A 56750-nucleotide genomic window follows, 5' to 3' on the forward strand; every position below is an offset into this window, starting at 1 on the left:
CGGCGCTGCCGGCCCGCCGCCCCCATCCCGACGGGTGGGCCGGCGCCGGGCGGGCCGCGCTTCGGGCCGGGCGCGGCCGCGCGCGGGTGGCAGGTCGTCGGCCGGCTGGCCACGCCTGCGGCAGCAGCGGTACGCGCCGCCGGCCCCACCGTGCTGCTACCGCTGGCCGCCCTGGTGGCGGTGCTCGGCGCGGACCTGTCCGGCCTGAGCAAGGCCGAGGTGGAACGGATCTGGCTGCCGTTCGTCGTCTGGCTGCTGGTGGCCACCGCCCGCCTACCGCAGGGTTCGCGACGCTGGTGGCTGGCCGCGCAGGCGCTCACCGCACTGGCCGTCAACCACCTGGTCTGGACGGTCTCCTGACCACCCGGGGCGGCCCGGCCACGAACGGCCCGGTCGCTTCGTCGCTTCGCCGCTTCGTCGCCCGCGACCCGAACCGCGCCGAGCGGCCCGCTGGACGTGCTGGGTTGACGGGTCAGCCCGCTACGGCTGCTGGTTCGCGGAGCGGGTCGGTGGCGAAGCCGGCCACGCCCTCGGCGAAGCCGACCCGGGCCGTGTAGCCGAGCAGTTCCACGGCCCGGCGGGGGTCGGCGACCACGTGCCGCACGTCGGCGGCGCGGGCCCCACCCACCACCTGCGGGGCCGGCCCGCCCATCGCCTCGGCCAGGGTGACCGCCAACTCTCCGACCGTGTGCGGCTCGCCCGAGCAGACGTTCACCGGCACCAGCGTGCCCGGCGGCGCGCTGCTGGTGAGGGCCAGCAGGTTGGCCCGCGCCACGTCGGTGACATGCACGAAGTCCCGCCGTTGCCGGCCGTCCTCCAACACGCGCGGCGCCACGCCGGCCGCCAGCGCCGACCGGAAGATCGAAGCCACTCCGGCGTACGGGGTGTCGCGGGGCATCCGGGGGCCGTAGACGTTGTGGTACCGCAGCGCCCACACCGCGCCGCCGGTCTGCCGAGCCCACGCGGCGGCCAGGTGTTCCTGGGCAAGCTTGCTCGCGGCGTACGTGCTGCGGGGTTCCAGCGGCGCGTCCTCCGGCACGAGCACCGGATCGAGTCCGCGGCCGCAGTGGGGGCAGGTCGGGTCGTACCTGCCTGCCGCCACGTCCTCGGGCCGGCGGGGCGCGGGACGCACGGTGGCGTGCTCGGGGCAGGCGTAGCGCCCCTCGCCGTAGACCACCATCGAGCTGGCCAGCACCAACCGGCCGATCCCCGCCCGGTGCAGCGCCGCCAGCAGCACCGCCGTGCCGTAGTCGTTGTGCGTGACGTAGTCGGGGCCGTCCGACGGGTCGAGGCCGTGGCCGACCATCGCCGCCTGGTGACAGACCGCGTCCACGCCGGTCAGCAGCCGGTCCAGCAGGGGGCCGTCCCGGACGTCGCCGCGGACCACATCGTGCCCGCGGGACCAGGCGGGCAGTTCGCCGCCGTGTGCCTGGGGCAGCAGCGCGTCCAGCGCCACCACCTCGTGGCCCTGCTCGACGAGCAGGTCGACGACCTGCGACCCGATGAACCCGGCCGCGCCGGTGACCAGTACGCGCATGCCGGTCACGGTAGGGCGGATCGGGCGCCCGGCGGGCCGGATCGGCGGACCCGTAAGGAGTTCGCAACAGCTCGGCAGGGGCCGGCAGTCCGGTAAGCGTTCGGTAATGCGGTAAACCCGGCCCCGCCGTACCCCTGCGGTCTAACCTGCCGGCAGTGCCCGCCGCCGGCCCACGCGCCCGGCCGGGCCGGCCGGTGGGGCCAACGACAGTGCGGGACGGCGAGGAAGGAGCAGCGGGTGCCGGTAAGCAGGCCCGGCCCGAGCGACAGCGGGACCAGGGCGTCGGAAGTGGACGGGTACGGCGCGCCGCGCCGGCTCTGGCGAGGGCTGGCCCAGCATCGTCCGCCGGGTGTGGACGCCGTCGAACGGAGCTGGCGCAGCCCGTTGCGCGGTCCCTGGCTCACCGCCGTGTACGGGTCGGTGCTGCTGGTGGCCCTGCCCCTGGTGATCATCACCGGGCTTCTCGACTACGCCGCCTACGGCCCGCAGTTCGACCAGGCGTTCCCGACGAACGTGGGCTGGCTGCGGCTGCCCGCCTTCGACTGGCCGACGCGGCCGTCGTGGCTGTTCCGGGTGACCCAGGGACTGCACGTGACGCTCGGCATCGTGCTCGTCCCGGTGGTGCTGGGCAAGCTGTGGTCGGTGCTGCCGAAGCTGTTCGACTGGCCGCCGGCCCGCTCCCTCGCCCAGGTGCTGGAACGGCTCACCCTGCTGCTGCTGGTCGGCGGGATCCTGTTCCAGATCGCCACCGGCCTGCTCAACATCCAGTACTCGTACGTGTTCGGCTTCGACTTCTACACCGCCCACTACTTCGGGGCCTGGATCTTCACCGGCGCCTTCGTGGCGCACGTGATCATCAAGTTCCCCCGGCTGGTGACCGCGCTGCGGTCCCGTCCGTTGGGCGCGGAGCTGCGGACCCCGCGCGAGGCGACGCGACCCGAACCGCCCGACCCGGACGGCCTGGTCGCCGCCGAACCCGGGCCGGCCACGGTCAGCCGGCGCGGCGCGGTCGGCCTGGTCGGCGGCGGGGCGCTGCTGCTGGCCGTCCTCACCGTCGGGCAGAGCCTGGACGGTCCGCTGCGGCGCACCGCGCTGCTGCTGCCCCGGGGGCGACAGCCCGGCACCGGGCCGAACGGCTTCCCGGTCAACCGCACCGTCGCCGCCGCCGGCGTACGCCCCGAGCAGACCGACGCGAGCTGGCGGCTGACCCTGCGCGGCGGCGGCCGGACCGTGACCCTGGACCGGCCCGCCCTGCTGGCCATGGCGCAGCACACCGCAGCCCTGCCCATCTCCTGCGTGGAGGGTTGGTCGACCCGGCAGACCTGGACCGGCGTCCGTCTTCGGGACCTGGCCGCGCTCGCCGGGGTCGCGGACCCGGCCTCGGCGCGCGTGTCGTCGCTGGAGCAGGCCGGGCTGTTCCGCACGGCGGTGCTCGCCGCCAACCAGGTCCTCGATCCGGATTCACTGCTCGCCCTGCGGGTCAACGGCGTCGACCTCGCCCCCGACCACGGCTACCCGGCTCGGGTCATCGTGCCGGCCCTGCCCGGGGTGCACTGCACGAAGTGGGTCGCCGAGATCGACTTCCGGGGTCGGGCCGATGGCTGAGCGGGACCGGCCGACGGAGGGACGGGCCGGGCGGCTGCGGGCCGGCTACGGCGCGGCGCCGTGGCACCTGCTCCTGGTGACGGCGGTCATCGTGCTCGCCGGCTGGGTGGCGCTGCGGCTGGCACAGGAGGCGACGTTCGGCCGGATGCTGCTCTGGTTCGTCGGCGCGGTCATCGCCCACGACCTGGTGCTGTTCCCGGTGTACGCGAGCGCCGACCGGGCGCTGCGCGCGGTGGCCCGCGATCGTGTCACGCTGCTCAACTACCTGCGGGTGCCGGCGCTCGGCACGGCGCTGCTGTTCCTGGTCTACTCCCCCGGCATCCTGCGGTGGGGCGAGACGACCCACGAGGCGGCCACCGGCCTGACCCAGCGGCCGTACCTGGTGCGCTGGGTCGTGCTCAGCGCGGCGCTCTTCCTGCTCAGCGGGCTCGCGTACCTGCTGCGCCGTCGTCAGGCGTCGCGGCAGCGGTCGGAGAGCGCGTAGCGGAGCAGCACCACGTCGCCGATCTGGCGGGTCTCCGCCAGTCGGGCGCGGCGTCCCGGATTCCAGGGGAAGCGCCCCTCGCCGACGAAGCGCGGCGCCCGGCGGTCGCCGACGAAGAACGGGGCGACCACCAGGTGCAGCTCGTCGGCGAGGCCGGCGGTGAGGAACTGGGCGTGCACCGTCCCGCCACCCTCCACCATCAACCGGCGCACACCCCGCGCCGACAGGTCGGCGAGGACCCACTCGAGATCGACCGGCTCGCCCCCGTCCACCACCGTGGCCACCCGACCGACCCGCTCGCGGGCCTTGTCCAGCGCCCCGCTGGCGCAGTAGACCAGCCGGACGGAATCGCCCGCGGTGAAGAAGCGGGCGGTCGGGTCGAGATCTCCCCGGGCCGTCAGGGTCACCTTCGTGGGCGAGGCGGGCCGGCCACACGCCAACCGATCGGCCCGGCGCGACGCGGACCGCACCAGCAGGCGCGGATCGTCGCGGCGGACCGTGGCGGCGCCGACCAGGATCGCGTCGCAGCTCGCCCGGACCGCGTCGACGCGGTCGAGGTCGTCCTCGTTGGACAGCATCAGCCGCTGGTCGGAGGCGTCGTCGATGTACCCGTCGATACTTGTGGCGCAGCTCAGCAGCACGTACGGCCGCGCCGACGCCGGCCGGCAGCTCACCGGGAGACGGACCGGTCAGGGGTACGGCCCGACTCCGCCTCCGCCGCCTCGGTCTGCGCCGCCTTGGCGGCCTTCGCCGCGAGGTACTCGGCGTTGGCCGGGGACAGGAAGATGCTTGTCGGGACACGTCCGACGACGTCCACGCCCAGCCGGGTCAACTGCTCGGCCTTGTCCGGGTTGCTGCTGAGCAGGCGGACGCGCGGCACGCCGAGGGTGGCCAGCATCTGCGCGGCGGCGCTGTAGTCGCGCTCGTCCTCGCCCCGGCCCAGCGCCACATTGGCCTGGTAGGTGTCCAGCCCGGCGTCCTGCAGGGCGTACGCGTCGAGCTTGGCGTAGAGGCCGATGCCGCGGCCCTCCTGGCGCAGGTAGAGCAGGAACCCGCCGGTCTCGGTGATCCGCTGCACCGCCTCGCGCAGCTGCGGCCCGCAGTCGCAGCGCTGACTGCCGAACACGTCGCCGGTGAGGCACTCGCTGTGCGGGCGGACCAGCGGTGGCTCTCCGCCGGCGGCGAGCCGGTCCAGCGCGCCGGCCCAGTCACCGAGGCCGAGAGCGAGGTGTTCCCGGCCGTCCACCAGGCCCTTGAAGGTGAACACCCGGACGGTGGTGGTGTAGCCGTCGGGAAACGCCAGCGGCACCGTGACCTGCGTACGGACCGTGGCGACCGGCAGTGCTTCGGGCATGGGACTCCTTTGTCCGGCGTCGCCCTCGGGCGACGGCGCGTACCGTCTCACCACTGACTCAACAGCCGCCGCCGGAGGCAGCTTCCCGAGTCGTGGTGGGATTGCGGGCCCGTCGGGCGAGCAGCACCGCCGCCCCGGGCAGGCTGGCCACCAGCACGAGGGCACCGTAGACGGTGGCGGTGGCGACACCCTCGGCCGCGCTGAGCCCGGCCGCGCCGAACACCCAGGCCGCCACCCCCTCGCGGGGTCCGAAGCCGGCGACGTTCAGGGGCAGGCCCATCGCGAGCAGGGCGAGCAGCGTCAGGGGCAGCAGCCGCGTCAGCGGGGCGTCGGAACCGGCGGTCCGTGCCGCCACCAGGAAGGTGGCCAGATGACCGGCGACCATCACGGCGGAGGCGACAAGCACGCCGAGCCAGGTCCGCCGGGCCAGCAGCCCGGCCCGGACGTCCGCCACGGCGGTCCGCACGCCGCGGGCCCACCGGGAGCGGCCGGCGCCGGGCAGGAGCCGCGCCAGCAGTACGACGGCCAGCCCGGCCGCGAGCAGCAGGGCGGCGGCGGCCGGCAGGTACGGCCGCACCGGGGACGGGAACGCCGCGAGCACCACCAGCGCGACACCCACCAGGACCACCTGGCCGGCGGTACGCTCCCAGATCACCGCGCGGATGCCCCGGCTGACATCGCCGGCGTCGCGGCCGTGGCGCACCGCCCGGTGCACGTCCCCGAGCACCCCGCCCGGCAACGTGGCGTTGAGGAACACCGCCCGGTAGCAGTGCGCCACGGCGGTCGCCAACGGCAGCCGCACGCCGAGGCCACCGGCGACGAGGCTCCACCGCCAGGCCGCGCAGACAGTCGTGAGCACGCCGATGAGCAGGGCCGCGGCCAGCGCCGGCGCGTTGATCAGCCGTACGCCGTCGAGGAACGGGCCGCCGCCCACCTGCCACAGCAGGACGGCGAGCAGGCCCACCCCGCCGACCACTCGTGCCCAGGCCCACAGCATCGACGCCGGTCCTCCCTGAAGATCGTCCACTCTCCCTAGAGCACGTACCCAGGGCGTCGACGGTTCATCCGCCGGCCAGGAGGTCCCGGTGTTCGACGAGCACGCCGAGCCGGCCGGCGGCCGCGTCGGCGAGCCGACGCCTGGCGTACGCCCGGGTCGGGCCGACCAGGTCGGGGCGTTGCTCGCAGGCGGCGCCCAGCCAACCGCGGAACCACTCGACGGCCAGGTCGGCCTGCTCCGGGCCGAGCCGCCACGGGCTGGGCCGCTCCCGCACGTGCACGCCCCGGCGGGCGAACGCGGCGGCGGTGGCGGCGTGGGCGTCCGGGCCGAGCAGCCGGCGGCCGTCGACGGTACGCCGCTGGTGCGCGTTGAACGCCTCCTGGACCTCGGCGTCGAGCGGGTCGGCCGGGGTGAGCCGGACCTGGCCGGTCACCGAGACCGCGAACAGGGCGGGACGGTCGGCGTCGACGCAGGCGGCCACCACCCGATCGACCTCCTCGGCGGTCAACATGTCCAGCAGCGCGGACGCGGTGACGAGCGCGCCGTCGGACAGGTCGGCGGCGCCCAGCCGGGTCAGGTCGCCGCAGCGGGTGTCGACGGTGACCGGCGCTCCGTCGGCGGCGGTCACGCCGGCCATGCTGTCGGCGGCCCGGGCCAGCAGGTCGGCGTCCCGGTCGTGCAGCACCCAGTGCTGCGGTCCGCTCAGCCGCGCCGCCAGCCAGCGGCTCATCGAGCCGGTGCCACTGCCCAGGTCGTGGATCAGGATCGGGTCGTGGCCGGTCAGCAGGGGCCGGACGGCGTCCACCAGGTCCTCGGCACGGGCCGCCGCGTCGGCCGGCTCCCGCAGACGCAGCCAGTCGGCGAACGGCATGATGTCCTCGGCGGTCACTCCGCCACCTCCTCCAGCACGGCGGCCAGGCGCGCGGTCGTCGCCGGCCAGTCGGTCAGGGTGTCGCGGCGGGCGAGCGCGGCACGTCGGAGCCGGGCCCGCAGTTCCTCGTCACCCCACCACCAGCTCAGGGCGCCGGCCAGGGCGGCCGGGTCGTCCGGCGGGACCAGCAGCCCGGGCAGGTCACCGTCGGGGGCGCGCCCGAGCGCCTCCGGCAGGCCGCCCACCTGGGTGCCCAGCACCGGCACGCCCCGGGCCAGCGCCTCGGTGACGACCATCCCGTACGTCTCGCCCCGCGACGGCAGCACGAGCAGGTCGGCGGCGTCGTAGGCGGCGTCGAGCGCCGTACCGGTCAGCGGGCCCGCCAGCCGGACGCGCTCCGCCAGCCCGGCGCCGGCGAGCCGGTCGCGCAGCCGGCGCACCAGCTCGGGTTCCCGGGTCAGCGTGCCGGCGCAGACAAGCGTCCACTGCGTCTCGGCCAGCACGCACAGGGCGTCGACAAGCACGTCGTGGCCCTTGTGCCGGGTGACCGCGGCGACGCAGAGCAGCCGGTGGCCGGTTGCCGAGCCGGGGGGCGCCGGCGGGGCGGGCGTCACCCCCGGCGGGGCGACCCGGACGCGGTCGGCGGACAACCAGTGGCGGGCCAGCAGGCGGCGACGGGTCCACTCGCTTGTGGTGACGACGGCCCGCGCGGTGGCCAGCGCCCGGCCCTCGGCCTCCACCTCGTCGTCCAGGGGCATGTGCACCAGCACGACGAGGCGCAGTCGGCGGGCGTGCGGGGCGAGCAGGTCCGGCACGGTCGAGGCGATCAGGCCGTCGACGAGCACGACGGCGTCGTCCGGCAGGGCGGCGAGCAGCCCGGCCAGCGCCGCCCGGGCGGCCAGGTCGGGGTGCGGCCACGTACCGGGCGTCGCGTGCTCCCGCACGACCCAACCGCTCTCGCCGAGACCGGCGCAGACCCGCCGGTCGTAGGCGTTGCCACCGCTGGGCGTGGCCGGGTCGTCGATGTCGCCGGGCAGGACGACGTGCACCGTTCCGCGATGTGGACCGGCCACCGCGACGGCCGCCGCCGGCCGGTGGACCGGTCCGGCGTCGGCCGCCGCTTCGGTCGACCCCGCGTCGGCGGCGTCCGGCCCGCCCGGCCGGTGGGCCGGCGTCGGCCGGCCCGCGTCGGTCACAGCGACCGCTCGTAGCTGGCCCAGGCGACGTGTGACTCGTGCAGGGTGACGGTGATGCCGGCCAACTCCCGCGCGCCGGGGCCCAGCTCACCGGCGTGCACGCGCTCGGCGAGGCGGTCGGCGACCGTGCGGGCCAGCACCTCCGTGGTGGTGTTCATCCCGGCGAACGCGGGCTCGTCGTCGAGGTTGCGGTACGACAGCTCGCCGACCACGGCCCGCAACTGCTCGGTGGCCAGGCCGATGTCCACGACGATGCCGTCGGCGTCCAGGTCGGGGCGGCGGAACATCGCGTCCACCACGAACGTCGCCCCGTGCAGGCGCTGGGCCGGGCCGAACACCTCGCCCCGGAAACTGTGGGCGATCATCATGTGATCCCGAACGGTCACGCTGAACACTGTCACTCCCCGTCGTCGTAGGTGATGAGGTGGCAGAGCGCGGGCAGGTCACCCGTGCTCAGTCGGGCGAGTACGTCGGGCAGCTCCGCGAACCGGGACGCGCCGGTGATCAGCGCGTCGAAGGCCGGGTCGTCGAGCAGGTCCAGGGCCAGGGCCAGCCGGTCGGTGTAGCTGCGGCGGCCCCGCCGCGCGGGAGCGACCATGCCGACCTGGCTGCTGCGCACGGTCAGTCGTCCGGAGTGGAAGGCCCCGCCCAGCGACACCTGCACCGGCCGGTCGCCGTACCAGCTCAGCTCGATCACCGTGCCCTCGGGCGCGAGCAGGTCCAGCGCGTGTTGCAGCCCGGCGGAGGTGGCGCTGGCGTGCACGACCAGGTCCCGGTCACCTGTCGCGTCGCTCGGCTGGGCGAACCCGACACCGAGGGCGCCGGCGATCCCGGCCCGGCGGGCGTCGGTGTCGACAAGCTCGACCTGCACGCCGGGGAACCGGGCGAGCAGCGCCGCGACACAGCAGCCCACCATGCCCGCGCCGACGACGCTGACCCGGTCGCCGACCAGGGGCGCCGCGTCCCACAGGGCGTTCACGGCGGTCTCCACGGTGCCGGCGAGCACGGCGCGGGCGGGCGGCACGTCGTCCGGCACCGGCACCACGGCTGTCGCCGGCACGACGTACGCGCTCTGGTGCGGGTGCAGGCAGAAGACCGTACGCCCGAGCAGCTCCGGCGGGCCCTGCTCGACCACGCCGACGCTGAGGTAGCCGTACTTCACGGGACCCGGGAAGTCGCCCTCCTGGAACGGGGCGCGCATCGCCGCGTGCTGGTCGGCGGGCACCCGACCGGCGAACACGAGCGTCTCGGTGCCCCGGCTGACCCCGGAGTAGCGGGCTCGCACCAGCACCTCGTCGGGCCCCGGCACGGGCAGCGACACCGGCCGGATCTCCGCCGCGCCGGGCTCGCGCACCCAGCAGGCGTACGCCTCGCGGATCACCCTCGCACACCTCACCTTTTTGTCCCGGTCGAACCGAACGGCCCTGATTTCCGTGTTCCCTGTCGGGGTCGTCGATCATAAACACGGAGGTACGGTGCCCACAGTTCGAAGCGGTCCGGTGATCGGGCTGAGCGCGCAGTTGGTCGTGCTGGCGGCGCTGGCCGCCACCGTGGGTCTGGGCCCGGCGGGTTGGCTGGCCGGGGCCGGCTACGCGGCGCTCACCTGCCTCGCGTTGAGCAGGGGCCTGCACCTGGCCGGCGCGTCCCGTCTCGGTCCGGCGGACCGGGTGACGCTGACGCGGGCCGTCCTGGTCGGCGCGGTCACCGCGCTTGTGGTGGACTCGTTCGGCCGTCCGACGCCGGTGGGGCTGCTTGTCGCGCTGAGCGCGGTGGCCCTGCTGCTGGACGCGGTGGACGGTCGGGTCGCCCGGCGCACCGGCACGGTCAGCGCGCTCGGGGCCCGCTTCGACATGGAGGTCGACGCGTTCCTCATCCTGGTTCTCAGCGTGCACGTCGCCCCGGCGGCCGGGAGCTGGGTGCTTGCCATCGGCGCGATGCGGTACGTCTTCGTCGCGGCGAGCGCCGTGCTGCCCTGGCTGTCCGGCTCGTTGCCGCCGCGCTACTGGCGCAAGGTGGTCGCCGCCGCGCAGGGGGTGTTGTTGGCGGTCGCCGCCGCGCGGGTGCTGCCGGAGCCGTGGACCACTGTGGTCCTGGTGGCGGCGTTGGCGCTGCTTGTCGAGTCGTTCGGCCGCGACGTGGCCTGGCTGTGGCGCCGCCGCCCGGGCACGCCCACGGTCACCGCGCCAATCGCCGCCGAGCCGACGCTCGCCGGGCCGATCGCGGTCGCGCCGACGGTCGCCGCGCCCGCGCCCGCCGCACCTGTGGCGCTGCCCCTGCTCCCGCTGGGTGGACACGCGCCGCTCGTCGTGCCGCCGTTGCTGCCGGTCCCCGGCCCGGTGCCCGCGCTGGCGGCCCGCTCGGGCGGTACGGTCCACTCCGACTGGAGGCCGTGATGACCCTTCCCGCCCGGCTGCGCCGGCTGACCGGCCGGCGCCATCCGCGCCCCGCCCCGACCGGCGACGCTTCGGCGCGTACCCCGGTGGTGTCGCCCGTGCGGCGCGGCCGTGCGCGGCGGACGTGGTCGGCGGCCGGCGGTGTGCTGGCGGTGCTGCTGGTGTACGCGGTCCTGGTCGGCCCGGACCGGCTCGGCGAGCTGACACCCGGCGCGTTCCTGCGCATCCCGCTGGAGGGTCTGCTGGTCGCGGCGCTGCTGCTGGCGTTGCCGCCGGGGCCACGGCGGGTGGTGGTGGCCGTGGCGGGGCCGCTGCTCGGGCTGCTGGCCATCGTGAAGCTCGCCGACCTGGGTTTCCGCACGGCCCTCGACCGACCCTTCGACCTGGTGCTTGACTGGCTGCTGCTGGACGACGCGTACGGCTTCGTGCGGGACTCGGCGGGGCGCGCCGGCGCGGTCGGCGCGGTGGTGGGCGTCGTGCTGCTGGTCGGTGTGCTGCTGCTGGTGGTGACCATGGCGTTGCGGCGACTGGCGTCGCTGCTGGTCGGCCACGAGCGGGTGGCGACGCGGACGGTTGCCGCGTTGACGCTCGCCTGGGTGGTCTGCGCGGTCGTCGGGGTGCGGATCGTCCCGGGCGTGCCGGTGGCCGACGCCGGGACCACGGCGCTGGTCGGCGCGCACGCCGAGCAGGTGGACGCGCGGCTGCGCGACCGTGGCCGGTTCACCGCCCAGATCGACGCCGACCCGTTCCAGGACGTCCCGGGCGACCAACTGCTGACCGGGCTGCGCGGCAAGGACGTCGTTCTCGCCTTCGTGGAGAGCTACGGGCGCGACGCCGTGGAGGATCCGGAGTTGGCGCCGCAGGTGAACGCGGTGCTGGACACCGGGACCGAGCGGCTGCGCGCGGCCGGGTACGGCGCGCGCAGCGGCTTCCTCACCTCCCCGACGTTCGGCGGTGGCAGTTGGCTGGCCCACGACACGCTGCTGTCCGGCCTGTGGACCGACAACGAGCAGCGCCACCGCAGCCTGCTGGCCAGCGACCGGCTCACCCTCAACGGCGCGTTCCGCCGCGCCGGCTGGCAGACCGTCGGGGTGCTGCCGGCGGCCACCCAGCCCTGGCCGGAGCAGGGTTTCTTCTCCTACGACCGCTACTACGACGCCGCGGCGCTCGGCTACCGGGGCCCGAAGTTCAGCTACGCCCCGATGCCCGACCAGTACACGCTGTCGTTCTTCCAGCGGCGGGTCCGGGCGGGCGCGGACCGCCCGATCATGGCGGAGATCCCGCTGATCTCCAGCCACTCCCCGTGGACGGCCGTGCCCCGCATGATCGGCTGGGACGAGGTGGATGACGGCTCCGTCTACCACCGCGACGCCGCCGGAAAGGACAGCGGCGACGAGGACGACCGGGACACCGGCCGGGTTCGGGCCGGCTACCGGCAGGCCATCGCGTACTCGCTTCAGGCGCTGATCTCCTACGTGCAGACCTACGGTGACGACGATCTGGTGCTGGTCTTCCTCGGCGATCACCAGCCGGCCCCGGTGGTGACCGGCGAGGGTGCGAGCCGGGACGTGCCGATCACCATCGTCGCCCGGGACCCGACCGTGCTGAACCGGGTGGCGGGCTGGGGCTGGCAGGACGGACTGCGGCCGGGCCCGCAGGCGCCGGTGTGGCCGATGGACACCTTCCGGGACCGGTTCCTGACCACCTTTGGGCCGTCGACGCCGCCGATTGCCGCGCCGCGCTGATCTCGCATCAGTCACTGCGACAATTCCGGCCGTTGCTGTTCCACCAGCTTGCGCGTACGGTCCACGTCGAGCAGCCCGCCGTACGCCGCGTTCTCGCAGGCGGAGCCCTTCAGAGGGCTGCGAATCGCCTCTTCCATCATCTGCCGGCCTCAGCACCGGAAAGAAGAGCCATGGAAACCGCACAAGCACGGGATGGCGCCGAACGATCCGTGAAACAGAAGGTCTGCATTGTCGGGGCCTCCGGAAAGCTTGGGCGGTACATGGTGCGACACGCGCTCGATCGGGGCTACGACGTCGTCGGCGTGTGCCGTCCGGGCAGCGTGGGCAAGCTCGACGCGTTCAATGGCCGGATCACCGTCATCCCGGGAGCGACCGACGACCGCGACGTCATCGCCCGCGCGGTCGCCGGGTGCGATGGCGTGTTGACCGTGCTGGTCCCACGGGGGGTCCACCACTACTCGACCGGAACGGCCCAGGCCGTGCTCGACCACGCACGCCCCGCTGCACGCCTCGTGTTCTCCTGCGGGTGGCACATCACCCGCGACGGCCAGGACGTGTACTCCTGGAAGCTGAAGGCCATCGTCAGGGCTTTCGGCCCGCTGGCGAAACTCGCTCGCTTCGCCGACCTCGACGACCAGGTGGAAGCCTGCCGTCGGGTGTTCGCCAGCGACACCCGCTGGACCGTCGTGCGCGGCAGTGACCTGGAAGAGGGTGACAGCCAGGGCCTCCCGCTCTGGAGCAGACACGTGGGCGACCCCGTCCTCGAAAGCAACCGCACCCGTCGAGTCGACTTCGCCCTGTTCATGGTCGACGCCCTCACCGACGACGACCTCGTTCACGAGGCACCGGCGATCGTCGGCCGCCAGACACCCTCGGCGCTCGCGCACGCCGGCCGGGACGGCTCGACATGAGCCCGCTCCGGAGGACCTCTCTCGTCGTGGGCGTGCTCTATCTCCTCACGTTCGTCTCGATTCCGATTCTCGGCCTGTACGCGACGGTGCTCGATCCCGAAGCTGTCGTCGGCCCGGGTGCCGAGACGGGCGTGGCCTGGGGCGGCGTCCTGGAGATGGTCGTGGCTCTCGCGTGCATCGGCACCGCGGTCGTGCTGTACCCGGTCGTCAAACGACAGAACGAGACACTCGCGTTGGGCTTCGTCGGCGTCCGGGTTCTGGAGGCGGCCACGATCATCGCCGGCATCGTGCTCATCATGTCGCTCGTCACCGTGCGGCAGGCCGAGCCGAGCCCGGAGGCGGGGGTCACCGGCGAGACGCTCATCGCCCTGCACGACTGGACGTTCCTCACCGGGCAGGGCTTCCTGCCGGCCGTGAATGCCGTCCTCCTGGGCACACTCCTCTACCGGTCCCGCCTCGTCCCGCGGGTCCTCCCCGTGCTCGGCTTCATCGGGGCGCCCCTGCTCACCATCACCTTCGTCGCCACGATGTTCGGCTTCTGGACACAGGTGTCCCCCGCGTCGGCCCTGCTGACCCTGCCGATTGCCCTGTGGGAGCTCGCGCTGGGCGTCTGGTTGATCGTGAGGGGCTTCCGGCCCTCCCCCGTCACCGCCGACCTGCCCGGCAGTTCCGTCCCGAGCCAGGTTTCGCCGATTCGGACAAATAGCACATAGTCCTACATTTGCCTCGCTACGCTCCCCTGGCACATCGGACACAACGGGGGCGTGATGAGGATTTCTTCGTGGGGTAGCCGCAGGACGCGCGCGGCGGCGCTGACCGCCGTCGGCGCCATCCTGGCGGTCAACGCTCTGCTGGCGCCGACGCCGGCCGAGCCCCTGCCGAATCGGGTGCTGACCGCGGCCGAGGACGTCGGGCCGGTGGACCCGGTCGCCGAGGCGCTGAGCTTCGGGGTCATGACCGAGGGCGACGCCAACGTCGTCAGCGACGAGAACGAGGGCACCCTCGCCGTCGGCGGAAACCTCACCTTCGGCAACTACCAACTCGCCGGGGCGACCGCCGGGTCGTTCGTCGTACCCGGTGACGCCCGACCGAGCGCCCTCGTCGTCGGCGGACGCGTGAACTTCGCCGGCAGCGTCGGCGGCACCCGTCTCCAGGTGCTCTCCAGCGGATACGCCAAGGTGGGCGACCTGACCGGCACCTTCGTGCGTGACACCGACAACAACGGTGCCCAGGTCAACACGCGGATCCTGCCGTCGGACAACTACGACGCGGCACCCCGGGTGGAGCTGGTCACCCGGCAGCCCGTCCCCAGCGTCGGGCCCACCTCGCCGATCAACTTCGCGGGCGCCTTCGCCGCCTTCCGCGACACGACCGCCGGCCTGGCCACCTGCGACAACACGGTGGTGCTCCGGACCCCGAACGGCGACGTCATCCCCCGGCCGATCCCCGCGGGCAGCAACGCCGTGGTCACCCTCACCCCGGGCGTGACGAACGTGCTGAACCTGACCGCGGCCGACCTCGCCAACATTCAGACGCTCACCTTCGCCAGCCAGCCCACCGCCAGCACCCCGCTGCTGGTCAACGTGGACACCACAGGCGTCGGCAACACCTTCGACTGGACCGCCCCGAACTTCTCCGGCATCGGCGGCACGCAGGCCCGCTACGTCCTGTTCAACTTCCCGACCGCCACCGCGCTCACCCTCACGACGGGCGCCGCCACGGTCGAGGGCACCATCTACGCCCCCAACGCCAGCCTCACCGACCTCTCGGCCAGCAACACCGAGGGCAGCGTGATCACCCGTACGCTTGACCACCGCGGCGGTGAGATCCACTACTTCCCGTTCAGCACCACGCTGTCCTGCGCGGGCGCGAGCCCGGCCGGCATCGATCTGATCAAGGCGTCGACCACCACGGTGATCACGACCGTCGGCCAGCAGGTGCCGTACTCGTTCCACGTGGTCAACACCGGCGGCGTCCCGCTCACCGCCATCTCGGTCACCGACCAGCAGACCCCGCCCTCGTCGAACACCAACCTCGGCCCCATCACCTGCCTGGCCACCACTCTCGCGCCGGGCACGCGAACGGCGTGCACCGCCACCTACACGGTCACCCAGGCGGACCTCGACAACGGCGGTGTCACGAACGTCGGCACCGCCCAGGGCTCCCCACCCACCGGCCCGCCGGTGGTGTCCGATCCGGACACCCTGACCATTCCGGCGCAGTCGCTCACCGCCGCCATCACCGTCGTGAAGTCGTCGACCACCACGTCCATCACCTCGGTGGGGCAGCAGGTGCCCTACCGGTACCTGGTCGCCAACACCGGGGGCCTGACCCTCACCAACGTCGGCGTCACCGACGTGCAGACGCCGCCGTCGTCCAATGCCAACCTCGGCCCGATCACCTGCGTCGCCACCACCCTCGCGCCGGGCGCGACCACCACCTGCACCGCCACGTACACCGTCACCCAGGCCGACCTCGACAACGACCGGGTCGCCGACACCGCCACCGCCCGGGGTACGCCACCCACCGGGCCCCCGGTCACCTCGCCGCCGTCCACGCTGACCATCCCGGCGGCAGGGCTGATCCCGTCGATCACGGTGACGAAGACCTCCACCACCGCCTCGATCACGACCGTCGGGCAGCAGGTGCCGTACTCGTTCCACGTGGTCAACACCGGCGGGCTCACCCTGACCAACGTCAACGTCACGGACGTGCAGGCGCCGCCCTCGTCCAACGACAATCTCGGCCCGATCACCTGCGCCGCCACCACCCTCGCGCCGGGCGCGCGGACCGCGTGCACCGCCACCTACACCGTCACCCAGGCCGACCTCGACAACGACCAGGTCACCAACACCGCCACCGCACACGGCACCCCGCCCGGGGGTACGCCTGTGGACTCGCCGCCCTCCACGCTGACCCTGCCGGAGACCGGCCTGGTCGCCGCGATCGCGGTACTCAAGACGTCCACCACCGTCACGATCACGACCGCCGGGCAGCAGGTGCCGTACTCGTTCCACGTGGTCAACACCGGCGGGCTCACCCTGACCAACGTCGGCGTCACCGACGTGCAGACTCCGCCGTCGTCGAACGACAACCTCGGCCCGATCACCTGCGCCGCCACCACTCTCGCCCCCGGCGTGGAGACGGCGTGCACCGCCACCTACACGGTCACCCAGGCCGACCTGGACCTCGGCGCCGTACGTGACACCGCGACCGCGCACGGCACCCCGCCCGGCGGGGGAACGCCCGTCCAGTCGAATCCGTCGACGCTGACGATCCCGGGCGACGCGCCCTCCCCGGCCATCGCGCTTGTGAAGTCGTCCACGAGCGCGACCATCAGCTCGGTGGGCCAGCAGGTGCCCTACCGGTTCCTGGTCGCCAACACCGGCGGCGTGACGCTGAACAACATCAACGTCACCGACGTGCAGGACCCGCCGTCCTCGAACGCGAACCTCGGGCCGATCACCTGCCCGCAGACCACGCTCGCGCCCGGCGAGACCACCGCGTGCACGGCCACCTACACCGTCACCCAGGCCGACCTGGACCATGACGAACTGACCGACATCGCCACCGCGCACGGCACCCCGACGGGGACCGAGGAGCCGGTGGACTCGAACCAGGTCGTGCTGACCATCCCGGCGGCCGACGTCACGCCGTCGCTCTCGGTCATCAAGTCGTCCACCACCACGACGATCACCACGGTCGGGCAGCAGGTCCCCTACCAGTTCCTCGCGATCAACACCGGTGGCGTCACGCTTACCAACGTCAACGTCACAGACGTGCAGGCGCCGCCGTCGTCCAACGCCAACCTCGGGCCGATCACCTGCCCGCAGACCACGCTCGCGCCGGGTGGGTCCACCGCCTGCACGGCCACCTACACCGTCACCCAGGCCGACCTCGACAACAACGCGGTCACCGACACCGCCACCGCGCACGGCACGCCGCCGGGCACCGAGACGCCCGTGAACTCGCCGCCGTCCACACTGACGATCCCCGAGTCCGGGCTGGTCGCCGCGATCTCGGTGGTCAAGGTCTCCGACGTCACCACGATCGGTGCCGTCGGGCAGCAGGTGCCCTACCGGTTCCACGTCGTCAACACCGGCGGGCTCACCCTGACCAGCGTGAATGTCACAGACGTCCAGGCGCCGCCCTCGTCCAACGCCAACCTCGGGCCGATCACCTGCGCGACGACCACCCTCGCGCCGGGTGAGTCCACCGCCTGCACGGCCACCTACACCGTCACCCAGGCCGACCTGGACAACAACGGGGTCACCGACACCGCCACCGCGCACGGCACCCCACCCGGGGGTACGCCGGTGAACTCACCGCCCTCGACGTTGACCATTCCCCAGGCGGGGCTCGTCGCCGACATCGACGTGATCAAGTCGTCGACCACTGTGGCGATCACCGCGGCGGGCCAGCAGGTGCCGTACACCTTCCTGGTGGTCAACACCGGCGGCCTCACGCTGACCGGGGTGACAGTCAACGACACCGTGCTGCCGCCGTCCGAGCGGGGCGAGCTCGGCGAGATCACCTGCGGCCCGCAGAACATCCCGAACGGCGAGGTGACCCTGACGCCGGGTGCCTCCATCCAGTGCCGGACGACCTACACCGTGACCGAGGAGGAATTCGCCGGCTCGTCGCTGCGCAACGTCGCCACCGCCACCGGCACGCCACCGTTCGGGTCGCCGCCGGTCTCACCGCCCTCCCCGTTGGACATCCCGATCCCGCATCCGTCGATCTCCATCACCAAGTCGGTCACACCCACAGTGGTGTCGACGTCCGGTGACGTGGTCACGTACCGGTTCGTGGTGACCAACACCGGCAACACCCCGCTCAGCGCGGTGACTGTCGACGAGACGGAGTTCTCCGGAACCGGCACGCCCGGGGCGATCACGTGCGGCACCCCGCCGGTCGCCAACGGCAGCGTCGCCCTGCCCGCCGGCGCGAGCACCACCTGCACGTCGACCTACGCCGTCACCGCGGCGGACATCGACGCCGGCACGATCACGAACACGGCCGTGGCGGCCGGCACGCCGCCGACCGTCCCCGGCCAACAACCACCGACGCCGGTACGCTCCGGACCGGCCACCGCCGAGGTCACGGCGACCCGGGGCGCTGCCATCACGGTGGTGAAGTCCAGCAGCACCGAGAAGATCACCCGCCCGGGTCAGCAGGTGCCGTTCCAGTTCGTGGTCACCAACACCGGACGCGTGACGCTTACCGACGTGACGGTCACCGACACCCTCACGGCACCGGCGTTGCCGGCCAACCTCGGCCCGATCACCTGCGGCCCGGAGCGGACACCCAACGGCGCGGTCACCCTGGCCGCCGGTGCCGCCGTCACCTGTGCGACGACGTACACGGTCAGCAAGGCCGACCACCACCACGGTTCGCTGCGCAACAGCGCGACGGCGACCGGCACGCCGCCCGACGGCCCCGCGCCGGTGGCGCCGGAGTCCACCATCACCATCCCGGTGAAGGGGAAGCTGCCGGTGACCGGCACGTCGTTCCCGATCGGCGGCTGGATGACGGCCGGAGTGCTGGCAGTGCTCCTCGGCGCCGCGTTGCTGCTGGTCGTGCGGCAGCGGAGACTCCGCGCCTAGCGCGGAACGAGCGCGAGGGTCGGACCGGAGGGGAACCGGTCCGGCCCTCGCGGCACGTCACCACCAGGCCCGCAGCGATGCTCGACCCCAGGGGGCTCAGCCGGGGAATTCGTCCACGCCTCGACGGCCCCGCTCTACCCCCGGTCGGGCGTGGCGGGGCGGGCGCGGACGTGCAGCCGCTCCCCCTGCGGTCCGAAGAGACTGAGCGCCTCGGCGGTGCCGGGGCCGGGATTCAGGACGAGGTGCGGGACGCGGGTGTCGAACTCGGCCACCTCCCCGGGCGTCAGGACGATGTCGCGGTCACCGAGCAGCAGGCGCAGCCGGCCCGAGAGCACGTAGAGCCACTCGTACCCCTCATGGGCTTGTGGGGTACGCCCCCCGGCGGACGGGTCCGGCGGGAAGATCTGCTTGAACGCCTGGAGGCCGCCCGGTCGGCGGGTCAGCGGCAGATACGTCACGCCGTGCATGACGATCGGTTTGGGGCGTACCCGGGGGTCGCCGGTGGCCGGGGCGTCCACCAGCTCGTCCAGCGCCACCTGGTACGCCCGCGCGAGCGGGAGCAGCAGTTCCAGGGTGGGCCGGCGGGTGCCGGACTCCAGCCGGGACAGGGTGCTCACCGAGATGCCGGTCAGCTCGGCGAGCTGGGTCAGCGTGGTGCCGCGCTGGTGGCGCAGGGCGCGCAGCCGGGGGCCGACCGCCGCCAGCGCGGCACTGTCCTCGTTTGCCATAACGGCAAGGATAGTTGCCATCGGTGCGGCGGCGACGGATGGTGGGCTCAGCCGACAAGTAGGGGGACATCCCGGTGGACGAGACATATGACGTGGTGGTGGTGGGCGGCGGCGCGGCCGGGCTCAGTGGGGCCCTGGCGCTGAGCCGGGCTCGCCGGTCGGTGCTGGTGATCGACTCCGGCGAGCCGCGCAACGCGCCGGCCGACCACGTGCACAACTACCTGGGCCGGGAGGGGACGCCGCCGGGCGAGCTGCTCGCTGCCGGACGCGCCGAGGTGACCGGGTACGGCGGGCAGTTCCGCGCCGGCCGGGTGCGGGCCGCCAGCCGGGACGGCGACGGCTTCCGCCTCACCCTCGACGACGGGGGTTCGGTGCGTGCCCGTCGCATGCTGGTGGCCACCGGGCTGACCGACGAGCTGCCCGACGTGCCCGGGGTGGCGCAGCGGTGGGGCCGTGACGTGCTGCACTGCCCGTACTGCCACGGCTGGGAGGTGCGCGACCGGCGGGTCGGTGTGCTGGCGACCGGACCGATGTCGGTGCACCAGGCCGAGATGTGGCGGCAGTGGACCTCCGACGTGCTGCTCCTGCTGCACGACGCGCCGACCCCGGACGAGGAGACCGCCGAGCGGCTCGCCGCAAGGGGCATCGCGGTGGTGCCCGGCCCGGTCGCCGCGCTGGAGGTGGACGGGGACGCGCTCAGCGGAGTACGGCTGGCCGACGGCCGGGTGGTGGCCCTCGACGCGGTAGTCGTCGGAACTCGCACGGCGCCCCGCGCCGACCTGCTGGTGGGGCTGGGCCTGGCCCCCGAGGAGGTGACGATGGGTGGGCACGTGATCGGCACCCAGATCCCGGCCGACGCGACAGGCGCGACGACCGTGCCGGGCGTCTGGGTGGCCGGCAATGTGGCCGACCTGCGGGGCCAGGTCATCACCTCCGCCGCCGCCGGCCTCACCGCCGCGGCGGCGATGAACGCCGACCTCATCGCCGAGGACACCCGCGACGCGGTGACCGCGTACCGGCAGTTGGTGGCCACGACCTTCGAGGAGCCGGCGTGGGAGGAGCGGTACCAGGCCAAGCCGGCGGTGTGGAGTGGCAACCCGAACCCCCAACTGGTCGCCGAGGCCGCCGACCTGGCCCCCGGCCGGGCCCTGGACGTGGGCAGCGGTGAGGGCGCCGACGCGGTGTGGCTGGCCGAGCGCGGCTGGCGGGTGACGGCGGTGGACATCTCGACCACCGCGTTGACCCGGGCCGCCGAGCACGCCGAGGCCGCCGGGGTCGCGGACCGGATCGAGTTCACGCACGTCGACCTGCGCGACAAGCCGCCCGCCGAGGAGGCGTACGACCTGGTGTCGGCGCAGTTCATGCACCTGCCCCCGACGGCCCGGCGGGAGTTGTTCGCCCGGCTGGCCGACGCGGTGGCCCCGGGCGGCGTGCTGCTGATCGTCGGGCACCACCCGTCGGACCTGTGGACGTCGGGGCACCGGATGCACATGCCGGACATGATGTACACCGCCGAGGACGTGGCGGCCTCGCTGGACCCGAGCCGGTGGGACGTGCTCACCACCGACACCCGCGCCCGCCCCGGCCCGCACGACGTCGTCCACCACGACGCGGTCCTGCTGGCTCGCCGCCGCTGAACCGGTCGATCGTGGAGTCGTGGCGAATGACAAGAGCCGCGGATCAGGTCCTTCCGGACACCACGGCTCCACGATCGACCACCGTGTGGTGCGCAGGCGGGACGGGCCTTCGCACGGGGGTGGGCTCGGCGGTAGCGTTGCGCCACACTACGGCCCGCAGGGGCGGTCGACCGCCGGCCCTGACGCCCCCGATCGTACGGAGGATGGTGCATGTCCATCGGCGCTGAGCCGCTCGCAGCACGCGACGACGCGGCCTCGCGGCCGAGCTTCGAGCTCGCCCTGCGCGGCTACGACAAACGCCAGGTGGACCGGCACCTGGAGCAGCTCGACGGCCAGATCGCGATGCTCAGCGGCGAGCACGGGCGATCCGCCGTGCGGGTTCGTGAGCTGACCGCCGAGGTGCAGCGGCTGCGTGCCGAGCTTGCCGAGCTGCACGAGCAGCCGGTGCAGGTGGACCGCGCCTCCTTTCAGGATCTGGGCCCGATGGTCGGTGAGATCCTGACCCTCGCCGAGAAGCAGGCCGCGCTCATCACCGAGTCGGCCAGCGACCGGGCCAACGAACTGCGCACCGAGGCGGAGCGGATCCTCGTCGACACCCGCGAGCGGGCCGCGCAGGCACGCCAGGACCTGTCGGAGGAGCTGGCCGCGCGGCGCAGCGAGCAGGAGCAGGCGTACGAGGAACGGCGCGCGGTGGCCGAGGCGGAGCTGACCGCGATCCGGGAGCGCGCCGAGCAGTTGCGCGCCGACGGCGAGGCTGCGCACGAGCGCGCCCAGCACGAGGCGAAGCGCATCACCGAGCAGAGCGCGCAGCAGCTCAACCAGACCCGGGTGGCCGCCGACGCCCTGATGAAGTCGGCCCGCACCCAGATCCAGCAGGAGGTCCAGGCGGCCCGGGCCAAGAACCAGCAGGAGATGGCCCAGTGGCAGGCCGGGGTGGAACGCGAGGTCGCCGAGCGGCGCAGCGCCGCCGAGCAGGAGATCGCCGAGTTGCAGGCGGCGGCGGAGGAGGAGCTGGCCGAGCAGCGCAGCTCCACCGAGCAGCAGATCGCCGCGCTGCTGGCCGAGGCGCAGCAGCACGTGACCGAGCTGCGTAACCGGGCCGACGAGCAGGCGGCCAGCCACCGGGAGCAGCTGACCGCGCTCCAGCGGGACATCGAGGAGCGCCGGCAGGAGTCGGCCCAGCTGCACGCCGAGTTGGAGACCGCCCAGCAGCAGCTCGCCGAGGTCCGCCAGGAGGGCGAGACCCTGGAGAACGAGCTGTCCCGCTTCCAGCAGCGGCTGAGCGAGGTGCGGCGGGACCTGACCGCCGAGGCGACCCGGTTGGACGAGGCCCGACGGGCCGGGGATTCCGCCGAGCGGCACGCGAAGGAGGTACGCGCCCGGGTGCAGCGGGAGGCGAAGCGGGTGGCCGACCTGGCCGCCGCCGCCGTGATGGCCGCCGCGGCCGGCGGTACGGAGACCGCCGAGTACCCGATGGTCGGCCACCGGTCGAGCCCCGCCCGCGGCGGTGTCGAACTGCTCTCCGTCGACCGGCCCGCGAGCGACCGCGCGGACGCCGACCGGGCCGACGCCGAGCGCACCGACGCCGTCCGGGCTGCTGCCGACCGCGCCGATGCCATCCGGGCTGACGCCGACCGGGCTGACGCCGACCGGGCTGACGCCGACGACACCCGGGCCGACCAGTCCCCGGCTGAGGCCGAGCGCGGTGAGGCCACGCATGCCGAGGCCGAGCACGCCCGGGCTGAGGCCGAGCACACCGATGCCACGCACACCGAACGCGCCGGCAGCCACCACGCCGACGCCGACCACGCCGGTGGTGAGCACGCCGCCGAGGGCGAACGTCCGGGTGTGCCCATGCGGTACCCGGCGGAGCCGACCGATCGGACGGGCACGTCGCCGATCCCCACCACCGACGCCGAGCGGATCTTCACGCGGCCCGACGCCCCGACGCCCGTACCGTTCCTGGCCTTCGGGCAGCCGGTCAGCGACAACGGCACCGCCCGGCACTGACCTCGTTGCGGCCGACCCGGGCCCGGGCGCGTGCGCGCGGGCCCGGGGCCACGGTCTGGCCGGCCCGTCGGCGACGGCGGGCGTCGGAGCACCCCTGCACCGAATCTGCGCATCGTGTTCGCGGTACGCCCACAACCCGGTGTTTGGATGGGCGGATGAGCCCGGTCAGGATCACGTCCCCCACCGCCGCCGACCAGATCGCGTACCTGGACACGGCGGCGGCCACCGCTGTCGGTCGCGACTACAAGGAGCGTGTCGTCGACGCTCTCGACCTGCGGCCGGGGCATGCGGTGGTGGACATCGGCTGCGGTCCCGGGACCGATCTCGGGCGGCTGGCCGACGCGGTCCGGGCCGGCGGTTTGGTTGTCGGCGTGGACCGTGACGCGCGGATGTTGGCGGAGGCCGCCCGGCGGCTGGCCGACCGGCCGGAGATCGACCTGCGCGCGGGCGATGCCCACGCGGTTCCGCTTGACGACACGAGCATGGACCGGGCCAGGATCGATCGGGTCCTCATGCACGTCGCGGATCCCGCGACGGTGCTGACGGAGGTACGTCGCGTGCTGCGCCCGGGCGGGGTGCTCGCGATGGCCGAGCCGGACTGGGACACCCTGGCGGTCGCCGACGAGGACGTACGGACGAGCCGCCGCTTCGCCCGGTTCGTCGCGGGGCGGGTGCGGAACCCGACGATCGGGCGGGAGCTGGTCCGGCTGTCGGCGCAGGCGGACCTGCGGGTGCGATCGGTCGAGGCGACAGCCGTCGTCTTCCGGGACTTCGACACGGCGGACCGGATCCTGGGACTGGAGCGCAATTCGGCCCGCGCCGTGGCCGCCGGCGAGCTGACCGACGCGGACGTCCAGCCGTGGCTGCGGCGTCTGACGGACGGTCCCCTGCTGGTCGGCTTCACCCTGTACCTGGTCACGGCCGAAGCCTGACCCCGCACGGCGGTCCCGACCGCGCACCGATCGCGGGGACGACGTACCCCCAAGGCGATTCTGTGCCGAACCTCCCCGGACGTCCGGTCGGAGCTGGCAGGCTGGGTTGGCCGGCACGCGCCGACGGCCGCCGGCCCGGACCGGTGGCCCAGGAGCGTCACGCGGCCGAGAGGAGCGCCCGTGACCGACCAAGCGGAGGACTACGACCTGCTCGTCGTGGGCGGCGGCAAGGCCGGCAAGACGCTGAGCATGAACGTCGCCCGGTCCGGCCGGCGGGTGGCGATGGTGGAACGCGGCATGATCGGCGGTAGCTGCATAAACGTCGCGTGCATCCCCACGAAGGCGCTGGTGACGAGCGCCCGGGCGGCCCGTCAACTGCGCCACGCCGCCGCGCTCGGCCTCGTGGTCGAGGGTGGTCGGGTCGACGTGGACCTGCTGCGGGCGCACAAGCAGGACGTCGTCGAGGGGATGGTCGCGGCCAACCGGCAGCAGTTCCTCGACTCGGGTCTGCACCTGGTGATCGGCGAGGCCCGGTTCGTGGCCGCGCGGACCGTGCGGGTGTCCCTGGCCGACGGTGGCGAACGGCTGCTGCGCGGCGACGACGTGGTCATCAACACGGGCACGCGGCCGTACCTGCCGTCCGTCCCCGGCATGACCGAGGCCGGGGTGCTGACGAGCGACGATCTGCTGCGCCTGGACCGGCTGCCGGCACGGCTGGTGGTGCTCGGCGGCGGCACCGTCGGGGTGGAGTTCGCGCAGATGTTCGCGTCGTTCGGCAGCGCGGTGACGGTGATCGAGGGCGGTCCCCAACTGCTCACCCGCGAGGACCCCGACATCGGCGACGCGATGATGCGGGTCTTCCTCGACGACGGCATCGACGTACGCGTCGGCGTGACTGTCGCCCGGGTCGACCGCGACGCCGACGGTACGGCCCGGATCACCCTCGACGACGGCAGCGTGGTGACCGGGGACGAGGTCCTCGTGGCGGCCGGCCGGGCGCCGGTCACCGCCGGGCTCGGGCTGGACACGGCAGGTGTCCGAATCAGCGACCGTGGCTTCGTGGTGGTCGACGAGTACCTGCGCACCAGCGCCGAGCGGACGTGGGCGGCCGGGGACGTCGCCGGCAGCCCGCAGTTCACCCACGCCTCGCTCGACGACTACCGGATCATCCGGGCGAACCTGGCCGGTGAGCGGCGCAGCACGGCGGGCCGGCTCATTCCGTACACCGTCTTCACCACCCCGGAGCTGGCGCGGGTCGGCCTCAGCGAGAGCGACGCGCGTCGCGCCGGGTACGACGTCGAGGTGGCCCAGCTGCCCGTCGCCGCGATCCCCCGGGCCCGCACCCTGCGTCAGACGCAGGGCATGTGGAAGGCGGTCATCGACGCCCGCACCGACCAGATCCTGGGCGCGGCGCTGCTCGGCCCGGAGGCGGGTGAGGTGATCACCTCGGTGCAGTTGGCCATGCTCGCCTCCATGCCGTGGACCGCGCTGCGGGACGCGGTCATCACGCATCCGACCATGGCCGAGGGCCTCAACCTGCTCTTCGCGTCGCTGAAGTCCCGCCCGGTGCGCTGAGCACGTCCCGCCCGGTGCGCTGAGCACGTCCCGCCGGGTGAGGTCAGCCGGCGATCTCGGCGCGTACCCGTTCCTGGAAGGCGCGGGCCTCGGCGCCGGTGGGTGGTGGCCCGCCGTGCCGCGCGGCGATCGCCCGGCGGATCACCTCGGCCGGGTCGCCGGTGTCGACGAGCCGCTGGCCGGCGGCCACCTTGGACAGCCACTGACCGTCGCGGTGACGCACCAGGGAACGGCAGGCACCGAGCACCGCGTCCTCCGCGCCGGGCGCGGGCCGGTCGCCCGGCGGCGTCGGCAGGGCCAGCCACCAGGTCAGCGCCTCGATCAGCAGACGGCGCAGGTCGGCCGGGGTGAGGTCGGCGAAGACCTCCGCCGCCGGTGGCCCGAGCAGCGCCATCCCGCTGCCGTGCAGGATGCTGCGGTCCAGCCCGTACCAGAACCGGCCGTCGGCCGGCGGGCGGTCGGCCGGGTCGAGGGTCTGGCGGAACGGCATCGCGCGCCCGGTGTTCAGCTCGACCTCGAAGCCGGGTTCGGGGCTGCCGGCCGCGGCCACCGCCCGCTGGTACACGACCAGTTCCAGGCCGCGCGCCGGGCAGGGCAGCGCCTCGTGCCGCAGCCGTGCCACAAGCGTCACCTTGGCGGCCTCGGTCAGCGGGCCGGCGCAGACCAGCGCCACGTCCACGTCGCTGCGGCCGGCCTGGTACGCGCCGAGCCCCACCGAGCCGGCCGCGTACGCGTCGACGAGGTCGCCGCCGAGCACGTCCCGGGCGGTGTCCACGAGGTCGTCGAGGTAGCGGCGAAGATCAGAGTCCACGCCCCATCCTCACCCGTGGACGCGGGCGCGTCGGCACCGGGCCGGCGGCCCCGACCGGCACCGGGCCCGGCGGTCCCTGACGGCACCGGGCCGGCGGCCCCTAGCCGGCGTAGAGCAGCAGGAGGCCGGCGACGGTGTACGCGACCATCAGCGCGAGCAGCGGAAGCTGACCGGCCACCGCCCGCGCCCGGGGGAACAGATACAGGGCGCGGTCGTGGGCGAGCAGGGTGCCGAGCAGGTGCCCGACGATGATGACGGTGATCTGCAGGTTGGCCACCCCGGACGGGGTGACGAGCGCGGTGTGCGGTTGCCAACCCGCCGTGCCGAACCAGTCCGCTCCGGTGTCGCGGGGGTCGGACAGCAGGGCGACGGTGCGCTGACCCTCCAGGATCAGCAGCGAGTAGTAGTGCGCCACCACGTAACCCACCGCGATCGGCACGATCGAGTGCGCCAGTTCGCTCGGCACCGACGGCGACTCGGCGTCACGATCCGCGGCACCGGCCGGCGCCGCGGCGTTCGACGGTCCGGCCCGGCCGACGCGGGCGGCGACGCCGGTGGCGACGAGGTACGCCACGGCGACGACACCGATGACCCCGACCAGTCCGGCGCTGCCGGTGACCGCCGGGGGCAGGCCGTTCTCCTGGGAGAAGCGCAGCCAGGCCGGCGCGTTGGAGAGGCTGTCGAACATGGTCGAGCCGAGCAGCACGATCACCACGGCGACGAGTCCGGGACGGGGCCGCAGGCCGGCGATCCCGTCGAGCGGGTTGCGCCACACCAGCACCCCGTCGGCGGCCCTGCCGATCGGGGCGAGCCGGCCGACGAGCGCGCTGTAGACCTCGAACGGGTCGGCCCGGTCGAACCAGCCGGCGCCGAACAGCGCGGCGCCGCCCAGCATGACCACGGCGTACCCGGCCAGCCACGCGGTGATGACCGGCAGGGTGGCCCGGTCCGGCGCGACGAGCTCCAGCCAGACGAACCCGAACAGGGTGAGCGCGGCCGGCCAGAGACCGAGGCCGGCGGGCAACTTCCGGACGCCGCGCGCCGGGTCGCGCCGCGCCGCCAGGGCGACGAGCAGATGCACCGTACGCAGCGGGTTGACCGCCCGCCAGACCGGGCCGAAGAGCAGCGAGACGGGTACCAGTCCGACCCAGAGGAGCACGTAGAGCGCGCCGGCCGTCGGATTGTCCGGGGTGTCGGGCCCACCGAACAGGCCCACGCAGAACCAGGCGGCGGCGAGCAGTCCCAGTCCGCGCAGCGCCCACCGGAACGCGGGAGCGTCGACGAGGCCGGCCAGCCGGTCCGGCACCGGCCGGCCACCGGCGGCGTCCCGGTCCAGGCGTGGCTCGCGCCAGAGCAGGCCCAGGGCGACGAACGTGACGACAAGGGTCAGGGCGGCGGCGACCACCAGTTCGGAAAGCGTGATCGGCAGGTCCTGACGGCCGCCGACGCCGTGCGCCAGCAGGGCGGGAGCGCCGGACATCGGGCTCAGCGGACGACGAGCTGGAACAACACCAGCTCGGTCTCGTGCGTCTCCACCTCGAACAGCCCGGTCTTCTCGGCCCGGAACTGCACCGAGCCGGGCGTACCGGCCGGCAGTCGGGCGCCCAGGTCGTAGCCGTGCACGTGCAGTTCGTCGACGACGTCCGAGGTGACCGTGATCCGGACCAGTTGGCCCTTGGCCACCGTCACCCGGCCGGTCGGCGGGTTGATCCGTCGCTTGGTGACGGTCACGGTGATCTCGCGGTCGACAGCGGGCGTGCTGGCGGTGGCGGCGGCAGTGGGGCTGTCCGCCGAGGCCGGCGCGGCGGCGGTGGTCGGTGCGGCGGCCGACGTCGGCGGTGTCGAGGGGGTGGCCACGGACGGGTCGTCGTCGTGCCCGCAGCCGGCGGTGAGCAGGGCGCTGAGCAGACCGGTGACGAGGAGGGTGGTGGGGATGGCGGTGCGGCGGGCACCGGGGGCGCGGACGAACACGGGCGGACTCCGAACGACGCGGGGGGACGGGGTGTCGAGCTGATCGTCGGAGGGTGAACTCTACGTCTTGTTCGGCGGTGGGGAAATGACCATGATGAACGAATGCGATCGAGGCTGGTCACTGTCTGTCACGTTGTGTGTCGTAGCGTCGTCGTGCTGGCTGCGCTGCTTCTGGTGTCGCTGGCGCTGCCCGCCGCCCCGGCGTCGGCGCACGGGCAGTTGGCGACCTCCACGCCGCTGACCGGCACCGTGGTTCGCAAGCCGCTGGCCCAGATCGGGTTGTACTTCACCGAGAAACCGGCCGCCAACGCGCACTTCACGGTCACCGGCCCGAACGGGTCACGGGTGGACAGCGGCTGGTCGTACGGCGAGCCGAAGCGGCTGGACAAGCCGGTCCAGGAGTACTTCATGGTCAACGGCGTCTTCGAGCCGCGGCTCTACCACACCGGCTTCCCCGCCATGGTCACCGTCGCGCACTGGCCGGCGAAGGGCCGCTACACCGCCACCTACCTCACGGTCGCCTCGGACGGCGAAGCGGTGCGGGGCAACGTCACCTTCGACTACCAGGGTCCGAGCACGGCGGCCCCGGCCGCCTGGACGGTGCCGACGAACGCCCCCGATCCGGCCCTGCTCGCCCAGGCCGAGGGCACCCCCTCGGCGTCGGCCGTGCCGTTGGCGACACTCGACCCGGCCGTCACCCCCGCGGCCGCTCCACCGGCGTCCCCGCCGGCCGGAGGGCTTCCGCCCTGGGTGGTGCCCGCCGGTGTCGTGCTGGTCGTCGGCGCCATCGTCGTGGTGGCGGCCCGCCGCCGACCGGCAGCACGCCCGTCCGGCGGCGCCACCCGTTCGCGCGGCGCAACCCCGCGTCCCCGCGGCGCGGCCTCTCGTCCCCGCGGCGGAACGGACCGGCGACCGGCGCGGCGCGGCCGCCGCTGAGTCTCCTCGGCGTACGCCCCGGGTCGGGGCGCGGGCCGACTTCTGTCCAGGAACGGCCGCCGGAGGGCGGTCGTAGCGTCCAGCGCGCTCGCTGCTGGCCGGCACCTGAGCCGCCGTCCGGCGCGGGCTCATTTCCGACATCAAGGGATCAGTGCCGCGACCTTTCGCACGGACATCGGGAACTTTTGATGTATCGATGCAAAGGCATGGACAGCATCATCGAAACACCTTAATGTCTCGACCCATCAACCCGGTGTTTCCGGATCGTCACTCGTCGGCGTCGAAGACGTTACGGACCGGGACCGGCGGCCACCGCCTCACATCGCTGCACGCCGGCCGTCGGTCACTCCTATCCTCTGTGGAGGAACGATGGGCACACCGCTGCTGCGCCGGTTCCGCAGTCCCGTCCTGGGCGCGCTCGCGCTCGTCCTCGCCGTCGGCTTCTGGGCCGACCCGGCCGACGCCGCCCCCGAGCAGGAACCGGGCGTCACGCTGCGCGTCTACGACGTCCAGGTGCCGCTCTCCGAGATCTGCACGCTCAAGCCCGCACAGACCCCGAACGTGGACAAGCTGATGTCCACGATCAACTGGACCTCGGCGGCCGACTTCGGCTTCGAGGACAACTTCGTCTCGCAGGTGCTCGGCAACATCACCATCACCCAGGCCGGGAGCTACACCTTCCGGCTCAGCAGCGACGACGGGTCCAAGCTGACGATCGACAACACGGTCGTCATCAACCACGACGGCCTCCACGGCGCCACACCGCCCAAGGAGGGCGGCGTCACCCTCGCCGCCGGGCTGCACCCACTGCGCATCGACCACTTCGAGCGCGCCGGTGGCCAGCAGATCACCCTGGAGTGGCGTACACCCGGCTCGTCGTCCTTCGTGGTCGTGCCGACCTCGGCGCTGAGCACCGACGCCGGGGTGGTGCGGGTGACCGCGCCGGGGCGCAAGGAGTGCGAGGGCGTCACCGACTCCCCCGGCGACGGGCTGCCGCTCATCGGCGTGCACCCCGGCTACACGCTCACGAACCTGCGGCCCTCCGGCTTCCAGCCGAAGGTCACCGGGATGGACTGGTTGGCCGACGGCCGGCTGGTCATCAGCACCTGGGGTGGCAGCGACCAGTCGGGCACCTCCCAGGACGGCGAGGTGTACGTCCTGGGCAACACCGGCGGCGCGACCGGTCCCGGGTCGGTGACCACCAAGAAGATCGCCGGTGGTCTCAAGGAGCCGATGGGGCTCAAGGTCGTCGACGGCGTGGTCTACGTGTCGGAGAAGCAGCGGCTGACCCGGCTCGTGGACACCACAGGCGACGAGGTGGCCGACCGCCTCGACACCGTCGCCACCTGGCCGTACGGGGGCAAGTTCCACGAGTTCGCGTTCGGTCTGCTCTACCAGGACGGCTTCTTCTACGTGAACCTGTCGGTGTCGATCGACTACGGCGGCGCGACCACGGTGCCGCAGCCCGCCGCCAACCGGGGTACCACCATCAAGGTCAACAAGGACACCGGCGCGGTCAGCTACGTCGCCGGTGGTCTGCGCACGCCGCACGGCATCGGTTGGGGCCCGGAGGGCGGCATCTTCGTCACCGACAACCAGGGCGGCTGGCTGCCGTCGTCGAAGCTCGTGCACATCAAGCAGGGCCGCTTCTTCAACCACTACATGACCCCGGCGGGCCCGTTCGACGCCAACCCGATCACCCCGCCGGTGCTCTGGATGCCGCAGAACGAGATCGCCAACTCCCCCAGCACGCCGCTCTACCTCACCACCGGGCGGTACGCGGGCCAGTTCGTCATCGGTGACGTCACCTACGGCGGCCTCCAGCGCGCGTCGGTGGAGAAGGTCAACGGCGAGTACCAGGGCGCGCTGTTCCGGCTCACCCAGGGCCTGGAGGCCGGCGTCTCCGAGGTCAACCTCGGCCCGGACGGCGCGATCTACGTCGGCGGGCTCGGCGCGGGCGGCAACTGGGGGCAGACCGGCAAGCTGACGTACGGGTTGCAGAAGCTCACCCCGAACAGCACCAGCACCTTCGAGATGCTGGCCATGCGGGCCACCACCGCCGGTTTCGAGGTGGAGTACACCCAGCCGGTCTCGGCGGCGACCGCCGCCAACCTAGCCGCCCACTACAAGGTCAAGCAGTGGCGGTACGAGGCGACGTCCAACTACGGCGGCCCGAAGATCGACGAGGAGACGTTGACCGTCAGCGGGGCGACCCTCTCGGCGGACGGCAAGAAGGTCACCCTGGTCGTCGACGGCCGCAAGGCCGGCCGGGTGGTCTACCTGCGGTCACCGCAGCCGTTCACCTCCACCAGCGGCCAGTCGCTGTGGAGCACCGAGGCGTGGTACACGCTCAACGCCATCCCGGGCGTCACCGGCGGGACCAACCTGGCGCTCAACAAGCCGGCCACCGCGGACAGCTCCTGCTCGACGACCGAGGCGCCGGCCAAGGCCGTCAACGGCAGCGTCACCGGCGGCAACGGCGACAAGTGGTGCTCGAAGGGCACCTCGAAGTATCTCCAGGTGGACCTGGGGGGCAGCTACGCGGTGAACCGCGTGGTGGTGAAGCACGCCGGCGCCGGTGGTGAGGACGCCGCCTGGAACACGCGGGACTTCACGCTCGCGTCCAGCCCCGACGGCACGAACTGGACCACCCGGGCGACGGTGACCGGCAACACGGCGAGCACCACGACCCACGACGTCAGCGCGCCCGGCGCCCGCTACGTCCGCCTGGCCGTCACCGCGCCGACAAGCACCAGCGACACGGCGGCGCGCATCTACGAGTTGGAGGTGTACGGCAGCGCCACAAGCGGTTCGGGCAGCATCACCGGCGTCGGCGGCAAGTGCCTGGACGTGGACAACGCGGGCACGGCCGACGGCACGAAGGTGCAGTTGTGGACCTGCAACGGCACCGGCGCGCAGTCGTGGAGCCGCAACGGCGACACGTACCGGGCGCTGGGCAAGTGCCTCGACGTGGACAACGCCGGCACCGCCGACGGCACGAAGGTGCAGTTGTGGACCTGCAACGGCACCGGTTCGCAGGTGTGGCAGCCGCAGTCCGACGGGTCGATCCGCAACCCGCAGTCGGGCAAGGTGCTACAGGCCGCCGGAGGCGCCACGGCCGACGGCACCCAGATCCAGATCGGCACGTACGCCGGTGGCGCACAACAGAAGTGGGTGGTCACCGCCGGCTGACACCCGACGGGGCGCGGTCCGACCGACGGCCGGTCGGACCGCGCTCCGCACCGGTCAGCGGAACAGGAGTGGTCGCCCCTCCCGGCCGCCCACCAGCCGGCCCTGGCTGTTGATGTCCTCGATCGAGTCGTTCACCCGTACGCCCCGGTCGGTGAGGTCGGTCAGCACCCCGTCGCGCCACAGGAACGGGTGCCACTCCTCGTTCGGAAGGCTGAGACTGCTGCGGCCCACCACCACGCCCCGGTCGTTGATCGCCGTGGCCCAGCTCCGGCTGCCGCCGAGGGTGCCCAGATCGGTGAGCCTCCCGTTCTGCCACCGGAACGCGTGACCGTTGGCCTCGCCCACCACCTGGCCACGGTTGTTGATCCCGAGGGCCGCGCTGCCGATCTGGGTGAACACCCCGTCGCGCAACAGACCACCCACGCAGGTGCAGGGGTAGTCCTGCGGTGGCACGTTGAACCCGCCCACCACGTCGCCGCGGTTGTTGACGTCGGCGGTGAACTCGTAGAAGTACTGCAGGCCCAGGTCGGTGAAGACGCCGTTGCGCCAGAGGAAGCGGTGCGGCATCTCGCCGGCGGGTTCGCTGGTGCCGAGCACCTGCCCCCGGTCGTTGACACCTATCGCCTCGCTGTTCTCCCCGCCCAGGGTGCCCAGGTCGATGAGCCGACCGTCGCGCCAGAGCACCGCGCGGGTCAGGTAGTCAGAGCCGTACGAGGTGATCGCCACGTCCCCGAACTCGTTGACGTCCACGGCGGCGGAGTCGGTGTCACCGGGCAGCACGCCGAGGTCGGTGAGGACACCGTTGCGCCAGCGCACGGCATGCCGGGCGCCGCTGGCGACGGTGCTCCACCCGACGATGTCGCCACGGTCGTTCATCGCGGTCGCGGCGCCGGCCCCACCGCTCAGGGTGCCGAGGTCGACGACCCGGTAGGAGGGCGGGGACGCGAGGGCGGGGATCGGGGTGAGGGCCGTCGCCGCGACGATGGCGGTCGTCGCGGCGGTCAGCAGGGTGCGCGGGGACACCAGGGACGTCAAGGGGGCGCTCCTCGGCTCGGAGCGGCGGAGCTCCGGCGGACGGGAGCGGCCGGTCGCCACCACTGCGCGTTCGATCGGTCACGCACAGTAGATACGCCGGCGTAAGGGGACGCCAGGGACCGAACGGCCATCGATGCCGGGCGTCCGGTCGCCAAGGTGAAGCGGAGAAGGGGCGAAGCGGAGCAGGGTGGACCGGCGTCGGGGTGGACCGGCGTCGGTCAGGGACCGTGCGGCAGGGGTTGGGCCAGGGCCCGCAGGTCCGCCGGGAGCTGGGCCAGGGCGTCGGTGAACTCGCGGTGCCCGACCACCCGGTGCATGGTCTGGAGAACCGCTCGTACGCCCCGTTCGGCCCCGGGCCGGTCCGTGCCGGCGCGGTCGGCCACGCGGCGCAGGAACTCGTCGTACCCGAAGGGTTCCGGCGGTTCGGCGGCCTTGACCAGCAGTGGGCTCAGCTCGTCGGCCAGGTGGGGCGCGAGCGCGGCCGCCTCGCCGCCGCTGAGGCGTTCGGTGAGCGTCCGCAGCACGGCCTCGGTCAGCGGGCGTGCCTGCGTCGGCGGGATGCCCGCCCGTGCCGCGACCTTGTCGACGAATCCGAGATCGGCCATGGTCCCGCCCTTCCGTTGCCGAGACGCGTGGCTACCCCGGCCCACCGGCGGCAAACCCGGGCGTCGACGGCATCCCCTCACGCGGTCAGGCCCTGACCGACCCGGCGGGTACGGCCGACGCAGTGATCGAGGCTGGTTCTGTCGGTTGCTCCGCGCTCGGCCGGCCCTCTCTCGTACGGTGGGGTCGGACCGGGTACACGCCCGCCGCCCGACGGCGGCCCGTGCCGCAGGAGGAGCAGATGGCTGTCGACCTGCCCGACGTGATCGACAGGTACTTCCGAGCCGTCGGCGACGGTGACGTCGACGCCCTCGTCGCCTGCTTCGCCGACACCGCGAGCGTCGCCGACGAGGACCGACTGTACGACGGCAGGCCCTCGATCCGCTCCTGGGCGCAGCGGACGATGGCCGCCACCTCGTACACCGCCGAACCCGTGGGGGTGACGCCACAGGCGGGCGACTCGTACCTGGTCCGCACGCGGGTGTCGGGCGAGTTCGCGGGCAGCCCGATCGAGCTGCGGCACCGGTTCACCCTGCGCGACGATCTCATCGGCGCGCTGGACATCCGCCCGTAGCGACCACCGTCAGTAGCGGTAGACGCGAGCCGCCCCGCCAGGAGGAGACGTCGTGCCACGAGTCTGGCTCGTCACCGGTTGCTCCCGAGGGCTCGGCCGCGCGCTCGCCGAGGCCGTGCTGGCCGACGGCGACCGGCTCGTCGCCACCGCCCGCAACCCGGCCGCAGCTCGCCGACCTCACCGACCGGTACGGCGACCAGGTCCGGGCGGTCGCGCTCGACGTCACCGACCCCGCCGCCGCCCGGAGCGCCGTACGCGACGCGGTGGACGCGTACGGAGGCCTGGACGTCCTGGTCAACAACGCCGGGTACGCCGACGTGGCCGCGATCGAGGACATGTCCGAGGACGCCTTCCGGGCGCAGATCGAGGCCAACTTCTTCGGAGTGGTCAACCTGACCCGCGCGGCCCTGCCGGTGCTGCGGGAGCAGGGGCGTGGGCACATCGTGCAGATCTCCAGCGTGGGCGACCGGGTCGCCAGCACCGGGCTGGGCGCGTACCAGTCCGCCAAGTGGGCGGTCGCGGGTTTCTCGGCGGTGCTCGCCACGGAGGTCGCGTCGTTCGGGATCCGGATCACCACGGTCGAGCCGGGCGCGCTGCGCACCGACTGGGCGGGTGCCTCGATGAGCATGTTGCCGGTCAGCGAGCCGTACCGGCCGGTCATCGAGCCGGTGGTGGAACGGATGCGCCGCTCCAGCGGCAACCAGCCCGGCGATCCCGCCCGGGCGGCCCAGGCGATCGTCCGGATCACACGCGTCGACGATCCGCCCGCACGGTTGCTCCTCGGCGCCGACGCCGTGGCGGCCGCCTCGACCGTCGCCGAGGCGCTCGCGGCGTCAGACGCCCGGTGGCGTGAGCTGAGCGAGTCCGTCGCGTTCGACGCGAAGCGCTGACCCGTCGCGTTCGACGCGACGCCCCGACCCGTCGCCCCCGCCGCACGGCGCACGGCGCACCGGCGAACCGGCGAACCGTGCTCGGCGCCCCCGCGTCCCGCCGTCGAGGGCTTGGCAGCGGGTCCGAACGGCTTACCGTGATCATCCGCCGACCGGACGACATGGCCGGGCGGCCGACGGATGACATGATGTGCCGACAACAGCTGACGCTACGAGGAAGGGTGCTGCTGTCCGATGGCGCACTTCGAGGCCCGCACGTCCACGACACCGGGGCGGATCGTGGTCACGCTGACCGGTGAGTGCGACCTGGCGGCCCAGCCTGAGCTGACGGGCGTGCTGTCCGCGGCGGTGCGCGCCGCGCCGGTGGTGGTGGTCGACGTCGGCGGGTTGCGGTTCCTCGACTCCACCGGCCTGCACGGCCTGGTGACCGCCCACCAGGAGGCCCGCGCCAGCGGCCGCCACCTGTACGCGGTGAACGCCGCCGGCCCGGTCGCGACAGTCCTCGACATCACCGGCATCGGCAACCTGCTGCGCCCGCCCGCCGACGACCCGCGGCTGGCGGGCTGATGACGGCCGACCAGCGGGAGACCCGCGCCGTGGCCGAGCAGCCCTCGCCCGCCCTGCGGACGGACACCATGGCGTACGAGGTGGCGACCGACCTGCGGGCGCTGCGCGTGTTCGTCTGCGCCGGCGCCACCGCCCGGGGCCTGCCGGTGGAGCGGGTGGAGCTGCTGGCGCTCGCGGTCAGCGAGCTGGCGACCAACACGTTGCAGCACACCGCCGCCGGTGGCCGGGTCCGGCTCTGGGCCGAGGGTGACCAGTTGTTCTGCGACGTCGTCGACCAGGGCCCGGCGCGGGTGTTCGGCCGGGGCATGCCGGCCGCCGACGCGGTACGGGGCCGCGGGCTGGCCATCGTCGAGAAGATCTGCGACGAGGTGGCCGTGCTCAACGCCAGTGAGGGCACCGTGGTCCGGATCCGGCTGGCGCTGTGAGCGGGCGGGTCAGGGCAGCACGCGCACGGCCAGGGTGCACGTGTCGTCGTCCGCGCTGGGATGGTTGAGCAGGTCACGCAGCCGGGCGAGGGTCTGCTCCCCCGGCGTCGCGCTCAGCGTTGAGAGGGTCGTGCGCACCTGCCGCAACAGGTCCTGCTCGGGGGCGCGTCGCTCGACCAGCCCGTCGGTGTAGAAGAGCACGAGGTCGCCGGGGCGCAGGCGCGGGGCGAGCACCGGGTACGCCGTGTCGTCGCCGGCGCCCAGCAGCAGACCCGAGGGGCGGTCGAGCGGGCCGGTCTCGCCGGCGCGGGACAGCAGCGGCGCCATGTGCCCGGCGCGGCCCCAGCAGAGCACCCGGGTCGGCGGGTCGTACACGGCGACCACGGCGGTTCCGGTGATCGAGAGCTGCCCGCAGAGCCGGTTGAGGTGCCCCAGCAGCACCGACGGGTCCCGGATGCCGATCGACAACCAGGCCACCAGGGCGAAGCGCAGGTGCGCCATTCCGCTGGCCGCCTCCAGGCCGTGACCGGCGACGTCGCCGACGGCGAGCACGACCTTCCCGTCCGGCAGGGACTGCGCGTGGTACCAGTCCCCGCCGACCCGCGCGGCGCTCTCGGCCGGCAGATAGTTGACCACCGCCTCCAGCCCGGCAAGAGGAAATGGGTCGCGGGGCACCGGCTGGATGAGGTTCTGCAACTGCCCGGCCAGCCGGTGCTCGGCCAGGGCAGTCATCTCCCGCGTCCGCAGCTGGTCACTGAGCCGCTCGATGGCGGTCCGGGAGTCGACCCGGGCGGTCACGTCCTGCACCACAGCGTGGATCTTCAGGGGTACGCCGTCCGCGTCCCGGGAGACGTCGGAGAGGACCCGCAGATACCGCACGGCGCCGGGCGTCTGGAACCGGACCGTCACGTCCGAGGACGCGCCGCTGTCGAGGGTCTGCCACGCCGTCTCGCTCAGCATGTAGTCGTCGGGGACCAGGGCGGCGGCCTGCTCGGCGCGGGACAGCGGGCCGAGGGCCGGGTCGCGCTCGAAGATCCGGTACATCCCGGGTGACCACTGGCTGACCCCGCTGGCCAGGTCGTACTCCGCCCAGCCGAGGCTGCCCAGCAGCTCGGTGCGGTCCATGCGCCGGCGGTCCTCGTCGAGGCGCTGCCAGGACACCAGCAGGCCGCCGAGGACGCGGTGCACGTGGACGTCGAACAGCGAGTCGGCGACGACGCCTGTGCGCTTCTCCACGTACCGGAAGTCGGCCAGGCGGCCGGACACGCCGGTGGCGAGCACCTCCCGGTAGAGCCGCCAGAGCGGGCCGCCGACCATGCTGGGGTACAGCTCGCCGAGACGGGCGCCCACCCGGTCGACGCCCCGGCCGTAGATGTCGTGGCTCTGGCCGCTGGTGGCCGCGATCCGGAAGTCGGCGACCGGCCGGTGATCGTCGGGCACGGGCAACAGCCACGTACACCCGGCCGGGACGACCGCCAGGATCTCCCGGACGATCGCCTCGACCGGCCGCGTCGCCTCGGCGACGTGCGCGCCGGGACCACCGTGGTCCGCCATGGCACAAAGCCTAGTCACCGACGGGCGCACGGCACACGGCCGGCGCATTGACGGGCGGGGGCCAGCGGCGGGACGGGACGCGCCGATGCGCCCACGTCGGGGCCGCGTCGACTGCCACAATGCGGTCAGTCCGGACGGTGGCGCCGGGCGCAGCAGACCAGGAGGACGGCCCATGCCGGACAGCGCACGCGAGGCGGAGCTGCTCGACGCCGAACGCACCCTGCAGGCCGCGCAGCGGGCCGGTGACGTCGCGGCCCTCGACCAGTTGCTTGTCGACCAGCTCATCGCGATCGGCCCCGACGGCCGCCAGCACGGCAAGGCCGAGGACCTGGCCGCGCACCGGGACCGCACCTCCGTCATCGAGGAGCTGGTCGAGGAGGAGCTGGACCTGCTCGTCGTCGGACGGACGGGCGTGACGTTCTTCCTGGGCCGGGTGGCCGGGGTGTTCAACGGTCAGCCGTTCGCCGCCCGCCTGCGCTACACGCGGACCTGGGTCCACGACGACCCGCACGGCTGGCGAATCCTCGCCGCCCACATCAGCCCGGTCTGACCCCTTCCTCACCCCAGCCGGGCGGCCACCACCAGCTCGTGGAGTTCGGCCGAACCCGCCGGCTGGTCGGGCAGCGGACTGTCCTGCTGCGCCTGGTCCAGTCGAGCGGCCAACTCGGCCAGGTCACGGTCGATTGTCGCGCCAGGGACGAGGTCGTCCAGTGCGCCGTGTTCGGCGTCCCGCTTCGCGGCGATCAGGTCGGGCACGTACGCCGGCGCCGGCTCGGCGTCGAGCAGGGTCGGCAGGTGCGCCTGCATCCGGCCGGTCCGCAGCAGGTGGACTCCGGTGAGCAGCGACCGGAACGTGTACAGCAAGGGCTTCAGCTCCCCCGTCGTGTCGAAGAGCCGCCGCTGGCTCGCCGCGAAGCCACGGTAGTGGTGACCGTGGTGCCGGGTGACCGTCAGCGGCGCCAGCTCGACCAACGCCGCGTGCGCCGCCGTGGTGTGCACGACGAGCGGGGACAGCAGTTGTTCGAGCACGTAACCGTTTCGGCGCAGCATCAGCCGGACGAACTTGCGCAGGTCGTGCGTCACCAGGTCCAGTTCCACCCCGTCGCGGTCGGCCAGCACCGTGCGGGTCTCCGCCGGCGTGACCAGCCCGACCAGCTCCGCGACCGGCAGCAGGTGCGAGCCGCGCAGGTCGACGTCGGAGTCCTTGGACGGGAACCCGTACAGGTGGGCACCGGAGACCGTGGCGAAGACCAGCGGGTCCGGCTGCTCGGCCACGACGGCCGCCAGGTCGACGCCGGCGGGCAGGCCGGCGTCCTCCCAGGCGGTCACGCCGCCCACCGCAGGGAGCGGTCGCGAACCGAGGTCAGCCACTGCTCGACCCGCGCCTCGTCGGGCCGGTCGGGCAGTGGACTGGTGGGCAGGTCCGCCGTCATGCGGGCGACCAGCAGGTCCCGCCAGGCGACGACGTCGTCCCAGGGCACGGCGCCGGCCTTGACCGCGAGCAGGCGGTCCCGGTCGGCGCCGACGTCGAGCACCAACCGTCCGGTACGGACGAGGTGACCGCCGGCGGTCAGCAGCCGGATCAGGTGCATCACGTGCCGCCAGATCGGGGCGCCGGAACGGGCGATGCCGCGCTCGGCCTTCCCGAACTGCGCGGTGGCGTAGCGCAGGTAGGTGTCGGCCACCCGCCGGGACAGGAACGCCGGCGTGAGCGCCCGCAGCTCCGCGCCCAGCGGGGTGCACGTCTCGACGAGTGGCGAGTGCAGCACCTCCAGGACTGTGGGGTTCGCCGCCAGCCCGAGCACGCAGACCCGCTCGACCTCCCAGCGCACCTGTTCGGCCAGCGGGCCGTCGTGGTGCCACGCCGGCTTGCGCAGGCCCCAGAACGCCGAGGCCGGCAGGGCGTAGACCCCGCGTCGGTCGGTGTCGGACGAGGCGTCGGACAGGCCGAACGCACGCGAGCCGACGACGACCTGCAGGATCGTTCGGTCGTCGACCTGCTGATCCGTCAATGCGTGTTGCACCGCCGCCTCCCCCCGAGCGCCGCGCCGGCACCGCCGACGTCCGGTGCACACCATGCCTGGTGCGGGGCGGGTCGTCGAATCCGTTTCGCTCAGGTCACGGTGGCGTCGAGCGGGCCGATGCGCAGCACGCCGTCGTCGAGCGGCGTACAGCGGATGCCGCCCGTGGTGCGCAGCGCCTTCCAGGCGCCCGGCCCCACCGTGACGTCCATCCAGGCGCACGGGCGGGCCGCGCGGTTGACCCGCAGGCTGACCGGGCCGTCGCCGGAGTCCAGGACCAGGACCCTGCCGATCAGCTCGTCCACGGCGATGCCTGTGGTGAGGATGTTGCGACGGACCTGTGCGAGCCCGATGCCGGCCGGCAGGGACTCCTGGGCGATCACCGTCACGCTGGCGTCGCGGTGCGCCGGCTTGCCGAAGTAGCGGTCGCCGACGATGCCGAGGCCGGCCCGGATCTGGACGGTGTCGACCAGCTCGCCGGGCGGGGCCGGCGTCGGACCGTCGGAGGGCCGGCCCCGGAAGCGGTGCACGGGCGAGGCCAGCAACTCGACGATCTGCGCCATGGCACGGATTCTACGAACCGCAGGACGCCGCCGGGCCGGGCTCGGCGGACCGGGCCGCGCGCGAGAAGGGGACGGCGGCATGGAGGCCGCCGTCCCCGAAGAGCCTCAGGCCGGCGTGCCGGTGACGGTGAGGCCGCGCAGCCGCCCGACGTTGTCGAACGAGCCGAAGCCCACCCGCCCCGAGCCGAAGGTGGTGTCGGTCGCGGTCATGAGCGGGTCCCGGTGCCCGTCGACGTAGACGGCGATCTCGCCGGTGGCCGGCAGGTGCACCACCCGTACGCGGTGCCAGTCGGCGTCGGTGATCGCCGGGTTCGCGCCACGGGAGCGGCCGTTCCACTGGTGGTCGATGCGTTCCCGGTCGGCATTGTCGACCTTGAAGATGCCGTTGTGCGGATAGATCGTGTTGTCGGTGGAGAGGTGGGCGTAGTAGAACTCGGTGTCCGAGCGCCAGCCGAAGACGATGATCACGTCGCGGTTGCTGATCTCCACCGGCGTGTCGAGGCGTACCCGAGCGTCGACCTGGACCGACGACCAGGCCGGGCCGGCGGTCAGCACCGCGTACTCGAAGGGTCGGCGCGGGCCCGGCCGGCTCTCCCCGGCCTCGGCGAGGATGACCTGGTCGCCGGTGAACTGCCACTTCGCGGGCGTCACGGGCGCCCAGTTCGCGGCCCCCGCGGTGCGGCGCACCGTGGTGTCGCCGACGTCGTCGCTGGCGAACTCTCGCACTCCGGTCACCTTCCAGATCGTGCCGTTGGCCTTGGCGACGAGGTACAGCTCGCCGGCGGCGTCGGTGCCGAAGCGCAGGTCGACGCGGTTGGGGTCGCCGGGGGCGCCCGGTCCGGAGAGGTCCCGCATCCGCACCGGGCCGCCCGCGGCGTCGAAGAGCGCGAGCTGGTGGATGGGGGCGAGGCCGTGACCGCGGCGCATCTCGTTCGCCTCGGTGTAGAGCACCCGGCCGTCGACCAGGTCGCCGAAGACGTACTTGCCGCGCAGCGCCGGCACCGCGCGTCCCCGGTAGACGAACCCGCCGGCCACCGCGACGCCAACGTCCGCGGTGCAGTTCCAGTCCGCGGCGGGGTCGTGGTCGTACGCGGCGACGGGGTACGTGTAGCCGTAGCGCGCGTCGTCGGCGGGCAGGGGGAACAGCCGGTCGCAGGGGTTGGTGGCCGTCTTGTCGAAGACGAAAGAGCCCTCGCGCTCGCTCCAGCCGAAGTTGTCGCCGGCGCGGACCTCGTAGATCGCCTCGATGGCGTGCTCACCGATGTGCCCCAGGTACATCCGGCCGGTCGCCCGGTCCCAGCTGAACCGGTGCGGGTCGCGGAAGCCCACGGCGTAGATCTCGCCGAGCGCGCCGGCCCGCCCGACGAAGGGGTTGTCGGCCGGGATGCCGTACCGGCCGTTTGTCGAGTTGGTGCCGCGCGGGTCGATGCGCAGCAGCTTGCCGTGCGGCAGCCCCAGGTTCTGCGGGTCGGTGGTGCGCACGCCCAGGCCGCCGTCGCCGACGGCGAGGTAGAGCAGGCCGTAGTCGCGGTCGTGGCGCTTCGCGGTCGGGTTGAAGTTGATCTCCTGGATGCCGTGCACCTGGCCGCCGAAGCCGATGCGCAGCACCTCCCGGCGGGTGCCGGCGAACGTGTCGGCGGCCGGGTCGGTGGCCGTCCACTCGGTGATGACGCCGTGGTAGATCGTGCCGGCCTGGGCGTAGTCCGGTGGCGTGGTCGTCGCCGACGCCAGCTCGGTGTGGATCGTGTAGAACCGCCCGTTGACGCGGAACTCGGGGTGGAAGGCGACGTACCCGAAGCCCTGGCCGAGCCCCCGGCCGGAGAAGAACTGGGGCGCGAACGTCGCCGCCACGTCGAGGTAGACGTGCGGCACGCCGTTCTCGACCAGGTAGAGGTTGCCGTTCAGGTCGGGCACCGCGCGCCGACCGGAGCCGTCGGGCAGCTCCATGATGGTGTTGATCCGGGCCGTCCGCATGAGCCGCTGGTCCGTCGGCGCGGGGGTCGGGTACGACTGCGGGAAGCTCGCGTATTTGCTCAGGACCAGCCCGAGGCGGGACTGGACAGGCATCTCGGGGATCGGGTCGTAGACCGCGTCGGCGGCGCGGGCCGGGGCGGCGACCAGTGTGGACAGGACCAGCACGAGGGCGGTGAGGCCGGCCGTCAGCGCGGACCGGCGGACGCCGCCGGGGCGGTGGAGGGTGCGCACGCGTGTCTCCTTCTCGGTGGGACGGTGCCGAGGGTGGTCAGCGGGCCAGATGGTGGTACTGCCTGCGTACGTCGCGCGCGGAGACCACGCTGTCGAGGAACAGCAGGCCGTCCATGCGGCAGTCGCAGGGGTTGCGCTCCAGGGTGTCCTGCGGGAAGCTCCCGCCGATCTTGATGCCCCGGGGGTCGGAGGCGGTGGTCACGTGCGGGCCGGGCCCCGAGACGAGCCACGGGTCGTCGGTACGGGTGTAGAAGCCGTCGACCGGTTCGCCGTTGCGGTAGAGGGCAAGCGCGCCGGTGCCGAAGTCGAAGGTGGCGGCGAGGTGCACCCACTCCCCCACCGGCAGCAGCTCGCGCCAGTCCCGGTTGGCGGCGAAGGTCTGCGAGTTGCCCCCGTCGAGGCGTCGGCCGAGCGCGACGAGGCGCAGTTCGCCGTCGACGTCGATCAGCTCCAGCAGGGCCCGGACGCCGTGGCCGTCGGAGTCGCCGGTGAGCAGACCGGCCAGCCCTATCGCGTTGTACCTGTCGGCGGGGTCGGCGGTGGTGGAGTTGGGCGCCGGGCTGTCCATGTTCAGCTTGAACCAGCCCATGACGGTGGCGCCGCCGGTGGCGCTGAAGGCGCGCAGCGTCCGCACCCCGCTGGCCGACCACGTGCCGGCCTTCCAGTCGTCGGTGCCGGCGGTCGTCGGGTCGACCTGCCGGGTCTGCACGGCGTTGCCGCTGCCCCGGTAGGCGTGGTCGGGCACCCGCATCGCCGCGCCGCCGTTGATCAGCTCGATCTCGGTGCCGGAGCGGCCCTGGTCACGCTCGAGGGCCGGGTCGCCCGGAACCGGGTGGTCGAAGTCGTACGCGGCGACCAGGTGCGCCCGCAGAGCGGGATGGACGTCGTGCGCGGCGCTCCGGTCCGCCTGGGCCGGCGGCACGCCGACGCCGCTCAGCACGCCGACCACCAGGAGCGAGACGGCGACGATTCGGGCTCTGGACATCGTTCACCTCGTTTCGCGGCACGCCGACCACGGGGTACGTAAGCGCTTTCGTAAGCGCTTACGTACCCTAGGCTTCGACGAACGTCACTGGCAATAGATCGGGTGACATGGATGTTTTCAGGGAGGTGCGGATGCCCAGGGCCGGCCAGCGCCCGCGCCTCGTGGAGGTGGCCGAACGCGCGGGCGTCTCCCTGGCCACCGCCTCCCGGGCCCTCGCCGGCCGCGAGGGAGTCAGCACCGAGGTGGCCGACCGGGTCCGTCTGGTCGCCCGCGAGCTGGGCTACGTCGTCAACCCGTACGCCCGCACGCTTGCCGGCGGCGCCCGATCCACGGTCGGGCTGATCGTCCACCAGGTCGACGACCCGTACTTCTCCGAGATCGCCGCCGGGGTCATCCAGCTCGCCGCCGAGCAGGGGCTGCTGGTGCAGATCTGCCAGTCCGGCCGGGACCCGGACTACGAGCTGCAACAGCTACGCCACCTCATCGCCCAGCGGGTCGGCATCATCCTGATCAGCGGCTCCGGGTACGACGATCCGCGGGTCGAGGCCGAGGCCCGCGCCGAGCTGGCGGCGTTCCAGGACCACGGCGGCCGGGTCGCCGCCATCGGCCGACACGCGCTCGGCGTCGACGCCGTCCTGCCGGACAACGAGGCCGGCGGCCACGCGCTCGCGGCGCACCTGATGGACCTCGGCCACCGCCGCATCGCGGTCGCCGCCGGCAGCGCCGGCCTCACCACTGTCGCCGACCGGCTCGCCGGCGTGACGTCCGCGCTGCGACAACGAGGGCTGCGCCCCGCCGACCTGACAGTCGTCCACGGGGACTTCACCCGTGGCGGCGGTCGGGCGGCCACCGAGCAGATCCTCAACGAGCATCCGGAGACCACAGCGATCGTGGCGCTCAACGACGCGATGGCGATCGGCGTCCTCTCGACGCTGCGGTCCCGCCGCGTGCCGGTGCCCGCGCGGATCTCCGTGGTCGGCTTCGACGACGTCTCCGTCGCCGCCGACCTCGCGCCGAGCCTCACCACCATCCGGCTGCCGATGACCGAGATGGGCCGCACGGCGCTCACCCTCGCCCTCAAGCCCCGCTCGGCGCGTCCCCGCCGCCGCGCCACCGGCCACCTGCTGGTCGTGCGCGACTCGACAGGCCCCGCACCGACGACCTGACCGGCGGCGCGGCGCGGTCAGACCGCCAGGGCCGCCCGGACGTCCCGCTCCGCGGTGACACCGCCGTCGCCGTCCGAGGTGACCCGGCCGGACTCCAGCACGTGGTAGCGGTCCGCCACCCGCAGCGCGAAACCCAGGTGCTGCTCGACCAGCAGCACACTGAACCCGGACTGTCGGGTCAGCTCGACGATCCGCTCCTGGATCTCCGCGACCACCGACGGCTGGATGCCCTCGGTCGGTTCGTCGAGCATCAGCAGCCGTGGCCTGGTGATCAGCGCGCGGGCGATTGCCAACTGCTGGCGCTGGCCGCCGGAGAGCAGCCCGGCCCGCCGGCGCAGCAGCGGGCGCAGCGCCGGAAACAGGTCCAGCACCTCCGCCGTGGCCACCGCGCCGTCGCGCCGGCCGTCGGCGACCAGCCGCAGGTTCTCCGCGGCGGTCAGGTGCGGGAAGCACTGCTGGCCCTGCGGGACGTACGCCATCCCGCGCTGGACCCGCTCGTGCGGCGGGAGACGGGTGACGTCCTCGCCGTCCAGCTCGACGATGCCGGCGCTCGGGCGCAGCAGGCCCGCCGCGACCCGCAGCAACGTGCTCTTGCCGGCGCCGTTGTGGCCGAGCACCGCGGCCACCCCGTCGGGCGGGACGGCGAGGTCCACCCCGTGCAGCACCCTTGAACGCCCGTATCCGGCGTGCACCCCGCGCAGGGTCAGCATCATGCCTCCAGACCGCTGGGGGCCGACCCGGCGGCGACCGGGTGGCCAAGGTAGACCTCCTGCACGCGCGGGTCCGCCTGGACCTGCGCGACAGTGCCCTCACTGAGCACCCGACCGGCGTGCAGCACCGTCACGCTGCGCGCGAACCGGCGCAGGAAGTCCATGTCGTGCTCGATCACCACCACCGTGCGGTCCCGGCTCACCGTCTCCAGCAGCGCCCCGGTCGCGTCGCGCTCCTCGTGGCTCATCCCGGCGACCGGCTCGTCGAGCAGCAGCAGCCGCGCGTCCTGCACCAGCAGCATGCCGATCTCCAACCACTGCTTCTGGCCGTGCGCGAGCGTCCCGGCGAGCTGGTCGGCCCGCCCGGTCAGGCCGATGGTCTCCAACGCGGCCGCCACCTCGTCGGGGATCCCGCGCCGACGCCGGGCCAGGGTCACCCAGCCGCGCCGGGCGCCGGCCGCGATGTCGAGGTTCTGCACGACCGACAGCTCCTCGAAGATCGTCGACGTCTGGAAGGTCCGCCCGATGCCGAGCCGGCTGATCCGGTGCACCGGCCGGCCGAGCAGCTCCTGGTCGCCGAACCGGACCGAGCCGGTGGCCCGCACCAGGCCGGTGATCGCGTCGACGAGTGTGGTCTTCCCGGCGCCGTTCGGCCCGATCAGGAACCGGATGTCGCCGGCCGGCACCTCCAGCGAGACCCCGTCGACGGCGGTGAAACCGTCGAAACTGACCCGCACGTCTCGGACGGACAGGCCGTCCAACAGCTCGCCGCTCATGCCGCCTCCGTCCGCTCGACGCGACGTCGACCCAGCGGCGACCACCCGCGCCGCGCCGGCTGCGCGCCGACGTCACGCCGGCGGGCCAGCGCCCACAGCGACGCCAGGCCGCCGGGAAGGAACGCCACCACGACCACGAAGAGCAGACCCTGCAGGTACGTCCAGGTGCCCGGGAAACGCTCCGACAGGGCGGTACGCGCCCAGGCCACCGCCACCGCGCCGAGCACCGGGCCCAGCAGCGTGGCCCGCCCGCCCACCGCGACCCCGATGACGAACTCGATCGACGGGACGATCCCGATCAGCGCCGGCGAGATGATGCCGACCGCCGGCACGAACAGCGCCCCGGCCAGCCCCGCCATGCCGGCCGCGACCACGTACGCCACCAGCTTGACCGACGCCGGGTCGTAGCCGAGGAAGCGGACCCGTTCCTCGCCGTCGCGGACCGCCACCAGCAGCTCGCCGTAGCGGCTCTGGATGAGCTGACGGGTCAGCGCGAGCAACGCCAGCAGGACGCCGGCGATGATGAAGTACACCATCCGCTGGTTGACCGGGTCGTCCAGGTCGTACCCGAAGAAGCCCTTGATGTCGGTGAGCCCGTTGGTGCCGCCCGTGGTGCCCTGCTGCCCGATCAGCAGGATCACCATCGCGGCGGCGAGGGCCTGACTGAGGATGGCGAAGTACGCGCCCCGGACCCGGCGGCGGAACACGAGCGAACCGAGCCCGAAGGCGACAGCCATCGGCAGCAGCACCGTGGCGGGCAACGCGAACCAGGGGCTGGCGAACGGCCGCCACCACAGCGGCAACTCGTCGAGCTGCCCGTACAGCTGCATGAAGTCGGGCATCCCACCGGGACCCGCGTCGGCGAGCTTGAGATGCATGGCCATCGCGTAGCCACCCAGGCCGAAGAAGACGCCCTGGCCGAGGGTGAGCATCCCGCCCCGACCCCAGGCGATCCCGATGCCCACCGCGACCATGGCGACGCAGAGGTACTTGGCCAGCAGCGCCAGCCGGAAGTCCGACAGCAGCAGCGGCGCCACGGCGAACAGCAGCGCCGCGCCGAACGCGAAGCCGGCCATCGTCCGCAGCCGGGATCGGCCGCCGGACCGGCTCGGGGGCGCGGCGCCGGCCGAGGCCGCGGCCGGTGCGGTGGCGGTGCTCAACGGCGCGGGCGTCACGGCGGTCATGCGAGGCTCCTCGTCCGCAGGGTGAACAGGCCCTGTGGCCGCCACTGGAGAAACGCGACGATCGCCACGAACACGATCACCTTGGCGACGCTGAGGGTCGTCAGGTACTCCCCGGTGGCCTGGAGCACGCCGAGGGCGAAGGCGACGATCACGCTGCCCTTGAGCTGGCCGATCCCGCCGACCACGACGACCAGGAAGGCGTCGATGATCAGGTTGGTGCCCATGGTCGGACCGATCGGACCGAGCAGGGTGAGCGCCACCCCGGCGAGACCGGCCAGGCCGGAGCCGAGGAAGAACGTCGTCCGGTCGACCCGGGCGGTGGGGATGCCGGACACCGCGGCGAGGTCGCGGTTCTGCACGACCGCGCGGATCCGGCGACCCAGCGGGGTGAGCCGCAGCGCCAGGGTGAGCGCCGCGACGGCGGCCAGGGCCAGCGCCAGGATGAAGAGTCGGTTGTTGGCGATCGTCAGCCCGCCCGGCAGCGCCACGTTGCCGGTGAGCAGGTCCGGCGCGCGGGTCTGCACGTTCGGGCTGCCGAAGACGTCGCGGGCGAGCTGTTGCAGCATCAGCGACACACCCCAGGTGACCAGCAGGGTGTCCAGCGGGCGGGCGTAGAGCCGGCGGATCAGCAGGACCTCCAGCAGCACACCCATCGTGCCGGCGACCACGAACGCCACCGGCAGCGCGACCACGAGTGACAGGCCCGCGCCGGTGATGCTCTGTTGCAGGACGTACGTGGTGTACGCGCCGGCCATGATGAACTCGCCGTGCGCCATGTTGATGACGTTCATCTGGCCGAAGGTCAGCGCCAGCCCGAGCGCGATGAGCAGCAGCACCGCGCCGATGCTGATGCCGGTGAAGAGTTGACCGAAGAGGACTGTCACGGTGGGTACTCCGTACTGCTGGTCGGGTGGCCCGGGCGGGCCGCGCGGCAAGGCGCCCCGCCCGGGCCGGCGTCGTCAGCTCAGGCCGCTCGCCCACGGATAGGTCTTGAGGTACGGGTCCGGTGCGACAGGCTTGCCGGAGTTCCACACCTCGGTGATCAGACCGTCGGCGCCGACCTTGCCGATCCGGGCGGTCTTGGCGATGTGCTGGGTCTTCCCGTCGACGGTGACCAGGCCCTCCGGGGCGTCGAAGGTGATCCCGTCGGAGGCGGTGCGGACCTTCTCGACGTCGAACGCGCCCGCCTTCTCGACCATCGCCTTCCACAGGTACACGCTGACGTAGGCGGCCTCCATCGGGTCGCTCGTCGGCTTGTCCGCGCCGTACTTCGCCTTGTACGCGGCCACGAACTTCGTGTTCGCCGCGCCGGGCGTGGTCTGGTAGTAGTTCCAGGCGGTCAGCTGGCCCTCCAGGTACTGGGTGCCGATGCCCTTGACCTCCTCCTCGGCGATCGACACCGACACCACGGGCATCGCCGCGGCGGTCAGGCCGGCCGACTTGTACTCCTTGAAGAAGGCCACGTTGCTGTCACCGTTGAGGGTGTTGAACACGGCGTCCGCACCTGACGACTTGACCTTGTTGACGATCGTGCCGAATTCGGTGGAGCCCAGCGGCGCGTAGTCCTCGCCGAGCACCGTCATCCCGTTGGCGGCCGCGTACGCCTTGATGATTTTGTTGGCGGTCCGGGGAAAGACGTAGTCACTGCCGACCAGATAGACCGACTTCGCCCCCTCGGCCTTGAGGTAGTCGAGCCCGGGAACGATCTGCTGGTTGGTCGTCGCCCCGGTGTAGAAGATGTAGGGCGACTGTTCCAGACCCTCGTACTGCACCGGGTAGAACAGCAGCGCCTTGTTCTTCTCGAACACCGGCTTGACCGCCTTGCGGCTCGCCGACGTCCAGCAGCCGAAAACGGCGGCCACCCGGTCCTCGGAGATGAGCTTCTCGGCCTTCTCCGCGAACGTCGGCCAGTCCGAGGCGCCGTCCTCTCCGACCGGCTGGATCTTCTTGCCGAGCACGCCGCCGGCCGCGTTGATCTCCTCGACGGCGAGCATGATGGAGTCGCGGACGGTGACCTCGCTGATCGCCATGGTGCCGGAGAGCGAGTTGAGCAGGCCCACCTTGACGGTGTCGCCGGAGACGTCGGCGGTGACGCCGGCCGCGCCGCTCTCGTCACTGGTCTTGCTGCCGCACGCGGTAAGCGCGGCCGCCGCGACGAGGGTCACGGCGCCCGCCAGGATGCGGCGGCTCCAAAGAAGTGACATCTATTCTCCCTGCGGTGCACTCAAGTGGCGAATGGACGGTCGGTGCGGTCCGGTGGAGCTGCGTCGGCGATGCCGGGGTCGACGGGTGGACGTCGCCTGCGGCCATCGCATCGGGTACGGGCAGGGAAAGCGTCGACCGGCTTGATTGCGTGAGTGTTTCCCGGTCCTTAATTGACTGTTTCCCGCGCGCCGCGCAGAGGGCACACCACAATGGCCGGCACCGTCAAATGGAAGACGGTGCCGGCCAGGGAAAATTCTGCGGAGAAAATTGCCACCACAATGGTCGGAGGACAGATTTCACCGACGGTGGACACACATTCGCGGTATCCGGCCCTCGGCCAGATCCTTCACGCAGGAAGTATCTTAGGGCCGAGCCGGGTGGGGCTGTCAAGGGCCGGAACGGCGGTCAGAGCTGGGCGAGCACCGTGAAGTCGAGACCGTCGGCCTCGGCGAGATAGATCCGCTGGCGCACGTGCCGCCGCCGCAGTCGCAACCGACCGCGCGGCCCGTGGTACGCCACCGTGTCGGCGGCCGTCTCGATCGCCCGCACGTCGAGGGTGCGGGCCTGCCCGATCAGGGCGGCGAGCAGCATCACGCCCTCGTAACAGGACTCCCCCAGGCTGCCCAACGGCGGCGCCTCCACCCCGAACCGGCGGGCGAACTCGCCGTGGAAGTCGAGGTTCTCCTGCGTCACGAGGCCCGCGAAGAACCCCGCCGTGCTGTAGAGCCGCCGCGTCGCCCCGACGCCGCTGGCCAACAGCATGTTCTCGTCCATCAGGGTGCTCAGCCGCAGGCAGCGCTGGTCCATCCCGGCGCGGGCGAACGCCCTGTTGAACCGCACCGCGTCGGCGCCGACGAGCAGCATCACCACCGCGTCGGCCTCGCTGCGCTCGATGTGGCGCAGCACGTCGTCGAAGTCGTGCGCCTCCAACGGCAGGAACGCCTGCCCCACCACCCGCCCACCGCCGCGCAACGCGTACCGCTGGGCGGCCCGCGCGGTACGCCGTGGCCACACGTAGTCGTTGCCGACCACGAACCAGCGGCGTACGCCCTGCTCGCCGGCGAGCAGCCGCATCGCGGGCCACAGCTGGGCGTCCGGCGTCTCGCTGGTCAGGAACACCCCCTCGGTACGCTCGCCGCCCTCGTACAGGGCTGTGTAGACGTACGGCACCCGGTGTGCCACCCGGGGCGCCAGCGCCTGCCGTACCGAGGAGATGTGCCAACCGGTCACTCCCTGCACGGCGCCCACCGACACCAGCGCCTCGACCTCGGCGGCCACCTCGGCCGGCGGGGCGCCACCGTCGACAGGCACCAGCCGCACCTCGCGGCCCAGCACCCCGCCACAGGCGTTGATCTCCTCGACCGCGAGCTGGGCGCAGAGTTCGCAGGTCGGGCCGAACATTCCCGCCGGCCCGCGCATCGGATAGACAAGCGCGACGCTGACCACGGCCCGATCGACGGTGAGCCACGGCGGTGCCGGCGCGGACATGAGCACATGATTGCCCGGCCCACGTCGGAAGACCAGAGCTCACCACGGACCGGGACGACTCGGTAACATGGCAGGGCCACCGGCCCAGGGAGATCCATGTCAGACGTGCCCGGGGCGCCAGCCGACCTGCTGCGCTCGCTCACCCGCGCCGAACGGCTGCTCTCCCGCCGGCTGGGCGCCGTCCTGGCCGACGACGAGCTGACCACCGAGGCGTGGCGCGTGCTCTGCCTGCTCGCCGACGGCCAGGGTCATCCGATGAGCGAGGTGTCCGCCGAGGCGTCGCTGCCGCCGGGCACCCTCACCAAGCTGGTCGACCACCTCGTCGACCGTAACCTCGTCTTCCGGCGGATCGACCCCCTGGACCGCCGGCGGATCCGCGCCTACCTGACCGCCCGGGGTCGCCGCGAACACGCCCGCATCGAGGAGCGGGTCCGGGCCAGCCTCGCCGACCTGGGCGTACCGGCCGACCCCGCCCTCATCGGCCAGCTCGACGACCTGATCCACCGCCTCGACCCGACCCGTCCTCGCGATCACGCCGACGCGACAGGCTCGCGCCACTGACCCGATCCCGGCGGTCACTCCACCTTGGTGAGAAGCGGCTTACCCTTCTCGACGACGTACGTGGCCAGTTCGACGGCGACGCCAGTGCCCACGTTGCGTGCCTGGTGGTGGACGCCGTACGGCACGGTGAGAGCGTCACCGACGTTGCACACCACCGGTGACTGGCCCTCGAGGGTGTACTCCAGCGACCCCTGAAGCACGCAGATGATCTCTTCGCCGGGGTGGAAGTGCTTGAACGGCGGTGAGTCCGGCGTGAATTCCACCCGACTCTGGATGACCTCACGGCCCTCGATGCTGAGATCGTGCCTCTGGAGATCGACACGCCACAGCCCAGGCGCGCCCTCCACTGCTGTCGGACTGATGCCCTCGGGTCGATCTTTCCCACTCATCACGGCCTCCTGTGAGCCGTCATCCGAACGGCAGTCGCTTCGGTTGGCACACCCTCTCGAGGATAAGAAGCCGCAGGACCGTCAGGTGCGGGGATGCGCGAACGGGGCAGACTCCCACGATCGTGCGGCTCCGACCGGCGGGGCTGCTCCGGATACCTCGGTGTCCACCACCGAAGAGGGGCTTCGATGGTGGACGCGGCGTGGCGTCAGACGACGATGACCGTTTTGCCGAGCAGCTTGCCGTTGCCTGCATCCTGGTGGATGGTCGGCAGTTCCTCCAGCGGTCGGCGGTCGGCGATGTGCAGCTTGAGTACGCCGTTGTCGATGCGGGAGACGAGGTCGGCCAGGTGGGAGGCGTCGGGGCCGACCCACACGCCGGCCGTGCGTACCGAGCGTGTCTCGTCGGCCGGCACCGGGCCGGCGGAGCTGACGACGATGCCGCCGTCGGCCACGTAGGGGGTCAGCTTCGCGAGGTCCTCGGGAGCCAGGCGTACGTGGTTCACCACCACGTCGAAGGGGCCACCGACAGGGGCCGGGCCTGCGTCGAGGTCCAGCGGGTCGACGACCTTCTCCGCACCGTAGCCGTTCAGGCGGTCGGCATGCTGGAGGCCGTCGACGGCGGTCACCTTCGCGCCGGCTTCGACGGCGAGCTGGACCACGATGCTTCCCACCGCACCGCCTGCCCCGTTGACGAGAACCGTCTGGCCGGTCTTGATCCCGGCGAGCTCGACGGCTGCTTGGCGAGCCGCCAGCCCGGTCAGGGGTAGTGCGGCGGCGTCGGTCAGAGGAATGCTGCGGGGCGCGGCGGTCACCAGGTCGGCGGCCACGACCGCGTACTCGGCGGCTCCGCCGTGCTCGTGCAGCGGGAACATGGCGATGATCGGGTCGCCGACCTGCAGTCCGCTGACTCCGTCGCCGAGCTCGGCAACGGTGCCCGCGACGTCGAGGCCGGGGGTGATCGGCAGCGGGGTGGGGATCATCTCAGCGAGGACACCCAGCCGGATGTGGTCGTCGACGGGGTTGAACGAGGTGGCCACCACCTTCACCAGCACTTGGCCGGCACCGGGGACCGGACGCTCCACCTCCTCCTGGCGCAGGACCTCGGTACTGCCGAACTCGTGGTAGCGAATCGCCTTCACTGCACTCTCCTCATGGTTTCGGGGTGTCGGATACGTGGCGAACGGGGGTATCTAGGGACGCCGCGCCGCCGCCACACTTGCCTGGGCAACTGTGAACGAGTGTGCTTGACTTGCCTAGGCAAGTCAAGGTGCGTGGCATCACAGCGGCTGGCCGGCGTCAGTGCCTGCCTCTGAGCAGCGAAAGGCATCTGGGTGCCAGGTTGCCCAGTCAAGTAAGCTGCGGGTATGACCGGCACCCCTCAATGGCTCGACGACGAGCAGCAGAAGCTGTGGCAGGACTTGCGCACCGTGGTCGTCGGGCTGCCCACGCTGCTGGACCGCCAGTTGCAGCGGGACGAGGGCATCTCGAACTTCGAGTACAGCGTGATGGCTCGGCTGTCCATGACCGAGGCGCACACGATGCGGCTGAGTGACCTGGCCGCGCAGTGCGACAGCACGCAACCACGGCTGTCCAAGCTGATGGTCCGTTTCGAGCAGCAGGGGTGGGTCACCCGGTGCCCTGACCCGGACAACGGCCGGTACACCCTCGCGACCCTGACTGACGCCGGACTGCGTAAAGTCGAGGACAGCGCCCCAGCTCACGTCGAGCGGGTCAGGCAACTGGTGTTCGACCCACTCAGCGCTGCACAGCAACGCCACCTCGGCGCCGCGCTCTCCCGCGTCGCCGCTCTGGTACGCGAGCAACTCGACGGCCGGTGAACGACGCCCACCGAACTGAGCTCGACACCTCAGCGGGGTCCCCAGGTTTCCGTCTCAGCTACGGCGATACAAGCGGTCGGTATGGCGGAACGGTACGACCCTCGGCATCCTCATCTGCCGCGATCCGCGCACGTACCTCCGCTCCGCGGTAACCAGGGGATCGGCTGTCGGACTCGATCACTTCTCGCACACGGTGAGGTGGGCGCGCAGGGTGTGCGCGTCGGGGGCGGTGGCGGTCCACAGGGTCGCCGGGCCACCGGCGAGCGGGAGTCGGGCGACGGTGCCCTCGACGCTCGCCGGTGGAGCCGGGCCCGACGGGTCGACCACCAGCAACGAGCCGGTGGCCGGGGCCCCACCGAGCACGGCGGGGCCGGCCCAGCCGGGTGCCTGCGGTCCCACTGCCAGCGATTGGCGCAGCAGCGGCAGGCCGTCGTAGTCGACCTGGGTGTGCACGACGGCACTGCCGGGCGCCTCGCCGTACCGGCCGCAGATCAATTCGTCCCGCCAGCTCAGCCTCGCCCCGGCGGCCAGCTCGATCCGGGATTCGGCGAGGTGGGCGCAGCCGGCCGCGGCGACCAGTTGCTCGGGCAGCCAGTGCAGTGCCGCGCCGTCGTGCACCACCGCCCGCACCGCCATCCGCGACACCGCGCCGGGTCGGCCCGGCAGGGCCACCGACGCGGCGACGCTGTGCACCCGTACCGCCGCTCCCGGCCCCACGTCGATCTCCAGGCGGAGATCGTCGCCGGCGAGCGGGCCGGCGGCCCCGCCCACGACGTGTACTGTCGCGACGCCGCCGTCGCCCGGCGTCTGCCGTAGCAGCAGCGGCGTCTCGCCGTGCAGCTCGGTCAGGACCGTGCCGCCCCGGCCGTCGGCGCGGGCCACCAGCCGGGCGAACGCTCGCATCAGGCCGGGCCGGCCGGCGCGGCGACGGGGTGCAGGGCCGCGTGGTGGGCCAACTCGTGCCGGATCCAGTCGGCGACCCCACCCGCCGTCGGGTCGCCGACAATCGACAGGAAGAGGGTCGGGAGGTCGCCGCGGCGGGCCCGCGCGTCCCGGTCCATCACCGCGAGGTCGGCGCCCACCATGGGCGCCAGATCGGTCTTGTTGATCACGAGAAGGTCCGCGGACGTCACCCCGGGCCCGCCCTTGCGCGGCACCTTGTCCCCGCCGGCCACGTCGACCACGAAGATCTGCCGGTCGACCAGGCCCCGGCTGAACGTGGCGGTCAGATTGTCCCCGCCGCTCTCCACCAGCACCAGGTCCAGCGGACCGAGCGCCTCGGCAAGCTCGTCCACGGCGTCGAGGTTGGCGCCGATGTCGTCGCGGATGGCGGTGTGCGGGCAGCAGCCGGTCTCCACCGCGCGGATCCGGCTCGGGTCCAGGACACCGGCCCGCTTGAGGAAGTCGGCGTCCTCGGTCGTGTAGATGTCGTTGGTGACCACGCCGAGCCGCAACTCGTCGGCGAACGCCCGGCAGAGGGCGGCCACCAGGGCGGTCTTACCGGAGCCGACCGGTCCGCCGATGCCGACCCGCAGCGCCCGGCCCGACCGCGCCAGCGGCGGGTGCGGGTCCACCCCGGGTTCGGGATGGGTGTGCGGAACTGTCTCGTCGTGCGGCGGCGTCGGCCCGGCAGCGGGCACAGCGGCGGGTACAGCGGTCGGCTCAACAGTGTCAGGACGCAAAGAGACGCACCTCCCAGGTGGCGTGGGCTTCGGCATGAATGTCGGCGAGCGGGGCGGCGGCGGCCGGCAGCCGCTCGGGTGGATCGTCGGCGGCGCGCGCCGCGTCGGCGGCGGTGCCGTCGCAGAGGTCGGCGAGACCGACCAGCAGGGCCTGGACCTGGTACGGGTCGAGGCCGAGCAGGCGTACGCCCGCACTGGCCGCACCGGTCACCGTCCCGTAGGCGGCGACCGTGGCGGTCTCGGTGCGGCTCAACCCGGCGGTGGCGCAGAGCAGTCCGAGCACCAGCGGCTGGTGCGCTCCCCCGGGTGTGGCGGGCAGGTCACCGAACGGCGCCTGCGGCCAGACGGCCCGTCCGGCGCGCAGCAGCGCCGCCCCTGGCGGCGGGACACCGCGCGCAGCGCCGGGGCGGCGGTCCGCGCGTCCAACTCGGCGTCGAGCTGGGCCAGCGCACGCGACCGTACGCCGGAACCGCCAGGTGCGCCGGCCGGCAGCGCCACCCGGTGCGCCGCCGCCGCGAACGCCGCCCCGACCAGCCCGGCGGTGGTCAGCCGGCCGACCAGGAACGACTCCAACGAGGCCAGGTCGGTGACCCGGCCGGCGGCGACTGCCGCCTCCAGGCCGCCGGAGTGCGCGTGCGCGCCGGCCGGGAAGCGTCCGTCGGCCAGCAACAGGAGCAGGCTCGACGTCGCCATCAGAACAGGAAGTACCGCTGGGCCATCGGCAGCTGGGGCACCGGGTCCGGCTCCACCACCTGGCCGTCGATCCGCACGGTGAACGTGTCCGGGTCCACCTCGATGTGCGGCATCGCATCGTTCTCCGGCAGGTCGGCCTTGCCCC

The 56750-nt window shown here is 73.0% G+C and carries 51 protein-coding genes and 5 pseudogenes (1 of these 56 running past the window's edge); 23 read left to right on the plus strand and 33 right to left on the minus strand.

Annotated elements, in window-relative coordinates; translation table 11 throughout:
• Positions 1-360 (plus strand): annotated as a pseudogene (locus tag MILUP08_RS34735) (hypothetical protein); the annotation flags it as partial.
• Positions 361-472: 112 nt separating this feature from the next.
• On the opposite strand, the gene MILUP08_RS20465 reads toward MILUP08_RS34735, so the two are convergent.
• A complete protein-coding gene (locus tag MILUP08_RS20465; protein ID WP_007461071.1) occupies positions 473-1537 on the minus strand; it encodes an NAD-dependent epimerase/dehydratase family protein in 1065 nt (354 codons plus the stop codon).
• 237 nt (positions 1538-1774) lie between these two features.
• Here MILUP08_RS20465 and MILUP08_RS20470 point away from each other — a divergent pair, with 237 nt between their 5' ends.
• Positions 1775-3142, plus strand: coding sequence for a molybdopterin-dependent oxidoreductase (locus MILUP08_RS20470; RefSeq protein WP_007461074.1), 1368 nt, complete (start codon positions 1775-1777; stop codon positions 3140-3142).
• On the plus strand, positions 3135-3626 hold the full coding sequence (locus tag MILUP08_RS20475; protein ID WP_007461076.1) for a hypothetical protein: 492 nt from the start codon (positions 3135-3137) through the stop codon (positions 3624-3626). Before MILUP08_RS20470 ends, MILUP08_RS20475 begins: the two co-directional genes overlap by 8 nt.
• On the opposite strand, the gene MILUP08_RS20480 is transcribed toward MILUP08_RS20475, so the two are convergent.
• The 7 genes from MILUP08_RS20480 to MILUP08_RS20510 all read right to left on the minus strand — a co-directional run bounded on the left by MILUP08_RS20480 (position 3593) and on the right by MILUP08_RS20510 (position 9425).
• On the minus strand, positions 3593-4300 hold the full coding sequence (locus tag MILUP08_RS20480; RefSeq protein ID WP_007461078.1) for a RibD family protein: 708 nt from the start codon (positions 4298-4300) through the stop codon (positions 3593-3595). The genes MILUP08_RS20475 and MILUP08_RS20480 overlap by 34 nt on opposite strands.
• On the minus strand, positions 4297-4980 hold the full coding sequence (locus MILUP08_RS20485; RefSeq protein WP_007461080.1) for a GTP cyclohydrolase II: 684 nt from the start codon (positions 4978-4980) through the stop codon (positions 4297-4299). Before MILUP08_RS20485 ends, MILUP08_RS20480 begins: the two co-directional genes overlap by 4 nt.
• Positions 4981-5038: 58 nt before the next feature.
• Positions 5039-5977: a lysylphosphatidylglycerol synthase transmembrane domain-containing protein gene (locus MILUP08_RS20490; RefSeq protein WP_007461082.1), complete on the minus strand. Its 939-nt coding sequence runs from the start codon at positions 5975-5977 to the stop codon at positions 5039-5041.
• A 64-nt stretch (positions 5978-6041) separates the two neighbouring features.
• Complete coding sequence (locus tag MILUP08_RS20495) at positions 6042-6848, minus strand: class I SAM-dependent methyltransferase (RefSeq protein WP_039908451.1); 807 nt, start codon at positions 6846-6848, stop codon at positions 6042-6044.
• 14 nt (positions 6849-6862) lie between these two features.
• Complete coding sequence (locus MILUP08_RS20500; RefSeq protein ID WP_039908453.1) at positions 6863-7921, minus strand: glycosyltransferase family 4 protein; 1059 nt, start codon at positions 7919-7921, stop codon at positions 6863-6865.
• A gap of 119 nt (positions 7922-8040) precedes the next feature.
• Positions 8041-8439: a 6-pyruvoyl trahydropterin synthase family protein gene (locus MILUP08_RS20505; protein WP_007461087.1), complete on the minus strand. Its 399-nt coding sequence runs from the start codon at positions 8437-8439 to the stop codon at positions 8041-8043.
• A gap of 2 nt (positions 8440-8441) precedes the next feature.
• A complete protein-coding gene (locus tag MILUP08_RS20510; protein ID WP_007461089.1) occupies positions 8442-9425 on the minus strand; it encodes a zinc-dependent alcohol dehydrogenase in 984 nt (327 codons plus the stop codon).
• A gap of 94 nt (positions 9426-9519) precedes the next feature.
• Here MILUP08_RS20510 and MILUP08_RS20515 point away from each other — a divergent pair.
• Both MILUP08_RS20515 and MILUP08_RS20520 read left to right on the plus strand, forming a co-directional pair.
• Positions 9520-10395 (plus strand): annotated as a pseudogene (locus tag MILUP08_RS20515) (CDP-alcohol phosphatidyltransferase family protein); the annotation flags it as partial.
• Between the two features lie 41 nt (positions 10396-10436).
• Positions 10437-12182: a sulfatase-like hydrolase/transferase gene (locus tag MILUP08_RS20520; RefSeq protein ID WP_007461094.1), complete on the plus strand. Its 1746-nt coding sequence runs from the start codon at positions 10437-10439 to the stop codon at positions 12180-12182.
• An 11-nt stretch (positions 12183-12193) separates the two neighbouring features.
• Here the strand turns inward: MILUP08_RS20520 and MILUP08_RS37170 are convergent, their stop codons facing one another.
• Positions 12194-12322: a hypothetical protein gene (locus MILUP08_RS37170; protein WP_272944008.1), complete on the minus strand. Its 129-nt coding sequence runs from the start codon at positions 12320-12322 to the stop codon at positions 12194-12196.
• A gap of 30 nt (positions 12323-12352) precedes the next feature.
• Here MILUP08_RS37170 and MILUP08_RS20525 point away from each other — a divergent pair, with 30 nt between their 5' ends.
• From MILUP08_RS20525 to MILUP08_RS37440, 4 genes and pseudogenes are all read left to right on the plus strand, one after another.
• Entirely contained in the window at positions 12353-13093 is a 741-nt protein-coding gene (locus MILUP08_RS20525) for an NAD(P)-dependent oxidoreductase (protein WP_007461096.1), read from the plus strand.
• Complete coding sequence (locus MILUP08_RS20530; RefSeq protein ID WP_007461098.1) at positions 13090-13806, plus strand: DUF4386 domain-containing protein; 717 nt, start codon at positions 13090-13092, stop codon at positions 13804-13806. The genes MILUP08_RS20525 and MILUP08_RS20530 overlap by 4 nt, the downstream gene beginning before the upstream one ends.
• A gap of 54 nt (positions 13807-13860) precedes the next feature.
• Positions 13861-15228, plus strand: a pseudogene (locus tag MILUP08_RS36825) (choice-of-anchor A family protein); the annotation flags it as partial.
• 51 nt (positions 15229-15279) lie between these two features.
• Positions 15280-18699: a DUF7507 domain-containing protein gene (locus MILUP08_RS37440; protein WP_420329275.1), complete on the plus strand. Its 3420-nt coding sequence runs from the start codon at positions 15280-15282 to the stop codon at positions 18697-18699.
• A gap of 134 nt (positions 18700-18833) precedes the next feature.
• Here MILUP08_RS37440 and MILUP08_RS20545 read toward each other — a convergent pair whose 3' ends face one another.
• Positions 18834-19427 carry a helix-turn-helix domain-containing protein gene (locus MILUP08_RS20545; protein ID WP_039906346.1) on the minus strand — a complete coding sequence of 198 codons (594 nt, stop codon included), beginning with the start codon at positions 19425-19427 and terminating at the stop codon, positions 18834-18836.
• A 74-nt stretch (positions 19428-19501) separates the two neighbouring features.
• On the opposite strand from MILUP08_RS20545, the gene MILUP08_RS20550 reads away from it, so the two are divergent.
• From MILUP08_RS20550 to MILUP08_RS20565, 4 genes are all read left to right on the plus strand, one after another.
• Complete coding sequence (locus MILUP08_RS20550; protein WP_007461103.1) at positions 19502-21064, plus strand: FAD-dependent oxidoreductase; 1563 nt, start codon at positions 19502-19504, stop codon at positions 21062-21064.
• A 210-nt stretch (positions 21065-21274) separates the two neighbouring features.
• The gene (locus tag MILUP08_RS20555; RefSeq protein ID WP_007461105.1) at positions 21275-23074 is read left to right on the plus strand and encodes a coiled-coil domain-containing protein; all 1800 of its coding nucleotides are present in this window, start codon (positions 21275-21277) and stop codon (positions 23072-23074) included.
• A gap of 155 nt (positions 23075-23229) precedes the next feature.
• Positions 23230-24006 (plus strand): methyltransferase domain-containing protein, encoded by a 777-nt coding sequence (locus tag MILUP08_RS20560; protein ID WP_007461107.1) that lies wholly within the window; start codon positions 23230-23232, stop codon positions 24004-24006.
• Positions 24007-24186: 180 nt separating this feature from the next.
• On the plus strand, positions 24187-25581 hold the full coding sequence (locus MILUP08_RS20565) for a dihydrolipoyl dehydrogenase family protein (RefSeq protein ID WP_007461109.1): 1395 nt from the start codon (positions 24187-24189) through the stop codon (positions 25579-25581).
• A gap of 43 nt (positions 25582-25624) precedes the next feature.
• On the opposite strand, the gene MILUP08_RS20570 is transcribed toward MILUP08_RS20565, so the two are convergent.
• The 3 genes from MILUP08_RS20570 to MILUP08_RS20580 form a co-directional block, all read right to left on the minus strand.
• Positions 25625-26392 carry a hypothetical protein gene (locus tag MILUP08_RS20570; RefSeq protein ID WP_007461112.1) on the minus strand — a complete coding sequence of 256 codons (768 nt, stop codon included), beginning with the start codon at positions 26390-26392 and terminating at the stop codon, positions 25625-25627.
• Between the two features lie 100 nt (positions 26393-26492).
• Positions 26493-27872 carry a hypothetical protein gene (locus MILUP08_RS20575; protein WP_007461114.1) on the minus strand — a complete coding sequence of 460 codons (1380 nt, stop codon included), beginning with the start codon at positions 27870-27872 and terminating at the stop codon, positions 26493-26495.
• A 5-nt stretch (positions 27873-27877) separates the two neighbouring features.
• Positions 27878-28363, minus strand: a complete 486-nt coding sequence (locus MILUP08_RS20580; RefSeq protein ID WP_007461117.1) for a hypothetical protein — start codon at positions 28361-28363, stop codon at positions 27878-27880.
• Between the two features lie 153 nt (positions 28364-28516).
• On the opposite strand from MILUP08_RS20580, the gene MILUP08_RS20585 reads away from it, so the two are divergent.
• Entirely contained in the window at positions 28517-29299 is a 783-nt protein-coding gene (locus MILUP08_RS20585; RefSeq protein ID WP_051065765.1) for a copper resistance protein CopC, read from the plus strand.
• 369 nt (positions 29300-29668) lie between these two features.
• A complete protein-coding gene (locus MILUP08_RS20590) occupies positions 29669-32491 on the plus strand; it encodes a ricin-type beta-trefoil lectin domain protein (protein ID WP_007461120.1) in 2823 nt (940 codons plus the stop codon).
• A 54-nt stretch (positions 32492-32545) separates the two neighbouring features.
• On the opposite strand, the gene MILUP08_RS20595 is transcribed toward MILUP08_RS20590, so the two are convergent.
• Together MILUP08_RS20595 and MILUP08_RS20600 are read right to left on the minus strand one after the other, a co-directional pair.
• The gene (locus MILUP08_RS20595) at positions 32546-33526 is read right to left on the minus strand and encodes an HAF repeat-containing protein (RefSeq protein WP_007461122.1); all 981 of its coding nucleotides are present in this window, start codon (positions 33524-33526) and stop codon (positions 32546-32548) included.
• Between the two features lie 218 nt (positions 33527-33744).
• Positions 33745-34131: a DUF2267 domain-containing protein gene (locus tag MILUP08_RS20600; RefSeq protein ID WP_007461124.1), complete on the minus strand. Its 387-nt coding sequence runs from the start codon at positions 34129-34131 to the stop codon at positions 33745-33747.
• Between the two features lie 239 nt (positions 34132-34370).
• Here MILUP08_RS20600 and MILUP08_RS20605 point away from each other — a divergent pair, with 239 nt between their 5' ends.
• The 4 genes and pseudogenes from MILUP08_RS20605 to MILUP08_RS20620 all read left to right on the plus strand — a co-directional run bounded on the left by MILUP08_RS20605 (position 34371) and on the right by MILUP08_RS20620 (position 36585).
• Complete coding sequence (locus MILUP08_RS20605) at positions 34371-34703, plus strand: nuclear transport factor 2 family protein (RefSeq protein ID WP_007461126.1); 333 nt, start codon at positions 34371-34373, stop codon at positions 34701-34703.
• 206 nt (positions 34704-34909) lie between these two features.
• Positions 34910-35593: pseudogene (locus MILUP08_RS20610) on the plus strand (SDR family NAD(P)-dependent oxidoreductase); the annotation flags it as partial.
• 234 nt (positions 35594-35827) lie between these two features.
• The gene (locus tag MILUP08_RS20615; RefSeq protein WP_007461132.1) at positions 35828-36160 is read left to right on the plus strand and encodes an STAS domain-containing protein; all 333 of its coding nucleotides are present in this window, start codon (positions 35828-35830) and stop codon (positions 36158-36160) included.
• Positions 36160-36585 carry an ATP-binding protein gene (locus MILUP08_RS20620; protein WP_007461135.1) on the plus strand — a complete coding sequence of 142 codons (426 nt, stop codon included), beginning with the start codon at positions 36160-36162 and terminating at the stop codon, positions 36583-36585. Before MILUP08_RS20615 ends, MILUP08_RS20620 begins: the two co-directional genes overlap by 1 nt.
• A 9-nt stretch (positions 36586-36594) precedes the next feature.
• Here MILUP08_RS20620 and MILUP08_RS20625 read toward each other — a convergent pair whose 3' ends face one another.
• A complete protein-coding gene (locus tag MILUP08_RS20625) occupies positions 36595-38139 on the minus strand; it encodes a PP2C family protein-serine/threonine phosphatase (protein WP_007461137.1) in 1545 nt (514 codons plus the stop codon).
• 172 nt (positions 38140-38311) lie between these two features.
• On the opposite strand from MILUP08_RS20625, the gene MILUP08_RS20630 reads away from it, so the two are divergent.
• Entirely contained in the window at positions 38312-38689 is a 378-nt protein-coding gene (locus MILUP08_RS20630; protein WP_007461139.1) for a nuclear transport factor 2 family protein, read from the plus strand.
• 8 nt (positions 38690-38697) lie between these two features.
• Here the strand turns inward: MILUP08_RS20630 and MILUP08_RS20635 are convergent, their stop codons facing one another.
• The 5 genes from MILUP08_RS20635 to MILUP08_RS20655 form a co-directional block, all read right to left on the minus strand.
• Entirely contained in the window at positions 38698-39444 is a 747-nt protein-coding gene (locus MILUP08_RS20635; protein ID WP_039908465.1) for a nucleotidyltransferase domain-containing protein, read from the minus strand.
• A gap of 20 nt (positions 39445-39464) precedes the next feature.
• Positions 39465-40163, minus strand: a complete 699-nt coding sequence (locus MILUP08_RS20640; RefSeq protein ID WP_007461143.1) for a nucleotidyltransferase domain-containing protein — start codon at positions 40161-40163, stop codon at positions 39465-39467.
• Positions 40164-40252: 89 nt separating this feature from the next.
• Positions 40253-40723 carry a hypothetical protein gene (locus MILUP08_RS20645; RefSeq protein WP_007461145.1) on the minus strand — a complete coding sequence of 157 codons (471 nt, stop codon included), beginning with the start codon at positions 40721-40723 and terminating at the stop codon, positions 40253-40255.
• A 105-nt stretch (positions 40724-40828) separates the two neighbouring features.
• Complete coding sequence (locus tag MILUP08_RS20650; RefSeq protein WP_007461147.1) at positions 40829-42928, minus strand: PQQ-dependent sugar dehydrogenase; 2100 nt, start codon at positions 42926-42928, stop codon at positions 40829-40831.
• Between the two features lie 37 nt (positions 42929-42965).
• On the minus strand, positions 42966-43913 hold the full coding sequence (locus MILUP08_RS20655; protein ID WP_007461149.1) for a LamG-like jellyroll fold domain-containing protein: 948 nt from the start codon (positions 43911-43913) through the stop codon (positions 42966-42968).
• 131 nt (positions 43914-44044) lie between these two features.
• Here MILUP08_RS20655 and MILUP08_RS20660 point away from each other — a divergent pair, with 131 nt between their 5' ends.
• Complete coding sequence (locus tag MILUP08_RS20660) at positions 44045-45079, plus strand: LacI family DNA-binding transcriptional regulator (protein WP_007461151.1); 1035 nt, start codon at positions 44045-44047, stop codon at positions 45077-45079.
• Between the two features lie 17 nt (positions 45080-45096).
• On the opposite strand, the gene urtE is transcribed toward MILUP08_RS20660, so the two are convergent.
• From urtE to MILUP08_RS20690, 6 genes are all read right to left on the minus strand, one after another.
• Positions 45097-45789 (minus strand): urea ABC transporter ATP-binding subunit UrtE, encoded by a 693-nt coding sequence (gene urtE / locus MILUP08_RS20665; protein WP_039906351.1) that lies wholly within the window; start codon positions 45787-45789, stop codon positions 45097-45099.
• A complete protein-coding gene (urtD, locus tag MILUP08_RS20670) occupies positions 45789-46565 on the minus strand; it encodes an urea ABC transporter ATP-binding protein UrtD (protein WP_007461156.1) in 777 nt (258 codons plus the stop codon). Before urtD ends, urtE begins: the two co-directional genes overlap by 1 nt.
• Complete coding sequence (gene urtC, locus MILUP08_RS20675; RefSeq protein WP_007461157.1) at positions 46562-47749, minus strand: urea ABC transporter permease subunit UrtC; 1188 nt, start codon at positions 47747-47749, stop codon at positions 46562-46564. The genes urtD and urtC overlap by 4 nt, the downstream gene beginning before the upstream one ends.
• Positions 47746-48633 carry an urea ABC transporter permease subunit UrtB gene (gene urtB, locus MILUP08_RS20680; RefSeq protein ID WP_007461159.1) on the minus strand — a complete coding sequence of 296 codons (888 nt, stop codon included), beginning with the start codon at positions 48631-48633 and terminating at the stop codon, positions 47746-47748. Before urtB ends, urtC begins: the two co-directional genes overlap by 4 nt.
• Positions 48634-48708: 75 nt before the next feature.
• A complete protein-coding gene (gene urtA / locus MILUP08_RS20685; protein WP_007461162.1) occupies positions 48709-49953 on the minus strand; it encodes an urea ABC transporter substrate-binding protein in 1245 nt (414 codons plus the stop codon).
• Positions 49954-50359: 406 nt separating this feature from the next.
• Positions 50360-51442 carry a substrate-binding domain-containing protein gene (locus tag MILUP08_RS20690; RefSeq protein ID WP_007461164.1) on the minus strand — a complete coding sequence of 361 codons (1083 nt, stop codon included), beginning with the start codon at positions 51440-51442 and terminating at the stop codon, positions 50360-50362.
• Positions 51443-51538: 96 nt separating this feature from the next.
• Here MILUP08_RS20690 and MILUP08_RS20695 point away from each other — a divergent pair, with 96 nt between their 5' ends.
• Positions 51539-52003 (plus strand): MarR family winged helix-turn-helix transcriptional regulator, encoded by a 465-nt coding sequence (locus MILUP08_RS20695; protein WP_007461165.1) that lies wholly within the window; start codon positions 51539-51541, stop codon positions 52001-52003.
• A gap of 14 nt (positions 52004-52017) precedes the next feature.
• Here MILUP08_RS20695 and MILUP08_RS20700 read toward each other — a convergent pair whose 3' ends face one another.
• Both MILUP08_RS20700 and MILUP08_RS20705 read right to left on the minus strand, forming a co-directional pair.
• Positions 52018-52392 carry a cupin domain-containing protein gene (locus MILUP08_RS20700; RefSeq protein WP_007461168.1) on the minus strand — a complete coding sequence of 125 codons (375 nt, stop codon included), beginning with the start codon at positions 52390-52392 and terminating at the stop codon, positions 52018-52020.
• 206 nt (positions 52393-52598) lie between these two features.
• The gene (locus MILUP08_RS20705) at positions 52599-53531 is read right to left on the minus strand and encodes an NADP-dependent oxidoreductase (RefSeq protein ID WP_007461170.1); all 933 of its coding nucleotides are present in this window, start codon (positions 53529-53531) and stop codon (positions 52599-52601) included.
• Positions 53532-53756: 225 nt separating this feature from the next.
• On the opposite strand from MILUP08_RS20705, the gene MILUP08_RS20710 reads away from it, so the two are divergent.
• Entirely contained in the window at positions 53757-54230 is a 474-nt protein-coding gene (locus tag MILUP08_RS20710) for a MarR family winged helix-turn-helix transcriptional regulator (protein WP_007461172.1), read from the plus strand.
• 177 nt (positions 54231-54407) lie between these two features.
• Here the strand turns inward: MILUP08_RS20710 and MILUP08_RS20715 are convergent, their stop codons facing one another.
• The 4 genes and pseudogenes from MILUP08_RS20715 to MILUP08_RS20730 form a co-directional block, all read right to left on the minus strand.
• Positions 54408-55133, minus strand: coding sequence for an urease accessory protein UreD (locus tag MILUP08_RS20715; RefSeq protein ID WP_007461175.1), 726 nt, complete (start codon positions 55131-55133; stop codon positions 54408-54410).
• Entirely contained in the window at positions 55133-55912 is a 780-nt protein-coding gene (ureG, locus tag MILUP08_RS20720) for an urease accessory protein UreG (RefSeq protein WP_007461177.1), read from the minus strand. The genes MILUP08_RS20715 and ureG overlap by 1 nt, the downstream gene beginning before the upstream one ends.
• A pseudogene (locus MILUP08_RS37445) lies at positions 55902-56605 on the minus strand (urease accessory protein UreF). The gene ureG and the pseudogene MILUP08_RS37445 overlap by 11 nt, the downstream one beginning before the upstream one ends.
• Positions 56605-56750, minus strand: the 3' end of a protein-coding gene (locus MILUP08_RS20730) for an urease subunit alpha (RefSeq protein ID WP_007461183.1). Its footprint extends 1558 nt past the window's final position; only the last 146 of its 1704 coding nucleotides appear in the window; the start codon falls outside the window, past its right edge; the stop codon is at positions 56605-56607. The pseudogene MILUP08_RS37445 and the gene MILUP08_RS20730 overlap by 1 nt, the downstream one beginning before the upstream one ends.

It is taken from the genome of Micromonospora lupini str. Lupac 08, from assembly GCF_000297395.2.
In the GTDB taxonomy this organism is placed as follows: Bacteria; Actinomycetota; Actinomycetes; order Mycobacteriales; family Micromonosporaceae; genus Micromonospora; species Micromonospora lupini.

Coding starts and splice junctions, on each gene's coding strand:
- MILUP08_RS20465 (WP_007461071.1), bottom strand. CDS start 1,537: ATGCGCGTACTGGTCACCGGCGCGGCCGGGTTCATCGGGTCGCAGGTC.
- MILUP08_RS20475 (WP_007461076.1), top strand. CDS start 3,135: ATGGCTGAGCGGGACCGGCCGACGGAGGGACGGGCCGGGCGGCTGCGG.
- MILUP08_RS20485 (WP_007461080.1), bottom strand. CDS start 4,980: ATGCCCGAAGCACTGCCGGTCGCCACGGTCCGTACGCAGGTCACGGTG.
- MILUP08_RS20490 (WP_007461082.1), bottom strand. CDS start 5,977: ATGCTGTGGGCCTGGGCACGAGTGGTCGGCGGGGTGGGCCTGCTCGCC.
- MILUP08_RS20495 (WP_039908451.1), bottom strand. CDS start 6,848: ATGCCGTTCGCCGACTGGCTGCGTCTGCGGGAGCCGGCCGACGCGGCG.
- MILUP08_RS20520 (WP_007461094.1), top strand. CDS start 10,437: ATGACCCTTCCCGCCCGGCTGCGCCGGCTGACCGGCCGGCGCCATCCG.
- MILUP08_RS37170 (WP_272944008.1), bottom strand. CDS start 12,322: ATGATGGAAGAGGCGATTCGCAGCCCTCTGAAGGGCTCCGCCTGCGAG.
- MILUP08_RS20525 (WP_007461096.1), top strand. CDS start 12,353: ATGGAAACCGCACAAGCACGGGATGGCGCCGAACGATCCGTGAAACAG.
- MILUP08_RS20530 (WP_007461098.1), top strand. CDS start 13,090: ATGAGCCCGCTCCGGAGGACCTCTCTCGTCGTGGGCGTGCTCTATCTC.
- MILUP08_RS20545 (WP_039906346.1), bottom strand. CDS start 19,427: ATGGCAAACGAGGACAGTGCCGCGCTGGCGGCGGTCGGCCCCCGGCTG.
- MILUP08_RS20555 (WP_007461105.1), top strand. CDS start 21,275: ATGTCCATCGGCGCTGAGCCGCTCGCAGCACGCGACGACGCGGCCTCG.
- MILUP08_RS20560 (WP_007461107.1), top strand. CDS start 23,230: ATGAGCCCGGTCAGGATCACGTCCCCCACCGCCGCCGACCAGATCGCG.
- MILUP08_RS20575 (WP_007461114.1), bottom strand. CDS start 27,872: ATGTCCGGCGCTCCCGCCCTGCTGGCGCACGGCGTCGGCGGCCGTCAG.
- MILUP08_RS20590 (WP_007461120.1), top strand. CDS start 29,669: ATGGGCACACCGCTGCTGCGCCGGTTCCGCAGTCCCGTCCTGGGCGCG.
- MILUP08_RS20600 (WP_007461124.1), bottom strand. CDS start 34,131: ATGGCCGATCTCGGATTCGTCGACAAGGTCGCGGCACGGGCGGGCATC.
- MILUP08_RS20605 (WP_007461126.1), top strand. CDS start 34,371: ATGGCTGTCGACCTGCCCGACGTGATCGACAGGTACTTCCGAGCCGTC.
- MILUP08_RS20615 (WP_007461132.1), top strand. CDS start 35,828: ATGGCGCACTTCGAGGCCCGCACGTCCACGACACCGGGGCGGATCGTG.
- MILUP08_RS20620 (WP_007461135.1), top strand. CDS start 36,160: ATGACGGCCGACCAGCGGGAGACCCGCGCCGTGGCCGAGCAGCCCTCG.
- MILUP08_RS20625 (WP_007461137.1), bottom strand. CDS start 38,139: ATGGCGGACCACGGTGGTCCCGGCGCGCACGTCGCCGAGGCGACGCGG.
- MILUP08_RS20630 (WP_007461139.1), top strand. CDS start 38,312: ATGCCGGACAGCGCACGCGAGGCGGAGCTGCTCGACGCCGAACGCACC.
- MILUP08_RS20645 (WP_007461145.1), bottom strand. CDS start 40,723: ATGGCGCAGATCGTCGAGTTGCTGGCCTCGCCCGTGCACCGCTTCCGG.
- MILUP08_RS20655 (WP_007461149.1), bottom strand. CDS start 43,913: ATGTCCAGAGCCCGAATCGTCGCCGTCTCGCTCCTGGTGGTCGGCGTG.
- MILUP08_RS20660 (WP_007461151.1), top strand. CDS start 44,045: ATGCCCAGGGCCGGCCAGCGCCCGCGCCTCGTGGAGGTGGCCGAACGC.
- urtE (WP_039906351.1), bottom strand. CDS start 45,789: ATGCTGACCCTGCGCGGGGTGCACGCCGGATACGGGCGTTCAAGGGTG.
- urtD (WP_007461156.1), bottom strand. CDS start 46,565: ATGAGCGGCGAGCTGTTGGACGGCCTGTCCGTCCGAGACGTGCGGGTC.
- urtC (WP_007461157.1), bottom strand. CDS start 47,749: ATGACCGCCGTGACGCCCGCGCCGTTGAGCACCGCCACCGCACCGGCC.
- urtA (WP_007461162.1), bottom strand. CDS start 49,953: ATGTCACTTCTTTGGAGCCGCCGCATCCTGGCGGGCGCCGTGACCCTC.
- MILUP08_RS20690 (WP_007461164.1), bottom strand. CDS start 51,442: ATGTCCGCGCCGGCACCGCCGTGGCTCACCGTCGATCGGGCCGTGGTC.
- MILUP08_RS20695 (WP_007461165.1), top strand. CDS start 51,539: ATGTCAGACGTGCCCGGGGCGCCAGCCGACCTGCTGCGCTCGCTCACC.
- MILUP08_RS20700 (WP_007461168.1), bottom strand. CDS start 52,392: ATGAGTGGGAAAGATCGACCCGAGGGCATCAGTCCGACAGCAGTGGAG.
- MILUP08_RS20710 (WP_007461172.1), top strand. CDS start 53,757: ATGACCGGCACCCCTCAATGGCTCGACGACGAGCAGCAGAAGCTGTGG.
- MILUP08_RS20715 (WP_007461175.1), bottom strand. CDS start 55,133: ATGCGAGCGTTCGCCCGGCTGGTGGCCCGCGCCGACGGCCGGGGCGGC.